Raw genomic sequence first — 57,671 nt, 5'->3', positions numbered from 1 at the left:
TGGGCCGTCCCCGCCATCGCGCTCCGCGACCTCGGGGCGGAGCGCCGCCGCGCCCTCGGCGGCGAGCGCGGAAGAGGACGCAGCGAGCGCGGCGAGCGCCGCGCCGAGCAGCGCGGCCGCCCGGGAGCGGCGCGCGCGGGGCCGCGGTACAGCAGAGAACACAGGACAGGCGAGCGTTCGCCTTTGCATTGCGCGCGAGCATAGTCGCTCCGCACGTCGCGGGTCGAGCGTCGCTTTCGAGGGACCGAGTCGATGGCACCCCGCGGTCATCCGGGGTGTGCGCGGCAGGCGGCGTCCGCGGTAAGGCGAGCGCGCAGGGGAGGATCGCATCGGCCCCGTGCTCCCACTTGATTCGCCCTCTCCTCGCGCGGCTCCTATCCGGGAGCAGAGGATTGCAATACGCTCCCTGGCGGATGGCGAGAGGGCGCGCGCCGCGCGCGCTGCACGGCGGCGCGCGATCCCGCCCTCGGACCCTGCTCGCGCTCGCTGACGAGGCATCATGGCTGAACCACGAAGTCTCCGCTGGCCCATCGGCCTGCTCTTCCTCGCCTCCTGCTCAGGGCAGTTCGGCGATCTGCCCGGGAACGACGAGGACGGCGAGGCGACGGCCCCGCTGTGCACCGCGATCGAGCCTGGTGAGTCCCCGCTCCGCCGGATGACACGCGTGGAGTACGACAACACGATCTCGGATCTCCTCGGCGACGACAGCCGCCCTGCGAGGGGCTTCGTGCCTGAAGAGGAGTCGCTCGGCTTCAACAACCAGGCGGCGGCGCTCGTGGTGAGCCCGCTGCTCGCCGAGCAGTACATGGCCGCGGCCGAGGGCATCGCGGCGCGCGCGGCGGGCAAGCTGCTCGGCGAGGCGCCCGCGTGCCGAGAGGCCGCGGGCGGCGACGCGTGCCGCGGCGAGGTCGCGGCGCTCGTCGCGTCGTTCGGCAAGCGGGCGTTCCGCCGGCCCCTCGCCGAGGACGAGATCGCCGACTTCGTGGCGCTCTTCCGGCGCGGGATCGCCCTCGGAGACACGCCCGACGACGCGTCGACCGGCCTCGCGCTCCTCCTCCAGGCGATGCTCCAGTCGCCGCACTTCCTCTACCGCGTCGAGCTCGGCATGCCGGATCCGGTGGAGGGCGACGTCGCGCCGCTCACGTCCTACGAGGTCGCCTCGCGGCTCTCGTACCTGCTCTGGGGCACGATGCCCGACGAGGCGCTCTTCGCGGCCGCCGAGCAGGGGGCGCTCGGCACCGCGGCGGAGATCGAGGCGCAGGCGCGGCGCATGCTGGAGGACCCGCGGGCGCGCGAGGCCGTGAAGGGCTTCCACCGCCAGTGGCTCGGGCTCGCGAAGATCGACGAGATCGCCGCGGGCGGAAAGGACCCGGAGCTCTACCCCGAGTACCGCGACGAGCTCCTGCCGCTCTTCCAGGCCGAGACCGAGGCGTTCCTGGACCACGCGATCTTCGAGCAGGACGCGAGCGTGAGCGCGCTGTTCACGGCGCCTTACTCGATGATGAACCGGGAGCTCGCCGAGTTTTACGGCGTCGAGGGCGGCCCGAAGGGCGACGCGTTCGAGCGGGTCGAGCTCGATCCGTCGCAGCGCGCCGGCTTCGTGACGCAGGCCGGGCTGCTCTCGCTGTACGCGAAGCCGAACCGGTCGTCGCCGGTCCACCGCGGCCGGTTCGTGCGCCAGAGCCTGCTCTGCCAGATCCCGCCGCCGCCGCCGGACGTGGTCCCGGAGCCGCCCATGGTCGACCCGACGAAGACGACCCGCGAGCAGTTCTCCCAGCACGTGTCGGATCCGGGGTGCAGGAGCTGCCACACGCTGCTCGACCCGATCGGGTTCGGCTTCGAGCACTACGACGCGCTCGGCCGCTGGCGCGACGCCGAGAACGGCATCCCCGTCGACGCGAGCGGCGAGCTCACGCAGACCGACATCGACGGCCCGTTCGACGGGGCGGTCGAGCTCGCGCACCGGCTCGCGCAGAGCGAGCAGGTGCGCGCGTGCGTGGTGAAGCAGTGGTTCCGCTTCGGCTACGGCCGCGCCGAGCAGAGCGAGGACAGCTGCAGCCTCGCGCAGGCGACGCAGGCGTTCGAGGCGTCCGGGTACAACATCCGGGCGCTGCTCGTGGCGCTCACCCAGACCGACGCGTTCCGCTACCGGCGCTTGATCAACGCAGGAGGCAACGCAGGAGGCAACGCAGGAGGCAACGCAGGAGGCAACGCAGGAGGCACCCCAGCAGGCGCCGCAGAAGGAGAGCCGTGATGAAGCCGTTCCAACTCAGCCGCCGCGCCGCGCTCCGGGGCCTCGGCGGCGCGGCGCTCGCGCTGCCGTTCCTCGAGGTGATGGGCTGCTCGAAGCGGCTCGCCCCGGCGTCGGAGCAGACCGGGCGGGCCGCGCTCGGGGCCGAGTTCCCGAAGCGCTTCGTCGTCATCTACACGCCGAACGGCACCGTTCCGCCGGACTTCTGGCCGTCGTCGACGCAGCTCCAGAACGGCGAGGAGCTGTCGCCCATCCTGGCGCCGCTCAAGGACCACAACGAGGATCTGCTGGTCCTCGGCAACGTGAGCGCGCTGTCGGCGCTGGTGGGGCCGGGCGACGCGCACCAGAAGGGCACGGGGCAGTGCCTGACCGCGCGCGCGATGCAGGAGGGCGACTTCCCCGGCGACGCCGGGCTGTCGTGCGGCTGGGCCGACGGGATCTCGGTCGACCAGGAGATCGCGAACCACATCGGCACGAGGACCAAGTTCCTGTCGCTGGAGCTCGGCGTGCTCGTCTACGGGGCGGCCGTGGGCGCGCGCATCGCCTACCGCGGCCCCGCGCAGCCGCTGCCGCCGGAGAACAGCCCCTATACCGCGTTCGACCGTCTCTTCTCCGACCTGTCCATCACGCCCGAGGCGGCGACGACGAAGAGCGAGCAGCGCAGGGCGGTGCTCGACAAGGTGGCCGCCGACTACAAGCGGCTGCAGCGGCGCCTCGGCGCCGCGGATCAGGAGAAGCTCGCGGGGCACCTCGCGTCGGTGGAGGACATCGCGTCGCGCCTCGACCGCGGCGTGGCGCCGACCTCCGCGGCGTGCGCGGCGCCGGTGCTGACGCCGGACATCGACCCGGACAAGGTCGCCAGCATGCCCGAGCTCACGAGGCTCCAGCTGGATCTCATGGCCATGGCCCTCGCCTGCGATCTGACGCGGGTCGCGAGCCTCCAGTTCACGAACTCCGCGACGACCAAGGTGCTGAGCTTCCTCGGCCCCGACATCACCGAGGGCCACCACCCGATGGCGCACAACGGCTACGCCGACCCGGCAAACCGCCAGCGCCTCATGAAGATCAGCCGCTTCTACGCCGAGCAGGTCGCTTACCTGATCGCGAAGCTGAAGAGCATGCCGGAAGGAAACGGCTCGGTCTTCGACAACACGGTGATCTTCTGGACGAACGAGCACGCCGACGGCAATCACCTGCGCCAGAACATCCCTTATGTGCTCGCCGGAAACGCGGGTGGCCATTTCAAGACGGGCCGCTTCGTCTCGCAGACGAAGCAGGTCGGGCACAATAACCTGCTCGTCTCGCTGCTCCAGGCGATGGGCGTCGACACGGAGTCGTTCGGCGACCCGAAGTATTGCACCGGGCCCCTGACGGGGCTGACCAGCTGAGGAGCAGAGTTTGATGCCCCGCCGGAGCGCCTGACCGCCGGATCGAGACATACCGCGGGCGTGCCCGCCTCGCATCGGGACCGCGCGCGCGTCGCGCCGACATCCGAGTTGTGACCGGTACACCCCTCGTGCGACGCTCGAGAGCGCCATGGCCAAGGTCACCGCGCTTCACATGGACACGATCACGGAGAAGTCGGGTCACCAGATGACCGGCATGGCCGTCAGCGTGTGCCTGACGCCCGCGGCGCCGAGCCCGCTGCCGATCCCGTACCCGACGATGGGCACCGTGGCCGAGGGGATCATCGATCCGTGCATGCGGACCAAGATCGAAGGGGCGAAGATCCTCACGGTCGGCGGCTGCATGAAGGCCTGTCACGGCAACGAGCCAGGCACGCTCAGAGAGGTCGTCAGCCTCAACACGGGGGGACCGTGCTTTCCCTGGCTGGGCGCGCCCAACGTCCTCATCGAGCTCGGCATGGCCGGCATCACGGGCAGCATGGGCCAGATGAACAAGAGCATCACCGTCGGCGCCGGGGCGAGCGCGAGCAACGCCGGGGGCGGCGGCGGGGGCGGCGGCGGGGGCGGCGGCAGCGCCGGCGGTCCGGGCGGCAGCGGGCCGCAGGGCGGGAGCAACGCCGGCGGCGGCGGCGGCGGGGGCAGCGGCCAGGGCGCGGGCCCACCGAGCCCACCCGCGCCGCCGTCGGCGGACGGCCAGGCGGCCGCGGGGCACCCGGTCGACGTCGTGACGGGGGCCATGTACACGAACCCGGTCGCGGACATAGAGCTGCCAGGGCCCCTGGTCGTGACCCTGGAGCGAAGCTACTCGACCGCGGCAGTGCAGCACCGCTGCGGGATGGGGTGGGGGTGGTCGCACGATCTCGCCTGGAGCGCCCGGCGCCGCGGCGATGAGCTCGAGCTGACCTCGCCGGGCGGTCGCACCCAGGTGCTCTCCTGGCCCGCGCAGGATCAAGTCCTGCTCCTGCCGTTCGGGGTCCGCGTCGCCCCCCTCGGAGAGGATCTCCTCGTGGAGGAGGACGACGGGCTCGTGCGGGTGCTGCGCCGCACCGCCCCGGAGGAGCGCTTCGCGCTCGTCGAGGTCCGCGACGCGTTCGGCAACAAGGCCACCATGGAATGGCGAGGCGGCGAGCTCACGGGCATCGTCGATGCCGTCGGTCGGCGCGCCCGGCTCGAGCGCCAGGGACTCTTCGCCTGGTGGGAGGTGACCGCGACTGACGAGCAGGGCACCCCGCACACCCGCCGCGCCGTGACCTACGAGCTCGACGGCGCGGGCGATCTCGTGCGGGTCATCGACGGGGGCGGCGCCGAGATCCGGTACGAATACGACGAGGAACACTACCTGATCCGGGAGATCTTGCCCGACGGGCTCGCCTTCCACTTCAGGTACGAGGCGATCGACGGCGTCAAACGATGCGTCGAGACGTGGGGCGAGATCGCCGGCCGCGACGTGCTCGCGGAGCTCGGCGCGCCCCGCCCCCCGGGCGCCCGGGGCATCCACCACGCCCGGCTGTCGTACGACCCCGCCCGGGGCAGGACCGTGGTCATCGACGGCGAGGGCGCGACCCACACGTACACGGGCAACGCGCTCGGCCTCGTGACCTCCTATGTCGATCCGCGCGGCCACGCGCGCACTTACACGTACGACACGGTCGGCAGACTGCTCTCGATGCGTGACGGCGGCGGGCGGACCACGCGGTGGTCGTACAACGCCGCGGGGCACCTCGCGAGCGTCACCGAGCCCGACGGCGCGACCTGGCGAGACGCGGTCGACGAGGAGGCGCAGGCCATCGTCCGCACGCGGCCCGACGGGAAGAAGACCCGCACCACGTACCGGAAGGGCATCCCGACCGGGAGCGTCGACTGGCGCGGTCGCGAGCACGCCCTCGAGTGGGACGCGCACGGCCTCGTGCGGGCGTCCACCGGGCCGGACGGCGCCGAGCTCACGTACGACTACGACGCGCACGGCAACCCGCTGCGGGTCGAGACGCCGGCCGGCGACGTCTACGAGTACGTCTTCGATCTGTTCGGGTGCCCCGTCGAGGCGCGCACCCCGAAGGGCGGAGTCTATCGATTCGCGTACGACTCGCGCTTCGCGCTGGTGCGCCTGGAGGAGCCGAACGGCAACGTCCTGGAGCTGGAGATCGATGCCAGCCGCCGCGTCACCGCGCGCTCCGACGCGAGCGGGATCACCAGGTACCGCTATGTCGCCGGCGCGCTCGTGGAGGTGGTGCGCCCGGACGGCAGGCGATTCCGGCTCGGCTACGATGCTCTGCTTCGACTCCGCTGGATCGAGAACGCCGCGGGCGAGCGCCATGCGCGCGAGTACGACGGCAGCGGCAACCTCTCCCGCGAGACCTCGTTCGGCGGCGTCACCACGACCTACGAGTACGACGGCTCGAACCACCTCGCCCGGACGACCCATGCCGACGATGCGTGGGTGCGCTACGAGCGCGACGGGGCCGGGCGCATCACGCGGCTCGAGACCTCGGGCGGGCTCGTGGAAGAGCTCCAGTACGACGCGCTCGGCCACCTCACGCGCGCGCGGAACGCGGAGGTGATGATCACGTTCGAGCGCGACGAGGACGGCCGGGCCGTCCGGGAGGTCCAGGAGGCAGCCGGGTTCGCGTTCGCCGTCTCCCGCCGCTTCGACGACGCGGGCCGCGTGCTGGACCGTCGTTATGCGACGGGGTGGTCCGTCGAGGTGCGCCGGCGCGAGGAAGACGGCGCGCCGGCGTCGCTCGAGGTCGCCGCCACCGAGGCGGACGGGCTCGCCTTCACGCGGGACGCGCGCGGCGAGTCGCGCCGAAGGCGGCTCGACGGGACGCGCGCGCTCGTCTGGTCGCGCGACGTCCAGGGCCTGCCGGAGAGCGTCGCCATCCTCGATGAGCGGGGAGAGCCGGTCCGGGCGCGCGCGTGGACGTGGAGCCGGGTGGGCCCGGTCGCGGCGATCACGGACAGCGAGCGCGGCGCGCGCCAGTACGACCTCGACGTCGAGGGCAGGCCGCTTCGCCTCCAGGGCCTCGGCGCCGACGAGCAGTTCACGTACGCGCCCCAGGGGACGCCGATCCCGTCGCGCGGCCCCGCGTGGTCGATCGGCGGGGACGGCCGCCCCCTGCGCGCGGGCGGCGCCGAGATCCAGTGGGACGCCCGCGGCCGCCTCGCGGCCCGCGTCGGCCAGGGGCCGCTGCAGACCTGGCGCTACACGTACGACGAGCGCGACCGCCTCGTCGCAGCGGTCCGCGGCGATGGCCTCGCCGTCCGTTACCTGTACGATCCTCTCGGCCGCTGCGTCGCGCAGGCGCACGGCAACGGCGAGAGCACCTGGTTCGGCTGGGACGGCGAGAGCCTCGTCGAGGAGCGCCCGACGACGGGGCCGTCGATCCAGCGCGTCTTCGACGACGACGGCTTCACGCCGCTCCTCGAGGCGCGCGACGGCAAGGACTGGCGGATGGTCGTGACCGACGCGGCCTCCACGCCCTGGCTCTACCTGCACCGCGACGGGCGCGCGTCGGAGATCGATCTCGGCGCCTTCGGCCGCGTCGCGCGCGCGACGGGCGACCCGGGCGCGCTCCGCTTCGCCGGGCAGCGCGCCGACGCGGTGACCGGTCTGCACTACAACCGCCACCGCTTTTACGACCCGGCGACGCACGTCTTCCTGACCCCCGACCCGATCGGCCTGCTGGGGTCGCTGCAGGAGATCGGGTTCGTTCCGAACGTCACGATCTTCATCGATCCTTCCGGGCTCACGACGATCGTCGTGGGCGCGCCGGGCGACGCGACCATCCAGCAGCATGTCGCCCTTCTTCAGACACAGCACCCGGGCGCGCGCGTGCTTCGATACGATCAGCTCACACCGGGCAGCCTGGCGCGAGAGGATCACGTCATTGTATCGACCCATGGCGCGCCCAACACAGTGGAATGGGGCAATGGGTATATCGACGGCCAACAGCTCGGAAAGCGGCTCACGGCGGCCGGCTTCCGCGGCCAGAAGCGAGGGCGAAAGCGGCGCGTCGAGCTGTCCGCGTGCAACAGCACGACCCCCGCGGCCGGCAACGGGCCGAGCGTGGCCCAGGCCGTCGCGAACGAGACCCGGGCGATCGCGAGCGGCGCGCGCTCGGCCAACCCGGCCGCGACCTATGCCGGCACCACGTCCGTGGGGCCAGGCGGCCACCAGTGGGGCCCCGGCATGATGGCGCCGAACTGGACGGGCGGAACGACGCCGTACGTGCATCAAGGCACCTGGGTCGAGACGCGCCCCGGCCAGCAAGGGGGGCGCGGCCGGCGCCGCCGCTGATCAGCCCGGAGCGAGGAGCGAGGCGAGCTCGTGCGTTTCATCAATCCCTATCCTTACGGTCACCCGCCCCGGAACGAGGACCTCCAGCGCGCGCTCGCGGCGGCGTCCCGGGGCCAGGTGGTCGACGGAGACGATCGCGTCCTCGCCGAGCTCGACCGGGCGGCGCTCGATGCCCTCGGACCGGCGCTCGAGATCTGCGAGGACAAGCCTTGCTTCGACGAGCGCTGCCGCGCGCCGCACGGGCTGCCCCAACTCGGGATCGTGCTCGCGGCGGAGGGCGGGCCGGTGGGCCGGGTGGACCTCTACCCGGAGAACCGTTCGATCTACTGGCGGGGCCTCGACTGGAAGCAGTGGCGCGGCTGGGCCGAGCTGAGCGTTCCGCGCGCGCTGCTCGAGCAGCTCGCCGCGCACGGCGTGCCGGGGCCGCTCGAGGACGTGACGCGCTGGAGCAGCGAGGAGGGCGAGCGCGCGCGGCGCGAATGGCGCAAGGCGATCCCGCCGAACCTCAAGGGCCCCTGGTGCGCCTCGGCCGATCGCCTCCTCGACCCCTGGCACATCCTGGAGGCGGCAGCGTGGATCGAGCAGGCCGGCGCGAACATGCGCAAGGCCCGAGGGCTCCTGGAATGGTACGGCGCGGGGTCGGGGCCGTTCGCGCGCCGGCCCGATCACGAGCTCCTCCCGCGGCTCCTGCTCGGCCGCTTCCTCGGCGAGGATCTCCAGCGCGCGCTCCAGTCCCAGCCGAACGACCAGGTGCTCGCGGGCGCCGGGCGCCATCTCCTGGACGCCGGGCCGCTCTCCCCGGGCGCCCGCGCGCAGCTCGATCCGCTCGATGCGAGGCTCCGCGAGGCGATCATCGACGCGGTGCGCCGGCTCGCGTCCGGCGCGGACGCGGATCTGCTCCACGAGCGGCTCTTCCCGGCGCCCTTCGTTCCGCCGGAGCACACCGCGCTGGTCGGCGCCTCGAGCACGCTGCACCTGCGCCGCCCGGTGGCCGCCGGCGACGCGGTTGTCGCGGTGGATTTCCAGGACATCGTGCGCCTCGAAGGCGGCGCGCGCACCGTCCTCGGCAAGCTCCTTGGCGACGCGGTCCTTGCGGTCCGGGGCAGCCGGTTGCTCGTGGGCAAGGGCGGCGGCGTGCAGGAGCTCGACGCGCGGGGGAACGTCGTGGCCGTGCACCCCGCCGCGACCCCCGAGCAGGCGGCCGCGGCGCGCGCGATCACCGCGGCCTGGTCCGCGCCGGCCGCGGCGCCGGCCCTGGGCGAGCCGCTCGGCCCCACGCCCGAGGAGCGCGAGACGTTCGAGGCGCTCGCGCACCTCGGGCTCGGCGCGCCGCCCTCGGCGCGCGCCGTGGGGCGCGATCACCTCGAGGCGGGCGGGCGCGCGATCGTGCGCCGCGGCGAGGCGGGCGCGCCGCCCCGGCGGATCCCGCTGCCCGGGCGCGCCGTGCGGCACGCCTCCTCGGCGTCACACCTCGCGCTCGCGCTCGACGCCGGCGACGCCTGCCGGATCGCGTGGGTGGACGAGGGGAGCGACGCGCTGCACCTGTCGCCGCCGCTCCGGATCGCTCCGCGCGCGCTCCGCTTCCTGCTCGCCACGGGCGACGCCGCGCTGCTCGGCGTCGACCTGGACGCCGGCGAGGTTGTGCTGCGCGTCGGCATCGAGCGCGCCGGCGGCCAGCAACCCGCGCGCCCCTGATCGCTTACCTACCGCGATTCGCCCTTCGGCTGACGAGGAGCTAGGCCCACGGGAGTGCGCTCTCATACGCTGCGCTCCCATCCGCCATGATCCGTCCTCGCCCCGGCCTGCATCTCCCGCTCGCTGCCTTCGCGCTCTTCGCCTCGCTCCAGCCGCTCGCCGGGTGCGCAGCGCCCGAAGCACCGCCGGACGAGGTGCTGCGCCGCGCCTTTCCCGACCAGGTCGCGGCCGTCCTGAGCGTGGGTCCGGGGTTCCTCCGGAGCGGCGGCGGGATCGAGCGCGCCGCGGCCGCGCGCCACGGCGGCGTCGCGGTGAGCCTGCCCGCTGAAGGGAGCGAGGCGATCGTCTTCGAGCTCGCGGGGGGCGCGACGCTCCGGGTCCGCGAGGTGGGGGCCGGAGGCGAGGCGATGCTCGCGGAGCGCGCGGTGGTCTACCGGCGCGCGGGCGGGTCGTCGTTCTGGACGGCGACGCCGGACGGGGTCGAGGAGTGGCTGCTGCTCGACGCGGAGGCGGTGCGGCGCGACGCGCCCGTGGCCGCGTGGGAGGTCGAGGGCGGCGCGCTGGCGGCGCGGGACGGGGCGATCGAGATCGCCGACGCGGCGGGGGCGGTGCGGCTCCGCGTGACGGCGCCGGCGGCGTACGCGGCCGGCGGGCGCGAGGTCGACGCGCGGCTGGCGGCGCGCGGGGGGCGGATCGAGCTGTTCGTCGACGCGGAGGGCGAGCAGGTGCTCGTCGACCCGGAGTGGGTGCCCGCGGGGAGCATGGGGTTCGGCCGCCGCCGTCACGCGATGGCGGAGCTCGGGACCCGCCTGCTCGTGGCGGGTGGGCTCAACCAGGAGTCCGCCAAGCTCCGGACGGTGGAGATCTACGATCCGACCGACGGTACGTGGTCGCCCCCCGCGGAGCCGGGCAACGAGATGAGGACGCCGCGCGCCGACCACGCGATCGCCGCGCTCCACGACGGGCGCCTCCTCGCCGTGGGCGGGGACGTCGGTCCCATGGGCTCCACGTACGAGCTGTACGATCCGGAAGACAACACGTGGGGGCCGGAATCCCCGCCCGCCATGGGCGTGGTCGCGCCGCTCTACCATCAAACGGTGACCGTGCTCCCGGCAGAGCACGCGATCACCGCCGGAGATGTCCTGATCGTCGGGGGCACGTCCGATCTGAACAGCTACACACCGCAGCCCTATGTCTTCCGCTTCTTCGAGAGCACCGATACGATGACGAGGGATCCTGACCGCGAGATCGCCCGCACCATGCACGCGGCCACGCGGCTCGCGATGGGCGAGATCCTGGTCACCGGCGGCTACGACGGCAAGGCGTCCGGGCTCCGGAGCACCGAGCTGTACGATCCGGCGACCAACACCTGGGCACCGGGGCCGATGATGCGCAGCGAGCGCTACCAGCACACGGCGACGCTGCTCCAGGACGGGGACGTCCTCGTGGTCGGGCATTCCTCCGGGGCAGAGATCTACACGCCGGGAGCGCCGGGCCCGGGGGCCTTCAGCGAGGCCGGGAGCTTCGAGAACTCCAATCGATACCGGCACTCGGCGACGCGGCTCCCGAACGGCTGCGTGCTCGTCGCAGGCGGGCAGTGGGCGGGGATCACCTTCGCCGACACGTGGCTCTACGACCCGGTCACGAAGGGATGGACCGGCGCGCGGCCGCTCATCGCGGCTCGCTCGTTCCACACGGCGACGCTCCTCGATGACGGCTCGGTCCTGATCACGGGCGGGGAATACCGGGATGTTGCCGAGATACGCAGGGCACACGCGACGTCCGAGCGGTACGTCCTCGGCCAGGCCGGCGAGACGTGCGGGGCCGGCTGCGAGTGCCAGACCGGGTCCTGCGTGGACGGTGTCTGCTGCGACACGGCGTGCGAGGGCGCCTGCGACGCCTGCGCCGAGGCGGCCGGCGCGAGCGCCGACGGCACGTGCTCGGCCGTGACGGGTCGCGCCTGCGACGACGGCAACGACTGCACGAGCGATGACACCTGCGACGCGGGCACCTGCGCGGGCGAGGCCGACGACGCCGCGACCTGCGACGACCGGAACCCGTGCACGCGCGACGCCTGCAGCGGGGGCGAGTGCGTCGGCACGCCCGACGACACCGCGGCCTGCGAGGGCCAGGGTATCTGCACCATCAGCGCCTGCCGGGGAGGAGCCTGCGTCGTCGAGGCGATCACCTGCGAGGCCACGGACGAGTGCCACACCGACGGCGCCTGCGACGAGGCGACCGGCGCGTGCGTGCCCCGGAAGAAGGTCGATGGGGCGCCGTGCGAGGGGGATGGCATGTGCCTCGGTGGGCGCTGCGACCACGTCGCCGCTCCAGCGACATCATCGTCGTCGCAGGGCGGCGAGCGGGGCGATGGGGGCGCGGGCGGCGGGGTCTCGCCCCCCCAGGAGGAGGGCGGCCCGAGCTGCGCCTGCAGGGTCGCCGGCCCGGCTGCGCCAGGCGGGGGCGCGGCCGCTCTGCTGCTCACGGCGGCGGCGGCGGCTTCGCGCGCCGTCCGACGGCGTCGTCGGCCTTGCCCGGCGCTGGCCGCGCCTCAGCGCTGGTAAGATGCCTCGAGGGCTGCAGAACAGGTCGACGACCCGGTTCTGGACGCCCCCTGGCCTGTCCGGCAGGTGAGCGACCCCTGGAAAGAACCCGATCGGCCTGCACGAGCACCACGTCGCCCCGTTCCGGGAAGCCCTGGGGCATGCCCGGACAGGACGCCGGCCCGCCGGGGAACCCTCCCGGCATGCCGGACAGGGCGCCGACCCGCCGGGGAACCCTCCCGGCATGCCGGACAGGGCGCCGACCCGCCGGGGAACCCTCCCGGCATGCCGGACAGGACGCCGGCCCGCCGGGGAACCCTCCCGGCATGCCGGGGGCGCGGCCGCTCCGCCGATCACGGCGGCGGCGGCTTCGCGCGCCTCATGACGGCGCCGTCGGCCCTGCCCGACGGGGGCTCGTTGCCCTCGTTGACCCAGTAGATCGCGCCGGCGAAGGCCGCGATCGCCGCCGGCTTGCGCTGCCCCTCGGCGAGCGTGAGCACCGCTTCGGCGCCGCAGCCGACGCCGGGCGCAGCGCCGCGGGGCAGGCCCTTCACGGTGCCGTCGCCGCGGTTGGTCCAGTAGACGAAATGCTCGTCGAGCGCGATGCCGTACGGGCCGCCGCACCCCTCGACGAGCACCTCGCGCCTCCCGCCGTCCACCGCCCCCCGCACAACCTCCCCGCTGAAGTTGTTGACCCAGAACACCTCCGCCGGGTCGCTCGGGTCGAGCGCGATGCCGTACGGCGTACTCTCCCGATCGCCCACGCTCACCGGACGGGCGAGGCCGTCGTTCGAGCACCAGACCGCGCCCGTGTCGGCGACGCCCTGGTCGGTCCAGCAAACGACGCTGTCCGCCGCCGCGATGCGGTAAGGAAAGCCGGCGTCGACGACCGGCTCCGTCATCTGCCCGCTGAGCGCCGCCTGGCCCACGCCGCCGGACACCTCGTTCCTGGGGAGCAGCGTGAAGAACAGGTGCTCACCGTCGGTCGCGAGCCCCTCCAGGATGCCCGCCGTTCCCGGACTCCGCTCGTCCAGCACGACGGCGGCGTCGCCGACGCCGGCGCTCCACCGCATCAGCGCGCTGTCGGCCGCGCCGACCCCGCGGTTCGTCCAGAAGACCTGGCCGGTCGCGCGGTCGAGCGCGATCTGGCGCGGCGCAGCCTGCCCCGAGGCAAGCGTCTCCGGCGCGCCGCCCGCGAGCGCGACCCGCTTCACGGCGCCGTCGCCCTGGAAATCGTCCGGACCGCTCAGGGCGCCCTGCTCGGTCCAGAACACGGCGTCGTCGCTCACCGCGAGCGACCCCGGGCTGCGCTGCCGCGCCGCCAGGACGACCGGCTGCTCCTCGTCGCCGGCGCAGAACGGATCGCCGATTTGCTTGAGCGGGCACGCCGCGGTGACCGGAGACGCGACAACGAGGGGCGCGGGCGAGCCCGGCGAGCAGAGCGCCGCCGGGAGCGCGATGCGCCCCTCGGGCGTGCGGCGAGCGCCGGCATCGCTCTCCGCGTCGAGCGGCACGAAGCACCCGGAGCCGACGCAGACGCCGTCTCCCTCGGTGACAATCGCGACGTTGACGTCGCCATCCGCCGCGATCGTACACCCCGCCAGGTCGACGTCGGCCAGAGCCGCGTCGCCGAAGCAGCGCGCCACGTCGAAGCAGGCCCGGCGCAGGACGTCCTCCTCCACGTAATCGGGCAGGAGCTCCGAGCGCACGAGGCGATCTCGGCACCGCCCGGCAAAGCACGTTTCGTCCCCCGGACACACGCCCTTTGTGTCGTCGGCCTCGTCCATGCTGCACAGGAAATGGAGCGGCGCCCAGAGCGTCGCCACGCGATCCTCGGGGACGGTCGTGATCACCGCGTGCTCCACGCGGACCTGACCGCGCAGGATCGCCCGCACGCGGAGGCTGATCTCCCGGCCGGGATCCTCGGAGACCGTCAGCCCCTGTGTCGCGGGCAGACTGACGCCCTCCGGGCCGAGCAGGAAGCGCTGGTTGGGGATGACGAGGTTGCCGCCGGAGAGGACCTGTAGCTCGACGTGATCGAGGTCCTTGGGAACGGCCATGTCGGTCTGGATGGCGACGATGAGCTCCCCCGTGACGGGCGCCGAGCACGCCGCCTGGGCCACCGCGAGCGCCGCCGTGGCCGCCGTGGACCAGCAGGGCGCCCTCACCACCGGCCTCCGAACCCGGTAGGACGCGTGGGGCCGAGGGTGCCCTCGATCGGCGGGGCCGGCGAGGGCTGGAGCAGGAGGACGCCGACGACGACGCCCGCCGCGACGACGAGGGCGCCGCCCGTGAGCCACACCCACGTCCGCGGACCACTCGCGACCGGCGTCAGGCCGACGCTGAGCCGGCTCAGCTCGTCGTCCTGGATCACGAGCTCCGACTCATACGGCATCATCCCCGGCGCCGTGACCCGCAGCGCATGGCGGCCGCTCGGCACGGCGCCGTCCCACCGCCCCTGCCCCAGGAGCGCGCCGTCGAGCGCGATGCGGGCGCCCGGCGGCGCGCTCACGGAGAGCTTGCCTGCGTGGACCCGCGGCTCCAGCTGGATCTGCACGACCACCTCGGCGCCGGGCGCCACGCGCTCCACCCGGACATGCGCCTTGAAGCCCGGCTTGTCGACCCGGATGCGCCGCGCTCCGGAGTCGACGATCACCTTGCCCGAGAGCGGCGTCTTCCCGGCCGGCGCGTCGTCGATCGTCACCTCCGCGCCCGCCTCGCTCACCGCGATGTCCAGGTGCCCGACAAGGGATCTGGCGCCCCGCTCGAGGGCGTCGATCGTCGCCCAGTCCTGCGGGGTCAGGGCGCCGCGGTCCTCCCGCCTCAGCCGCTCGACGAGCGTGAGCACGTGGCTGTACCGGTGCATCCTGTTCTTGCAGACAGCCATGTTCCAGAGGAGGCGCACGTCCTTCGAGAGCGCGTAGGCGTGCTCGAACTTTGTGAACGCGTTGGCGAAGTCGCCATTGCCAAAGAGGCTCTTCCCCAGCTCGTAATCGGCCCTGGCCGCGCCGGTCAGCACCTCGGCGAGCGGCGCCGCGGCGGGCGCAGCAGGGGGCGCGGCCGGCGCGGCCTGCTGCGCTGCGGCTCCGCGGGCCGTGGTCAGCGTCAGGAGGACGATCGCGGCCGCGGGCCGCATCGCCGGCATGCGTAAGCGCATCGATACCTCGTCTGGAGAGGGTGCCGCCGGTCGAAGACCGGTCATGCCTATCTCATTTGAGAGGGATCGCGAAGGGGTTCGTGGGCTCGACGGGCGCCGGCGTTCTCGGCGGCGCGGCCGGCGGCGGCGAGCTCGGCACCGCCGCCGGCCGCCGGCGCGGCGGCGCCTTCGCGGGGCGCTCCTCCGCATCGACCGGAGCGGCCGACGCCTGCGGCGGCGCGGCCGGCGGCGGCGCGGCCGGCGCCGGCTCGCGCGCCGTCGCCGGCGGCTCCGACGCGATGAGCGGGCCCGCCAGGTCGCCGGCCGCGCCTGGCTGCGCGCGCTGCGGCGCCCCGTCGTCCTGCGCGATCGCCGCGCTCGACAGCGGCGCCTCGCCCACCGGCGCTCCGCGGCGCAGCGCGACCGCGGCCGCCAGCGCGAGCGAGGCCATCGCGGCCGCTCCGAGCGCCACCATCAAGGTCCTGCGCCGCGCTGGCCTCGCGAAGGTCCGCGCGAGCCCCCGCGTCGTGGGCAGCAAGGTCTCCATCGGCCCCGGCTCGGCGCTCGACAGGGTGTCCGGCTCGGGGCCCGCCGCGGGCGCGCTGGGCCGAGGCGTCGGCGGCGCGCCGAGGATCCGCGCAGCGCACTCCGCGCGCTCCCTGGCGCCCGCGGGCGCGAAGGGAGCGAGCGCGTGCGCCAGGTCGGCCACGGTGGGCCACCGCTGCGCGGGATCCTTCTGGAGGCAGCGGAGGATCGCGGCCTCGAGCGCCGGGGGGATGTCGCTCCGGAGCTCGCTGGGCCGGACCGGGTCGGCGCTCGCGACCTGCAGGACGAGCTCGGCGAGCGCCGGGGCCTCGAACGGCGGCCGCCCCGTGAGCAGCCGGTAAAGGATCGCGCCGAGCGCCCAGATGTCGGAGCGGGCGTCGACCGAGCGCGACGAGCGCATCTGCTCGGGCGACATGTAGATGGGCGAGCCGAGCATCTCCCGCGTCTGCGTCAGCGACGCGCCGCCGCTCTCGCTGCCGCCCGGCAGCTCCTTCGAGATCCCGAAGTCGAGCACCTTGATGAGCCTCGCCCCGCCGGGCGTCGTCGTGAGGAAGAGGTTCGCCGGCTTGAGATCGCGGTGCACGATGCCCGCGTTGTGCGCCTCGGCCATCGCCACGCAGACCTGCAGGACGTAGTCGGCCGCGTCCTGGGTGCTGAGCGGCCCGCGGTCGCGGAGCACCTCGGAGAGATCTTCGCCCTCCAGATACTCCATCACGATGTACGGGACCCCCGAGTCGAGCTCGCCGACGTCGAGCACCCGCACGACGTGCTCGCCCTTGAGGCGAACCACCGCGCGCGCCTCGCGGAGAAACCGCTGCGCGAGCGCCGGGCTCCCGTCCTCGTCGCTCAGGAGGAGCTTGATCGCGACCCGCTGCGGCAAGAACAGGTGGCTCGCCGCGACCACCATCCCCATGCCGCCGCGGCCCAGGACGCGATCGACCCGGTACTTGCCGGCGATCACCTCTCCTTCGACGACGGGTGCGTTCATGCGAGCTCCGCGCAGCGCGCTCTGGCACGGGGGCAGCCGCCACCCGAATCTGCTGTGGTCGATGGTAGCACACGCGCTCGTGGCGCAGCGACCTGTGTCCACGAGCCTCGGCGGAGCGCGATACGATGCCACGATGACGCTCTCACCTCGACACATCGCCAGGGCGGTGGGCTCGCTCGTTCTGCTCGTTCACACCGCGTGCGGCGCCGCCGTGATCATGGACGGCGGCGGGGGCGGCGCTGACGGCTCTGGCGGCGCTGACGGCCCGGGCTCGACGACCACCTCCTCCGCCGCCCCTTCGCCGACGACCGCGCCTCCGCCGACGACCTCCGGCAGTTCCGCGCCGCAGGTGAGCGCGGTCGTCTATGGCGACGCGACCGTGACCTTCCGCATCGCCAGCCTGCCCCTGTCCTGCCGCGATCCCGAAGCGCGCCCCACGTTCTCGCCCTGCAGCGACTGGTGGGCTCTGGAGCTCAGCATGCCCGCGTCGATGCTCGCCGTCGGCGAGGTGGATACGGCGAGCGACGATTTCAGGATCTTCGAGACGTCATCCAACGCGGATTGCGGCGGCTCCGGGGCCGTCGCCGGGGGCGCCGGCGCGGGCTTCGGCAGGCTCACCATCACGGCGATCGAGCCGACGTCGGTCGCCTTCGAGCTCTCCGACGTGGGCCCCCTGTTTGCCGGCCAGGGCGCGAACGGCCGCCACGTCGCGGCCCGCTGCGCCTCGCGCTAGCGCGCTGGACGCGGGGTCGCCGGAGGACCTCGGTCACACTTCCAGATCCATCCGCGACCTGACACGTCGACGGGTCCACTCGACGTTGACGAAGCGGCGCCCACCCGTCCCCGGGCGCGTGGACTTCGTCCGTCCGGAGCCCCGGGAGAAAGCCCATGTCCATTCGCACCTGGTTTCGCACGGCCCGCGTCCGCCACGGACTCGCCGCCAGCGCCGTCGTCCTCGCCGCCGGTAGCCTCGTCCTCGCCCGATCCGCCGCCTCTGACCAGGGCCCCTCGAGCGCGTTCACCGCGGTCGCCTCGAGCGGATCGAACAGCACCTCCTTCTCGGGGCCCGGCGCTCACGGCACCTTCGCCCTCAGCCACACCAAGGTGCTCAGCGGCGGCGAACAGCGCGTGTTCGCCGAGCTGATCGTCGAGGCCGACCCCGTCGAGCAGGCCAGGGAGCGCGCGCCGCTCTCGATCGTGATCGTCCTCGACACCTCGGGATCCATGGCCGGCGAGAAGCTCGATCAGGCCAAGCGCTCGGCCGTGCGGCTCCTCCGCGACCTGCGCGACGACGACGAGATCGCCTTCGTCCGCTACTCGAGCGACAGCGAGCTCCTCCAGCCGCTCGCCCGCGCCGGCCGCGTCCGGGCCGACCTGATCGCCCGGGTCCTGGAGCTCGAGTCGAGCGGCGGAACCCACATCGCGCCCGCGCTCGCCCAGGGCGTGCTCGCCCTCGCCGACGCCGGCAAGGGCCGCGTGCGCCGCGTGATCCTGGCGAGCGATGGCCTCGACGGCACGCGAGCCCAGAGCGAGCAGGTCGCCCGGGACAGCGCCGGGCGCGGGATCACCATCTCGTCTATGGGGATCGGCCTCGATTTCGACGAGGCGTACATGGGCGCGGTCGCCCAGGCGGGCCGCGGCAACTTCGCCTTCGTCAAGGACGCCTCGGCGCTCGCCACCTTCCTCCAGCGCGAGCTCAAGGAGACGGCCGCCACGACGATCGAGAGCGCGTCGGCCCGCGTGAAGCTCCCGGCCGGCGTCCGCCTCGTCCGCGCCTCCGGCGCCGACACGAGGCCCCTCGCCTCCGGCGCCGAGGTCGAGCTCGCGCTCGGCTCGCTCTTCTCCGGCGACGAGCGCCGCGTGATCCTCGAGCTCGCGGCCTCGCTCGACAGCGACGTGACCCGGGCCGTGGAGGGGCAGGTGAGCTGGAGCCGGGTCGGCGGCGACGGCGTACAGGCCCGGATCGCCGGGCTCCCGCTGACCGGCTCGACCTCCGCCGAGGCCGTCGAGGCGGGCAAGGACCTCGCGGTCCTCGCCGACGCCATGAGCGTCGTCGCCTCGCGCCGTCAGCTCGAGGCCGCCGACGCCTACCAGCAGGGCGACGTCGGGCGGGCCCAGCGCCTCATCGATGAGAGCATGAACGAGCTCAGCGCGGCCGTCGCCACCGCGCCGCACGCGGCGGCGGCCCCGCTCCGGAAGCAGCTGATGGAGTACAAGGCAACGCAGAAGGAGTTCCTCTCCGCCCTGCCCGCGAGCACCGCCGGGAAGGCGGCGGCCAAGCGCGCGGTCGAGAAGGACATCTCCAACCTGTCGAGGCGCTGACGATGCTCCGCAAGGTCGCCTTCGTCGCCGCCGCTGCGCTCTCGCTCGGGCTCGCGTCGCTCGCGCTCCGGCTCGGCCCGGTCCCGGGCTCGCTGCTGCTCGTGGCCGCCGCCGTCCTCCTCGCCGTCGCGGCGAGCGGGGCGTTCGCCTCGCTCGCGGTCGCCGGGGGCGCGCTCGGCGCGCTGGCGTTCGGCGTCCTCGGCGCGGCGTCCCCGGCGGCGGCCGGCGCCGCGCTCGCCGGCCTGTGCTTCGCGGAGCGCTCGGTCCGGGTGCGGGGCAGGAGCGCTCGCCTGCTGCACATCGGGACGGCGCTCGCCGGCGGCGCCCTGGCCGGCTCGCTCACCGCCGCCTTCGGCGCGGGGTCGCTCGCGCTCCGCGGGGTCGCGCTCGTGGTGTCCGCGGTGCTCGTCGCGCTCCCCTTCCTCATCGACGCCGACGACCCCGTGGCCCACGCCCTCGACGGCGCCGCCGGCGAGATCACGGGCCCCGCGCGCGCGTCGCTCCGCGAGGGCGCGGAGCTCCGCCGGACGGTCGCGGGCGAGGAGCTGCTCGATGGCAGGGCGGCGCGCCAGGCCCGGGCGACCTGGGCGTCGCTGCTGCGCCTCGCCGAGGCGCGGGCGAGGCTCGAGCGCACGCTCGCGGTGGGCCGCGCCGCGCGGGAGCGGAAGGCGAGCCAGGGGGAGCCTCCGCCGGCCGGCGAGGGGGCCGCGGGGGCGCCGGCCGAGGCGGTGATCGGCAAGGTGGACGCGCGGATCGCCGATCACGTCGCCGCGCTGACGCGGGCCTACACGGCGGTGAGCGCCGCGCAGGCGGCGGAGGCGAGCCTGGACGACGCGGCGCTCGTCGGGGTGGAGGCGATGGGCGAATCGCTCGAGCAGGTGAGCAAGACGATGGTCGAGGAGGTCTGATGGTCTCGTGTCGCTACGGCCGACAAACCGCGCAGCCTTCCGCGCTCGCGCATCCCGCTTCGCCCTGTCGCACGAACTCGCAAACGCCAGGGTCGCACGTGGTCAGATCATGCCAGCGGCCGTCCTCGCAGCGCATGGAACCGCTGAAGGTATTGCACGCGGTTGCGCCTTCCACCGCGCACGGCGTCTCCGGACGGGCCAGGTGGTCCACGGTGGCCTGGGTCACGACGCGCATCGCGAACTCCGCCGTGCTGGGCAGCGTCGCGGCGCCGACCGCGCCGAGCTGCAGTTTGCAGGTTCCGGTCTGGAGAATCTTGACCGGGATCTGGTGGTCGACGCTCGCGTCCCAGGCGAGCTCTCCCTCTGGGCCCGTACAGATGGAAGGCGTGGCCGTCACCGCGTGCACCGGCAACGACTCACAGGGCACCCCCTCCTTCAAGGCCGTGGCGGTGGGCAGGCGCACCGTCCAGCCAGGGCCCACCGTGCTCGGCCAGATGCGCTGCGTGAACGCGTGCACCGCGGTGACATCGCTCGCGCCGTAGCTCTGAATGCGGCCGCGAAAGCCGGGGAGCACGCCAGACACGAGCTCGACCGCGCCCCCCTCGAGCGGCGCCGTCCACGAGCAATTCAGACGCGAGCCCGAGGCGCCCACCGAACACGTCACGCCATCGCCCTGCACCAGGCCCGGCAACAGACCATCCAGCGGCTTGCCCCCGCCTTGCGGCACCGCATCGAACCTCAGCGTCTTGCCCGGCGACACCCGCAGCGGCGCCTGCGCTTCCGCGCAGCTCGATCGCACCTCGATCGCATCCACCTCGACCACCTCCACCTTCATCTCCGTCTCGCGCTCCGCATCGCTGAAGCGGGCCTTCACGCGCACGTTCGCGGTGCCCGCCGCCAACCCCTGCACCACCAGGTGCGCCGTATCCCAATACAGGCCCTCCGGCGCTTCTCCTTCCTCTGCAAAGCGCAACACCGACGGTTCATCGATCGCCAGCTCCAGCACCTCCTCTACCGACTCCGTGCTGCAGAAATTCACCTTCCCCCCGCCGATACAACCATCCACGAGCCACAGATTCGCGAAGCTCTGCTCCGCCAGCGCGTTCTGCGGCCCTTGCAACCGCGCGTCCTCGTCGGACGTCGCGCAGCCCGTCAAGGCAGCCGCTCCGAGCGCGGCCCCCAGCACCGAGGCACTCCATTGCAACCGCGGACCCATCGTGTCACCAGCCGATCTATCATTCATCGCGTTCATCAAAACCATGGTTCAGCAAAGCCCGCGCCAGGCGCGGCGCTCGCCGCTCAGCCAGCTCTGGGGGCAGAGTGTGAACGTTGCGTCACGTGAAGGGCGCTGTGCGCGTCAGGCTCGGGGCAGACGCGCGTTCCGCGCTGACAGCTTGCCGTGCCATACTGGCCGGCCATGCACATCATGAGCCTCGTCGCGCTGGGCGCGCTGATCGCCGGGCTGGCCCTCGGCGTCGTCGTCACCCGCGGCCTGCACGCCAATCCACGGAAGCGGTTCTGGAACGCCCCGCTGGGCCCCACCCGCTACCGGCGCGCCAACTTCCCGCTGGGAGGCACCCTCGCCGGCCTGGTCGCCCTCGCCCTCTGGGCCTCGGGTCACCCCGACGGCGCGCTGATCGCCGCGGGCGCAGGCATGGGCATGGCCGCCGGCGCCATCGGCGTGGGCCTCGCCGACCCGCTTCGCTGAATCAGGGCTACGCCAAGCGGGCAAACGCAGCGAGGAATTCCTGTCCACCTAGCCGTGGAGAGCCGCCTGCTCGCCGCGCAGGAAGGTTAGCGCCGCCCGGGCGAACGGCTCCTTCCACTCGCCGAAGACGGGCGCGTGTCCGCTGTTCGGCACGAGCCACAGACAGGAGCGCGGGATGGCGCGGTACATTTCCAGGGCAATCTCAGCCGGATAGAGGGGATCGCGGTCCCCGCTCACGATCATCGTCCGCGCGGTGATGGTCGACAGGTAGGGGCGCGTGAAGTTCATGTCGTCGTGGCTGTCGGCGAAGCGCCGCGGCTGGCGCCACAGCGCCCGGATCTGCGCGTCGCCGAGCTTGTGGCGGCCCCTCATCTCCTCCCATTCCGCCTCGGATCGGCCCTCGTCGGAGACTTGCCGCATGATCGCCCTGGCCTGCTCGGGGAAATACGGAGTCGCCGACACGAGGACCATCGACTCGACGCGCTCCGGCTGCTGCGTGGCCAGGTGCAGGAGGCACTTGGCGCCGAAGCTCAGGCCGATGGCCCGGAACGCCTTCACCCCCAGGTGGTCGAGGAGGGCGAAGACGTCGAGGGCGCACTGGCGAATGGTCAGGGAGCCGGACGGGTTGGTCGACCGGCCGTGCCCGCGCAGATCGGGGACGATGACCCGGTGATCGCGCCCCAGCTCCGCGAGATCGAGCGCGTGAGCCCAGTCGGCGCCCACCCCGGTGAAGCCGTGAAGCAGCACGAGCGGCGGCCCCTCGCCGCGAAGCTCGTAGTACATGTCGATGCCGTTGACGGACGCGGTCCGCCCGAGGTCCTGCGCTGTTTCCATTCGCTCCTCCGATCGCTCGGCCGCGGCCAATCCGCAGCCGGATGCACACGAGCGATAGGCGAAGCGCTTCACTCTTGATAGCTGTGCCCTTCCCGCATAGAATGCGACTCGCCTGATGAGGGGACGGCCAGCTGGCGTGCCCGACTGAGCAGGTGTTCAGGAACTGCGGTCCAGGCAGCTTTCGGCCGGAACGAAGCGCGCGAGGCGCGCTCGTCAGCTGCCGAGGAAGTGGCGCAGGAAATCGTCGGTCTCGCGGAGAATGCGCGGAATCGACGCCACGAGCTCGTGGCCGTCGTCCACCTCGATGAGCCGGACATGCCGCTTCCCTGCCGCGAAGGTCCGCGAGAGCTCGATGTCCACCACCTCGTCGTTCCGGCCGTGGACGATCAGCGTCGGTATCCGCACGTCGGGCCAGCCGCCCGAGCGGTCATCCACCTCGGCCGCGTCGAGGGCAAAGCCGAAGTCCACCCGGGCTCGCCGCTTCTCGGCGTAATCGTCGACCTCGAGCCAGCCCCGCTCCTTCCACGCCTGAAAGGCCTCCTCGCCGAGCCGCTGCCGCCATCGCTCCATGATCCGGAACGCCGGCGCGAGCAGCACAAGCGCGCACACCCGCGCGTCCTGCTCGGCGACGCGGCACGCGGTGAGGCCCCCGAGGCTCGAGCCCATCACCACGGCCCGGTCGCGCTCTCCGCCGAGCGCCCGCTTCACGGCGTCGATCATCGCGCCGAGGCGCAGGCGCTCGAACGACGGGACCCGCAGGTCGAGCCGCTCGACGGCGACCCCGCGCCGCTCGTAGTGCGCGGCGATCTGGACGCCCTTGGTCGAGCCCGGGCCCGAGGCGAAGCCGTGCAGGTAGAGCCAGCGCGGGCCGGCGGCGGAGGGCGGTGTCGTGGTCATCGAGGTGCGGGAGAGCCTAGGACGGGCGCGCGCCGAGCGGCAAGCCGCGCTGCCGCTCTGGCGCTCGCCCCGCCGCGCGGACGGGCGCGTCAGGGTCGCGGCAGGTCGCGTGCGCGCCTTCCGCTCCGGCAGGTCGATGCGGTATGACACGCCGGAGAGACGCCATGATCCGCCCCGCCACCGCCGCCGATATCCCCACCATCGCCCGCCTCATCCGGATGCTCGCCGAGTACGAGCGGCTCGCGCACGAGGTCGTCTTCGACGAAAAAGAGCTCGAAGCGCACCTCTTCGGCCCGAGGCCCGCCGCGGAGGTCGTCCTGGCCGAGGCGGAGGGGGTCGCGGTCGGATTCGCCCTCTTCTTCCAGAGCTTCTCCACCTTCGTCGGCAAGCCGGGGCTCTACCTCGAAGACCTCTTCGTGCTCCCCGAGCACCGCGGAGCAGGCCACGGCAAGGCCCTCCTCGTGCACCTGGCGAGGCTCGCGGTGGAGCGCGGCTGCGGGCGGTTCGAGTGGTCCGTGCTCGACTGGAACGAGCCCGCCATCGGCTTCTACCGCAAGCTCGGCGCCAAACCCATGGACGACTGGACCGTCTACCGCCTCACCGGCGAGGCGCTCGCCCGGCTCGCCCAGGGATGAAGAGCTCGCCCTCCCGCCCGGCTCCGCGGGTGAGCGCCGCTCGCCCGGGGTGCTGCTCGTGGAGACGCAGCGGAGCAACACAGGCTGCTGCCAAGGCAGCAGCGGCCGCGGGTCCTCGCATGGATCGCGGCCTGAACGCGCTCGCGCGAGCTCCACGCGCCTCGTGGCGCGGGCGTTGCTGGAGCGGCGCGTGCTGATGTCGGTGGCGCGGCTCCCGGGCTCGGTCGCGACATGCGCTGTTGCTCATCGAGCGTGAGCGTGAGTCCACACTGCCCATCGAGGGTCGCCGGCGGCGTCGAATGTCTTCAAACCACATGACCGGGCTCGGCGTGCTGCGCCACCGGAGCTTCGCGCTCTACCTCGCGGCGAGGCTGCTCTCCGCGGTCGCCGTGCAGATGCAGAGCGTCGCGATCGGCTGGCAGGTCTACGCGCTGACCGGCGACGTCTTCGATCTCGGCCTCATCGGCCTCGCCCAGTTCGCGCCGTTCTTCGCCCTGATCCTCCCCTCCGGGCAGGCGGCGGACCGGTTCGACCGGCGCCGCATCATCACGGTCGGCCTCGGCGCGGAGCTGCTCTGCTCGCTGCTGCTGCTCGCGTTCACCGTGTCGGGCCTGAAGGCGGTGTGGCCCGTGTTCGCGGTGCTCGTGCTGTTCGGCAGCGCGCGCGCCTTCATGATGCCGGCCCAGCAGGCGATCCTGATGAACCTGGTGCCGGCCGAGAGCTTCAGCAAGGCGGTCGCGCTCAGCTCGTCGAGCTTCCACGTCGCGGTCATCCTCGGGCCGACGCTGGGCGGGCTCCTCTACCTCGCCGGGTCGACGATCGTGTACGCGATCGTCGCGGCGCTGCTCCTCGCCTCCCTCGTGCTCATGGGCCTCGTGCGCGCGACCCAGCAGGCCAGGCGGTCCGAGCCGGCGTCGCTCAGCGCGGTGCTGGAGGGGCTGCGCTTCGTCTGGTCGAGGCCGGTGGTGCTCGGCGCGATATCGCTCGATCTGTTCGCCGTGCTGTTCGGCGGCGCGGTCGCGCTCCTGCCAGCGTACGCGCGCGACGTGCTCCAGGCCGGCCCGACCGGCCTCGGCATGCTCCGCACGGCGCCGGCCGTGGGCGCCGCGCTCACCGCGGGCGTCCTCGCCTTCCGGCCGATCACGCGGCAGGTCGGCCGCTGGATGTTCGGCGGCGTCGTTGTGTTCGGGCTCGCCACGATCGGCCTCGGGCAGACGCGGAGCCTCACCGTCGCGCTCATCGCCCTGTTCCTCGTCGGCGCAGGCGACATGGTGAGCGTCTATATCCGCCACATCCTCGTGCAGTTCGAGACGCCGGACGCGATCCGCGGGCGGGTGAGCGCGGTCAACGCGGTGTTCATCGGCGCCTCCAACGAGCTCGGAGAGTTCGAGTCCGGCCTCACCGCCGGCTGGCTCGGCCTGCTCCCCGCCATCCTCCTCGGCGGCAGCGCCACCCTCGTTGTCGCGGCGCTGTGGGCCCTCGGCTTCCCCGTGCTGAGCCGCATGGACCGCTTCCCGCACGCGAGGCGAGATCACGAGGAGAGCCCCGCCAGGGCCGAGACGCCGGTGGCCACCGCCGCGACGTGAGGGGCCGCCCCGCGGCGCGCCGTCGCGGGCGGCGCCGAAGACGGGCGCTACTCGGCGCGGAGCGCCTCGATCGGATCGAGCCGCGCGGCGCGCCAGGCCGGGTAGAAGCCGAACACCACGCCGATCGTGGCCGAGAGGCCGAGGCCGAGGACGATCGACCAGACCTCCACATGGAAGGCCCAGCGGCCGACCAGCTGCGCGAGCAGCGCGCCGGCGAGCCACGACAGCGCCACGCCCGAGAGCACCCCGAGCACGCCCCCGAGCAGCGAGACGGCCGCCGCCTCGCACAGGAACTGCAGCAGGATCGCGCGGGGCGAGGCGCCGACCGCGCGGCGGACGCCGATCTCCCGCGTCCGCTCGGTCACCGTCACGAGCATGATGTTCATGATGTTGATGCCCCCGACCACCAGGGCGACGACACCGGTGCTGAGCAGCAGCATCTTGATGATGTCGAGGACGAGCAGCTCCTGAGCGTGGCTGTCCTTGTCCTCGATCTTGAAGTTCTTGACCCCGTGATGGCGGCGCAGGAGCGTCGCGTCGATGACGCCGCGGAGCGCGGCGAGCGGCAGCTGGACGGCCGCGAGCGGCTCTTGCCGCACATAGATGCGATCGGTGTGGTGCGCCGGCGAGTACAGCGCGTCGAAGGTCGTCTCCGGGACGAGGACCTTGCGGTTCCAGATGTTCGTGTCGTCCGTCGAGCCGAGGATCGGCCGGTCCTTGAGCACGCCGACGACCGTCCACAGGTGCCCGTCGGCCGCCATGTGGAGCGGCTCCGCCTGCGCCGCCCGCGCGGGAGGGCCCCCGAACAGCTCGGCCCAGACCTCGTGGCCGACGACGCACACGCGCCGCCGCGCCGCGAGATCCGCCTCGACGAGGAACCGGCCCGCCGCGAGCTCGAGGTCGTAGAGCGCGGGCGCCGCCGGCGCCGCGCTGACGAGGGTGATGCGCTTCTTCTTGGGACCGACGCGGGCCTCGGTCGCGAGCACCGACTCGCTCAGGGCAGAGGCGCCGCCGAGGGCGCGCGACGCGGCGAGCGCGCGGGCGTCGTCCCGCGAGAGATCGCGCCGGGTGCGCCGCCGATCCTTGACGCTCACCTCGGCGGGGTGGACCTGGATGAGGTCGGCCTCCACGGCCTGCTGGCTCGCCCGGAGGAGCGCCTCCTCGCCGCCCGCGAGGAGCGAGGCGAGCAGCACGATCGAGCCGGTGCCGATGATGATGCCGAGCAGCGTGAGCGCGGCGCGGGTGCGGTCGGCCACGACGGCGCGCGTCGAGTGGAGGAGGTCGCCGAGCCTCATCGCCGCATCGCCGCCACCGGGTCGAGCCGGCCCGCGCGCCGCGCCGGCAGCCACCCGAAGACCACGCCCACGCCGGAGGAGACGAGCAGCGCCGCGATCACCGCCGACGTCGAGACCGCGCCGACCCAGCCCGGCGTGAAGCGGCGGATGACCGACGAGGCGAGCTCGGCCGCGATCGCGCCGCCGGCGACCCCGAGCAGGCCGCCGCAGCCGGAGAGCAGCGCCGCCTCGCACAGGAACTGCGCGCTGATGTCGCGCGGCGCCGCCCCGAGCGCCTTGCGGATGCCGATCTCGCGGACGCGCTCGGAGACGCTGACGAGCATCATGTTCATCACGCCCACGCCGCCGATGAGCAGTGCGACGCCCGCGATGAGGCCGACGATCGCCTTCATCGTGGCGAACATCGCCTCGAATTTCTCCATGATGGTGCTGAAATCGAGGAGGGTGAAGTCGTCGACGCCGTGGTGGCGCTCGACGAGGAGCGCGTTGACGATGCGCTTCACCGGGTCGTTGTTGCGGACGTCATCGGTCTTGATGACGAGGAGCGCCGAGGTGCTCACGTCCTTCTCGACGTCCGCCGCGGTGTCGATCGGCGCGACGAGCAGGTCGTCCCAGCTGAAGCCGAAGCCGACGCCCACCCGCTCGCTCGCGGCCAGCACGCCGATGATGCGGCAGCGCAGGGACCCGACCGTGACCCACCGGCCGATCGGGTCGCCCCGCCAGAGCCGCGCGGCGAGCTTCGAGCCGGCGACGCAGACCCGGGCGCGGCGGCGGTCCTCCTCGTCGGAGAACGCGCGGCCGCGGGCGACCGGCATCCGGAAGGCGTCGAGGAAGCCGCTGTCGGCCGCGACGAGATCGGTGCGGTCCTCGATGCCCTCGTCGGAGGTGACGTCGCGCGAGCCGAGCGTGGCGTACATGGCGTGCTCGGCGACGTGGGGGACGCCGCGCGCGAGCCGGTCGCGGTCCTTGCGGGTGAAGCCGGTGACGTACATCGTCTTCTTCCGCTCGGCGCGCACCGGGTCCTTCGGGGCGACGAGGAGGAGGCGCGCACCGCCGAGCTGCTCGATGCCGCGGCTCAGCGTGAGCAGGCCGCCCTCGGCGAGCGAGGTCATGAGGACGATGGCGAAGGCGCCGAGGGTGATGCTGAGGACGGTGAGGAACGACCGCAGCTTGTGCGCCGAGAGCGCCTTGGCGGCGATCGCGAGGTAGACGGCCCACCTCACATCCTTGTCTCGTTCTCGGCCGCCGAGGGCGGGTTGATGAGCACGCGAGCCCCCTCCGGGACGCCGTTCACGATCTCGACCTCGCGGTCGTTGCGCGCGCCGAGCGCGACCTCGACCTGCTCGGTGGTCTGCTCGCCGTCGGGCCCGTCGACCACGCGCGTCACGAGCGGCTTGCCGCCCTCGTCGGAGACGGCCTCGATGGGCAGGGAGACCACGCCCGGCCTGCTGTCGAGCCGGATGCGCACGTCGGCGGTCATGCCGGGCTTGATGAGGCCGTCGACGTGGGAGAGCTCGGCCTCGACAGGGAAGACGTCGACCTCGCGCCCCTCGAGCTTCACCGAGGCGGGCGCGATCTTTGTGACCTTGGCCGCGTACGTCTTGCCGGGCAGGGCGTCGAGCGTCAGGGTCGCGGGCTGGCCGAGCGCGACCTTGGCCACGTCGATCTGGTTGAGGTCCACCTTGACCACGAGCGTCGAGAGGTCGGCCACGGTGAGCAGCGCCTTGCCGTCGAAGGTCGACTCCACCCCCGGCGTGACGACCTCGCCGGGCTCGATGTTGCGCTGGATGACCGTGCCGTCGAGGGGCGAGTAGATCTTCGTGTACCGGAGCCGGTCCTTCGCGGCGCTCAGCGCGACCTCGGCGAGCCGGATGGCGATGGTCTTCTCGGCGAGCTCGTGCTTGGCCAGGTCGAGCTCCTCCGAGGCGATGACGCTGCCCTCGACGCCGGCGGTCCGCCGCGCGACGACGCGCTTCGCGAAGGCCGCGGCGGCCCGGGCCTGGGCGAGCTCGGCCTCGGCGCGGGCGACCTCGCGCTCGTTGTCGGTCGGGTCGAGCACGAGCAGGAGCTGGTCCTTGGCGACCCGGGCGCCCTCGTCGGCGAGCACCTCGGCGACCTGGCCGGCGACCTTGGATTTGACCTCGACCTTCTCGCGGGCCTCGATGCGCCCTGTCTCGAGGATCTCGACGGCGAGGTCGCCGCGCCTGGCGGTCACGACGAGCGCGGGGTCGATGGGCGGGGGGCCGCCGCGGGTCATCGCGACGACGGCGGCGCCGGTCCCGGCGAGCGCCAGGGCGCCGGCGAGCCACGGCCAGATGCGTCGCCGCCGCCGGGCGCTCACGAGGCGCCTCCAGGAGGCGGCGACGACGGTCCAGGAGGCGGCGACGACGGTCCAGGGACCGACGAGCCGGGTCCAGGAGGCGGCGCCAGGACGTCCACGCGCCGGCCGCGCGGGCCGGTGTCCTCGACGATGGCGCCGTCCCGGAAGGTGACGACGCGGGTGGCGTAGTCGGCGATCGAGGGGTCGTGGGTGACGACGATGACCGTCATGCCCTGCGCGTGCAGGGCGCAGAAGAGCTCCATGACCTGCCGGCTCGTGGCGGAGTCGAGCGCGCCCGTCGGCTCGTCCGCGAGGAGCAGCGGCGGCTCGTTGACGATGGCGCGGGCGATGGCGACGCGCTGCTGCTGGCCGCCGGACAGCTGGTTCGGCAGGTGGTGCGCCCGATCCTCGAGCGCGACGCGCGCGAGGGCGCGCTCGGCCCGCGCCCGGCGCTCGACCGGGCGGACGCCGGCGTAGACCATGGGCAGCTCGACGTTCGCGAGGGCGCTGTCGCGCGGCAGGAGGTTGAACGACTGGAAGACGAACCCGATCTTGCGGTTGCGGAGCCGCGCGAGCTCGACCTCGTCGAGCTCCTCGACGGGCTCGTCGTCGAGGCGGTACCGGCCGGCGGTGGGGCGGTCGAGCGTGCCGATGACGTTCAGGGTCGTCGATTTGCCCGACCCCGAGGCGCCCATGATGGCGACCATCTCGCCCCGGGAGAGCTCCAGGGAGACGCCGCGGAGCGCCTGCACCTCCACCTCGCCCATCCAGTAGGTCTTGGTGATGGCGTCGAGCTTCACGAGTGGAGACATGGAGGTTCTCGGCGGCGGTCGGCGCGACGTCCTCGGCCGCGGCGCGCCCGATCTCTGGGTTCGCCCTGCGTTCGCCCGACGCGGGCCCGAGGTCCCAGGGCGCGCCGCGCTTGTTGCTCCCATCATCGTGCCGTGAAGGCCAGTCGGCGCGGTGAGGCGTAGGCGAAGAGCGGCAGCGAAGCAACCGGAGCGCACGGACGCAGCGGGGGAGCGACGTGGCCGGAAGACCGGCAGATCGCGGCGTTACAGCCCCGACGTCTCGACCAGCGCCAGCACGACGGCCCCGACGCCGTACGAGATGTCGTCGCGGAGCTCGACCTCCGCGTAGTCGTCGAGCCTGCCGACCGTCGTGGGACCGGAGATGCCGGTGACGACCGGGCGCCCTGACGCGTCCTCCTCGATGCGCGAGCGCACGCCCGCCATGGCGCTGTCGATCGCGGGGCGCACCGCGGCGTCGAGGAAGCCGTGGCGGAGGCCGCGGGCGAGCCCGACGGCGAAGAGGGCCGTCGCGCTCGTCTCCAGGTAGATCTCGCCGGGGCGGTTCAGGATCGTCCACCACAGGCCGGTCCCCGGGTCCTGCGCGGCGAGGACCGCCGCGACCTGCCGATCGAGCGACGCGGCCACGGCCTCGTCGCGCTCGCCGCGCGCCGCGCGCACGCGGAGGTACTCGTAGCCGGCCGCCGTGACCCAGGCGTTGCCGCGCGCCCAGTACACGTCCGGGTCCTGCGGCGTCGCCCAGTTGTACGCGTGCCTGAAGAGCCCCGGCCCGTCCTGGAGGAGCGATGCGAAGATATGGAATTGATTCGAGAATTCGTCTAGCGCCCGCGCGTCGCCGGCGCGGATGAGCACGTTGCCGAACATGAACAGCGAGTCGACCCAGAGCGTGGGCTCGAACAGCGGCGACACGCCGAGGTGGCTGATGCCGCCCTGCTCCGTCCGGCGCGCTTCCTCGTAGAGGTAGCGGAGCACGTCGGTGACGATCGTCTCGTAGGGCGCAGCGCACGACTCCGCGTGGAGCGCGAGCGCGGCGGCGGCCGGTGGGCAGCGGTCGCTTGTCGTGATCTCGTAGCCGTACTCGATGTGCCGGTCGATGTAGCGCCGGTAGTAGTCCCGGTACGGCGCGTGCTGAGTGACACGGTAGAGCTCGACGAGCGAGAGCATGACCGTGCCCTCGCCCCAGTCCCACAGGAGCGACTCCGCCGGATGCTCGGCGATCCAGCGGTCGGCGACCGCGCGCGCCAGCGCGATGCTCTCGGAGCCGGGGGCGCGCTCGCGCGCGAACGCGTCCTCTGCCGACGGCGAGGTCGGCGTGCACGCCTCTCCGGGGCCGCCCGGATCGCTCGAGCAGCCGGCCGCCGCGGCGGCGCTCGCGGCGGCGGCGACGAGCAGCGCGCGGAGGCGCGGCGGCCTGCGGGACATGCGCGACAGGGCGGCCATCGGCGCCTCACTCCTCCACGGCGACGCCCGTGGCGTCGGGCGCGGTCACACGAGGGGCTCCGTCGAGGAGCACCCGCGTGCCCCGGGCCATCAGCGCGAACGGCCGCTCGCCCTCGAGCCGCAGCACCACGAGCTCCGCGTCGGTCTCGAGGACCTGCCCGCCGGGGAGCGTGAGCTCCTCCGAGGCACCCGCGCCCCGGAGGATCGCGACGTCGGTCCCGCCGTCGCTCTCGATCTGCCAGGCGACGATGCCGGGCCTCAGCTCGATCGGCGCCGCCCGGAGGGGCGCGTCGGGGCCGCTGTCCGCGCCGACCTTGTAGGGCAGGAGCACCGCCAGGAACCCCGGCGCCTCGGCCTCGACCGTGGCGTCGATGACGGCGTGGTCGGCGGCCTTGCGGTCCTTCTCGAACTCGTGGACGTGGGGCACGGTGAGCGGCGTGTACGGCGGCTCCACGACGGCCAGCCCCGGCGCGGTCGACTGCACGCGCACCTCGACGCCCGCCCGCGCCCGCTCCCAGCGCGCGCCGTCGGGGAGGAGCTCGAAGCTGCCCCCGGAGGTGAGCCCCGCGTAGCCGTGCAGCCGCCACGCGTGCGCGCGCGCCGCCGGGCGCGACGTCGCCAGGCGGTCGCCCACCACGAAGTAGCGGCCGTCGATGAAGGCCACGGAGCGCTCTACGTGCGTGTCCTGGTAGTCCTGGTGCGCCTCCGCGTACTCGACGGCGGCGCCGTCGTGGGTGTTCCGGATCCAGGCGTCCGCGTCGCCGAAGTTGTTGAAGACCCCCTTGTCGGGCGCGGATCGGCCGTCGATGAGGATGACGTTGTGCGACGGCGACTGGCTGGTCTTCGCGTTGTCGAGCGAATCGGGCTTGTAGTAGCCGGGGTCGATCAACAGGTACTCTCCGTAGGCGGCGAGCGAGAAGGACGTGCCGTCCACGTGGTCGTGGAGCGCCTTGCGCGCCGAGCCGTGCTCGGCGAGGAGCAGGAGCCAGCGCGCCTCCTCGCCCCAGTCCGAGCGGAACACCGCATTGCCCGCGTCGGGCATGAAGCGCGTCAGGAAGGGCGGCTCCTCGGCGGCCGCCGCGTCGTCGATGTAGACAAGGTGATGGGCGATGAGGTCGCTGCCAAACTCCATGTCCTGGGGGCTGTCGCGGTTCTGTTCCCAGTCCCAGCGATACGCCCCGCTGCCTCCGAAGGAGGTGAGCAGCGGGCTCCCGTTGAACGGGGTGAAGACGCCGTCGTCGGCCGGGGGGCGGCTGCCCCAGGGCAGGCGCAGCGAGAGCGACCAGTCGACGGACTTCGTGAAGAGCCCGCCGCGCAGCGGGAGCTCGAGCGTGGCCTGCTCGCCGTCGACGCAGCCGTGTCCGGCCCACGGGTCCTCGTCGGAGCGGGTGCGGCAGTCGCGCGCAAAGGCCACGGGCGCCTCGAGCGCGTTGTCGAGGGCGATGAAGAACGCCGCGGTGGGTCCCCAGGCGAAGCTGGCGTAGTACGGGCCTTCGGAGGCGCCGCCGTCGGGCTGCACGTACTGGCCGTCCGGGCCCCAGAGGTAGGCGAGCTCCGAGATCGACCAGTTCCACCAGGCCGCGGCCGACGGGTGCCCGGGGAACGCGAGCGCCACATAGCCGATCGCGTCGGCGGTCCGGATCGGGTGGTTGTTCTGCGCGGGGAGCAGCAGGAGATTCCGATAGAAATCGTGCTCGACGTACTTGGCGAAGAGCTGGCCGGTGATCTCGGTGATCTTGCGCTCCGCCTCGGCGGACTCTCCGTCTGGGAGCCACGGCGTGGCGCTCAGGAGGTCCCACGCGTTCGTGTACCCCATCAGGGTCTTCGCCATCCGGATGTTGATATCAAGGACCGAGTTCGTGTCCCAATCGGGCTCGAGCCGGCGCAGGAAATCGCGCGCCTTTGCGGCCGCCGCCTGGTCCTCGAAGGCCCAGGCGAGGAGGGCGTTCGCCTGCGCCGTCGAGGCGTTGTCGCCGTTCGTCCTGTAGTCCCAGGAGGCCGGATCCGGGTCCTCCGCGTACGGGCGCTCGGCGCGGCGCTTCAGGGTGGCGAGGATCGAGGCGTAGGGCTCGCGATCGACGCGCGAGCGCAGCAGGTCGCGGTGCTCGGGCCGCGCGAGCAGCCGCGGGTGGACGCCGGTGTCCCGCTGCTGGCCCGGCCCGGGGACGTCGGCGCCGCACGCGGCGGCCGCGAGCGCGAGCGTGGCGAGGGCCGCGCGCGCCGCGTGCGCACGACAGAGGGTTCGGATCGAGAGAGACACGCCGTGGGACCGTGATTGCATAGAAAGGATCGGGCGAGGGCTGGACAGGAAAGCGCTCGTGCGCGAGCTAGAGCAGCGTATCAGCTCGCGCCGGCCTGGATCGGCTCGATATCTCGCGGGCGTGGGGGTGATCACCACATCCCCCGTCATGACGGAATCGGATGTCATCCGATCAGCCTCCGTTGCCATCTGGGCAGACGCGATCCTCACCGGATGACCTCGAGGCGCGCGTCGAGCGGGCTGAGCAGAGCCTGTTGCGGCGCGCCGGCGCGGGCTGCGTCGAGCACGCCCGCAGGCTCCTGGGCGCGAGGGGCGCGACGCGCTCAGGTGGCGCAATCCTGCGCGAGCGTCCGCCTGCTGTGGCAGGACGCAACGCGTGGAGCGGAGCGACCGCGCCGGCAGCGAGGAGTCCTCGCCATCGCGGGCTCTCCGCTGGGCGGCCTCCCGCTTGCATTGCCCCGGCCGCGCTGGGAAAATCGAGGAGGTTTGGAATGGCGAACGAGCAGAAGCAGGGAATGGGCGCGCAGGGACAGCAGGGCTCCGGGCAGCAGGAAGGCCGCAGCGAGAGCAGCGTTGTCCCTGACAAGGACTACAACCTGGTCAGCGTGCTCTACCATGCTCTCCAGGGCGCGGAGACCTATTCACAGTACGTTCAGGACGCGCAGAGGCAGGGTGATCAGGAGCTCGCCTCGTTCTTCAGCGAGGTGCGGCAAGAGCACCTGCGGCTCGCGGAGCGCGCGAAGCAGCTCCTCGGGCAGCGGCTGAGCGGCGGCGCGCGCGCGGGCCAGGGAGGAGCGCGCGGCAGCGCCTGACGCGATCCGCGGGTCGAATCGACAAGGCGCCAAGAACGCCAGGGGAGCACGGTCTTCCTCTGGTGGGCTTGGCGTCTTGCTTTGTGTCCAAAGCGTGAGGAGGAGCCCTGAGAGCTCGTGATCGCAGCGCGACGCGGGCGGGGCTCGGGCGTGGGGGGGGGGGCGGACGCCACGCGGGACAGCCTTCATGATATGCGCCTTCGTCATGCCCCTCCCCAAGCACCCCCGCGCCGTCATCACCGGCGCCGCCTCGGGCCTCGGCCGCGCGCTGGCCATCGAGCTCGCGGGCCGTCAGGCGAAGCTGCTCCTCGCCGACCTCAACGAGGAAGGCTCCCGGGAGACGGCGCGCCTCGTCGCCGGGGCCGGCGGCGAGGCGCACGCGGTGCGCTGCGATGTGAGCCGGAGCGAGGACGTCGCGGCGCTCGTGGGCGAGGCCGATCGCGCGCTCGGCGGCGTCGATCTCGTCGTGAACAACGCGGGCGTCTGCGCCGGCGGGCAGGTCGGCGAGATCCCGCTCGCGGACTGGGCGTGGGTGATGGGCGTCAACCTCTGGGGCGTCATCCACGGCTGCCACGCGTTCGCGCCGCGCTTCAAGGAGCAGCGGAGCGGACACTTCCTGAACGTCGCGTCCGCCGCCGGCTTCATCTCCGTGCCGGGCATCGCTCCCTACTGCGTGACAAAGGCCGGCGTCGTCGCCCTGTCGGAGACGCTGAGGCTCGAGCTCGCCCCTCACGGCGTCGGGGTCACCGTCCTGTGCCCGACCTTCTTCAGGACGCAGATCGCCTCGAGCGGGCGCGGCCTCGACGGGCCCATGAAGGCGGCCGCCGAGAAGCTCATGGGGCGCGAGGGGCTCCAGGCCGACTACGTGGCGCGGCGCGCGGTCGAAGCGGTCGACGCCGGCCGCCTCTACGCCGTGCCTCACCGCGATGGCCGCTGGGTCTGGCGGCTGAAGCGCGCCATCCCCGAGCTGCTCCAGGACGTGGTGATGCGCCACGTGATGCGCGGGGCGCGCTGATCGAGTCGAGCGCGCCGCGCCGTTCGGACGTCCGGCGCCGGGAGGACGAGGGCGCCTCCGAGGTGGGCAGAGGCGGCGCGATTGCGCGCAAGTAAGCCAGTTCGTTCGAAAATGCGCCGCTTGAAAGGCGCTGCGGGCGGCGCGACGGTGAGGCAGGATGAGGGCCGACCGATGCAGCCCAAAGGAAAGGAGTAGGTCGTGTCGGTGGCCGACAAGCTGGTGGAGCACGGGCGGCGCGAAGGGCTGCAGGAGGGACGGCGCGAAGGGCTGCAAGCGGGGCGGCGCGAAGGGCTGCAAGCGGGGCGGCGCGAAGGGCTGCAGCACACACTGCTCAAGCTGCTCGGCGCGCGGTTCGGCGCGCTGCCGGAGGACATTGTCGCGCGCGTGAACAGCGCCGACATCCCGCAGCTGGATCGGTGGTTCGACCGCGTGCTGACCGCGACGACCCTGGCAGACGCGCTGGGCGATCGCTGAGCCATGGCGAAGTCCGCGCCGGCCGCCGGGGCCGGGCGGGCCAGCGCCCCCGAACGACGGCCGTTCTGCCTGGAACGCCGGGTACACCCCGGGACCGCCCAGCTTGTGGCGCCGCCAGCTGACCCGTTGTAAACGCGGGGCGTGACCCAGGTGCGCTCGATCTTCGCCCCAGGACTCTTCGGAAACCAGGTAGCGATCGTCACCGGTGGGGGCAGCGGGATCGGCCTCGCATGCGCGCGCGAGCTCGCTCACCTCGGCGCGAAGGTCGCGATCTGCGGCCGCAAGCCCGACAAGCTCGAGGCAGCGGCGAAGACGCTCGAAGGCGACGGCGTCCCCGGCGACGGCGTGCTCGCCGCGCCGTGCGATATCCGCGAGCCGGAGCAGATCGCCGCCTTCGTCGGCCAGGTCCTGGAGCGCTTCGGCCGCATCGACGTCCTCGTGAACAACGCCGGAGGCCAGTTCCCGAGCCCGGCCATCGACATGACCCCGAAGGGCTGGGAGGCGGTCGTCCGCAACAACCTGAACGGCACCTTCTTCATGACCCGCGAGGTCGCCCGGCGGGCGATGATCCCGGCCCAGCGCGGCCGCGTCGTGAACGTCACCGCGTCGGTGAGCCGCGGCTTCCCGGGCATGGCCCACACCGGCGCCGCGCGCGCCGGCGTCGAGAACCTGACGCGCTCGCTCGCCGTCGAGTGGGCGGCGCTCGGCATCCGCGTCAACGCCGTCGCCCCCGGCAGCAACATCCGGTCGAGCGGCACGTCGCAGTACGGCGACGAGCTCCTCGATCTCGCGCGGCGCGCCACCCCGCTCAAGCGCCTCGCCGCCCCGGAGGAGGTCTCGCGGCTCATCGTCTTCCTCGCGAGCGACCAGAACGACTTCATCACCGGCGCGGTCTACGGCATCGACGGCGGCCAGCCGCTCTGGGGCGACATCTGGTCCATCCCCGAGCCGGAGGGCGCGCCGGGCGCTCCGCCGGACGGCAAGGGCTGAAGGGGCGCGGCGTGACCTACCCGCCCCCGTACGCCACCGGCGAGCAGGCCGCGCCGGAGCCCACCTCCGGCGCGCTCGCCGACGCGATGGCGCCGCCGTTCGGGCCGCCGCCGTCGTCCGCGCCGCCGTCGTCCGCGCAGCCGCCGTCCGCGCAGCCGCCGGCCGAGCCGACCACCTTCCTCGGGCGGGTCGCCCGGCGCGTGCGCGACTACTTCCTCGCGCTCGACCCGACCTTCCTGTCCGCGGTCGCGCCGCTCGCGGTGATCGCCGTCATCCTCTTCACGCGCGCTCCGTCGACGAACTACATCTTCGACGAGCAGGAGGCGCTCCTCGCCAACCCGTACGTGAACGCGAAGGGCGGGCTCCGCTTCATCGACGCGATCCACCGCGATTTCTGGGGGCTGCCGCCCGACCGGAGCGTCGGCTCCTACCGCCCGCTGCCGAACCTCCTCTGGCGCACCGTCTGGGCCGTCACGAAGCAGCCGTTCTTCCATCACTTCTACAACGTCCTCTTCCACGCAGCGAACGGCGCGCTGCTCACGTGCGTCACGTTCTGGCTCACGCGCAAGCGCGGGCTCGCCTACCTCGCCGGGCTCATCTTCGTGGGCTGCGCGGTGCTCACCGAGGCGGTCAGCGGCATCGTGGGCATCGCCGACGTGCTCGGGGGCATGGGCGCGATCGCCGCCCTCGCCGCCCTGACGCTGCCCGCGTGGGCGATGCCGTTCGGCGTGTTCGCGGCGGTGCTCCTCGGCCTCTTCTCCAAGGAGAGCGCGCTCGTCTGCGTGCCGCTGATCCCGTTCGCCGCGCTGATCGCGGCGCCCCTCACGCACCCCACGCGGCCGGCGCGGCTCGTCCGGTCGCTGCTCGCGCTGCTCGCCGCGGGCGCGGCGTTCGTGCTGTACGTCGAGCTCCGGCGGCGCTGGTTCCCGTCGCCCCTGCCGGCCGAGCTCACGACGCCGCTCGCGGAAGGCACGCCGCTCGTGAAGCGCGCGCTGCACGACCTGCTCGTCTGGTTCCACCAGGCGCCCCTGCCGCGCGATCCGCTCAACAACCCGCTCAGCACCGCGGACACCCCGCACCGGATCGCCGGCGCCCTGCGCGTCTACTGGCGCGGCCTCACCCAGCTCGTGTTCCCGTGGACGCTCAGCGGCGACTACTCGTACCCGCAGGAGCCGACGCCCGACCGGCTTGTCTTCTTCGGCAGCGTCGCCGGCGCCGCGATGATGGTGCTGCCCCCGCTCGGCTCGCTCGCGCTCTGGATCGCGTCCCTCCGCCGCGAGCACCTCGAGCGGCGCGAGCGGCGCTCGGTGCGCGCCGCCTTCCTCGTCGACGGCGGCCAGGCGACGTCGCGGCGGTGGTCGCTGCTCCTCGCCGGGGCGCTGCTCGCGGCCGGGGCGGCGGCGCTCGCCGCGTACGACTGGCAGGTGCTCCGCCCGGCGGGGCGCGTCCCGCTGCTCCGGGCGCTGCCGCTCGTGCTCTGGCCGCTGCCGTTCCTGCCCGCGCTGCTCCTCGGGCTCGGGCTGCTCGTCGAGGGCGCGCGCCCCCTGCCCTGCCCCGCGACGGCGGACCGGAGCGTCTGGGTGCCGCTGCGCCGCGGCTACGCGGGGCTGTGCCTCGTGGCGATCGGGCTGACCTGGATCGTGGTCAGCTACTTCCCGCACTCGAACATCCCGGTCGTCCTGCCGACGGTGCGCGCGGAGCGCTTCTGGTACTTCCCGGCCATCGGCTCGTCGCTGGTCCTCGCCGTCGCGTTCTCGTGGCTCCACGAGGCTTTCGCGGGCTCGACGCTCGCGCCGCGCGCGCGCTGGTCGTGGCGGGCGTGGGTGACGCCGACGCTGTTCGTGCTCTTCTTCGGCTTCCAGTGCGCGCAGGCCTACCGGCACGCGATGGACTACCGCAACGACCTCGACTTCTGGGCGGCGACGAAGGAGGCCGTCCCGAACAGCGCCAAGGCGCACCTCAACTACTCGGTCATGAAGGGCGCCCGCAGCGACCTCCCGGCCCGGCTCGCCGAGAGCAAGATCGCGGTGGAGCTCGCCCCGAGCTGGCCGATGGCCCACGTGTACACGGGCGACACGCTCTGCCGCATGCACCGCCCCGACGAGGCCTTCCCGCACTACCGGCGCGGCATGGAGCTCGGCCCGAACGAGCTGAGCCTGATCGCGCTCGCGCTGCAGTGCCTGCACGACGAGCAGCGGCTCACGGCGTACGAGGCGGAGCTCCGGCAGCTCGCCGAGGAGCACCCGGGGACGTGGCTCGCGTACCTCGCGATCGACACGCTCGACAACGGCGCGAAGCACGGCGGCGTCGACCCGAAGTACCGGCCGCGCGGCTACAACGAGGGGCCGAAGGAGTGACCGAGGCCTGGCACGTGTACATCCTGCGCTGCGGCGACGGGTCGCTCTACACGGGCATCGCCCGCGACGTGGAGGCGCGCTTCGCGCAGCACGCGGCGGGGCGCGGGGCGCGGTACACGCGCGGCCGGGGGCCGCTCGCGGTGGTCCACGTGGAGACGGCGGCCGGCAAGGGCGAGGCGCTGCGGCGGGAGGCGGCGATCCGGCGGATGGGGCGCGCGGGGAAGGAGGCGCTCGCGGCGGGCCGCGGCCGATGACGTAGGCGTCGTTCTCTCGCTCCGCGCATCTTCGTGGCCGAACCGCGTCGAAGCGCTGTTCCTCCGGGCCGAGGTATCATCGTGAATGAGGAGATACGGTGAGAAAGTCGACCTCGAGCGCGAAGACCGAGAGCCTCCAGCAGAGCGAGCTCTCCGGCGGTGACCTGGACGCCGACGCCTATCTCCTGGTGATCGACGGATCCTCGTCGCGGCGGTGCCCGCTGCCGAGGGAGGGGGTGCTGTTCGTCGGGCGCTCCTCCGACGCGGCGATCTGCGTCACCGCCGCGGCGGCGTCCCGGCGGCACGCGAAGTTCCTCGTCGTCGGCGGCGAGGTGCAGGTCATCGACCTGAAGAGCCACAATGGAACGCTCGTCAACGGCGAGCGGCTGGAGGGCTCGCGCCTCCTCTCGTCCGGCGACGTCGTCACGATCGGCGACGCCGTGCTGATCCTCCGGCGCGAGCCCCGGGCGCCGGACCGCGCCCTCGTCGATGCGGGCCACTGGCGCCGGCGCCTCGAGGAAGAGATCGAGCGCGCGGGTGATTACGGCAGGCCGCTCGCGGTGGCCGTCGTGTCGACCGGCGGCGTCCGGGACAAGGCGGTCGCGGGGGCCGCGGCCGCGGCGGCGCTGCGGCTCATCGACGTCCTCGCCTGGGACGGCGGCGCGCAGCTCGTCGTCCTGATGCCTGAGCTCGGGGCCGAGGCGGCGCGCGCGGCGATGCTCGAGCTGCTGGAGGCGCTCGCGCCGCTCGGGTCGGGGATCCGGGGCGGGGTCGCTGCGTACCCGGCGGACGGCGGCGATGCCGAGACGCTCGTCTCCGGCGCCGCCGCCGCGGCCTCGATCGCGGGGTCGGGGACGGTGGCCGTCGCCGCGGACACCGCCGTCCGGCACCGCGTCGGCGAGCGCGAGGTCGTGCTCGCCGACCCGGCGATGATCCGCGTGTTCGAGCTCGTCCGCCGGCTCGCCGCGAGCGAGCTCTCGGTGCTCGTCCTGGGCGAGACCGGGACCGGCAAGGAGAACGCCGCGGCGGCGCTGCACCACTGGTCGGCGCGGGCGAGCAAGCCGCTGATCACCCTCAACTGTGCGGCCCTCCCGGAGACGCTCGTCGAGAGCGAGCTGTTCGGGTACGAGCGGGGCGCGTTCTCGGACGCGCGGGCGCCGAAGCCGGGCCTGCTCGAGCGCGCGCACGGCGGCACGGTGTTCCTCGACGAGATCGGCGAGCTGCCGCTCGGCGCGCAGGCCAAGCTGCTGCGCGCGCTCGAGGCGAAGCGGATCACGCGCCTCGGCGACGTGCGCGAGCGCGAGGTCGACTTCCGCATCGTGGCGGCGACGAACCGCGACCTCGAGGCCGAGGGCCGCGCGGGCCGCTTCCGGGAGGACCTGCTCTTCCGGCTGAGCACGGCGGTGGTCGAGCTGCCGCCGCTCCGGCACCGGCCGCGCGAGGTGCCGATCCTGGCGCGCCTCTTCCTGGCCGAGGCGCGCGCCCGGGGCGGCAAGGCGCCGGTCGAGCTCTCGGAGGCCGCGCAGTCGACCCTCGCCGCTTATGCGTTCCCTGGCAACGTGCGCGAGCTGAAGAATGCGATGGAGTTCGCGGCGGCGACGGCGGAGAGCGAGGTCGTCGAGCTGTGGAATCTGCCGGACCGCATCGTGGGGCGAGGGGCGGCGGCGCCGGCCGGTGGGGGCGCGGCGGCGGGCGGGGGCGCGGCGGCCGGTGGGGGCACGCCCTCCTCGCCGCCGGGGGCGCCGCCGCGATTCCGGCCGATCGCCGAGGAGCTGAAGGAGCTGGAGCGCCGGCGGATGCAGGAGGCGCTCGAGGCGACGGGCGGGGTGCAGACGCGCGCGGCGGAGCTCATCGGGATGCCGACGCGCACGTTCGTGTTCAAGCTGAAGCAGTACGGCATCGCGGTGCGGCCGGCGAAGCGTCCGTCCTGAGAGCGCCGGTTACCCAGCGCGCCTCGCCGGCATCTGGTCCGCTCATCGCGCGATCGGCCTGCCGGACAGGGCCTCTTCCTCTTCCAGAGAGCCGGCGACGACCTCGTGGGCGCCGATGTCGTGGGCGCTCTCCTGAGGGCGTGGGGTGCCGAAGAAGTCCTCCTGGACGTCGGCGAGGAGAGTCCCCTGGTTCCTGACGGGTGAGCCGCCCAGCAGCCGGAAGTCGTCGGGATCGATGCCGTTCTCGTTGACGAGCAGCGGATCTCCGACCACGTCGCTCGCGCTCTGCCCAGAGCCTCCCGGCGAGGAGCTTCCGTTGCCGCCGAACCAGTTGTTGCTGGCGAAGTCGATCCTGACGGTGTGACTGAACCTCGTCAGCGGCCTGTCGCTGCTCAGCTGGTAGAAGATGTTGTTGACGACCTGGGCTCGCCCGCCCGCGGTGGAGGGCGCGGGGCCCCGGATGCCGAACAGCTCCGCGTCTCCGGAGCCAACCACCGTGTTGTTCTCGATCCTTGTTCCACCCATATCGCTCGGCCCCGTGCCGCCCCACGCGCTCAGCTGGAGGACTGTGCGGCGGGGGATGGATGAGGGGCCGGGACCGACGACGATGTTGTTCCGGACGCGGTTGTTGTCCAGCAGGACGTCGTCCGGGTCCTCGTTCGCGAGCGCGATCCCCACCGCCGCGGCAGGGATCCGCAGGTCCCCGGGCCACGAGCAGGTCGTGTCGCCGGCGGGTCGATCGGGGCAGCTCACGCCGTCCGGGCAGTAGGGCCGGTGGAACGCCGGCTTGCTCAGCGAGTAGATGAAGTTGCGCTCGATCGTCGAGTCGGCGAGGTTGTTCAGGTAGAGATCGACGCTGTAGTTGTCGTGGAGCACGTTGTCGGCGACGTGGTGGTTCGTCCCATAGGCGCCGATCCCCTCCCCGAAGTTCTCGTAGACGGTGTTGCCCACGACCACGTCGTCGCCCCGCGTCAGGTTCACCGCCGACGGCCACCCGCCCTGGTGACAGAACAGGCGCTTGTCTGCGTTGATCTTCACGTTGTCGTAGACGACGTTGTTCTCGAACCGCATATGGGTCGACTCGTGCCCGGGATAGACGGCGCCCTTGAACGAGCCGTGGATCGTGTTCCCTGCGATGCGGATATGCCGGCCGCTGCTCGACCCGTCCCACTTCCAGAGGCTGATCGCGACGCCTTTTGCGTCGCGCATCTCGAACCCGAGGATGTCGTAGTACGCTCCTCGGATCTGCAGGATGTTCTCGTTGCTGCCTCCTCCCAGGCTGCCGTCGAGCACGACCGATTCGCCGGGATAGGGCTGGAAGACGATGTGCTCTTCCTCGGTGCCGAGGTGGTCGAGCTTCACCGGGCTCGTGCTGTCCGTATAATAGGTGCCGCCGCGGACATAGACCGTGTCGCCGGCCTGCGCCATCTGCCCCGCTTTCACGAGCGTCTTGAAGGGCCTGGCCAGCGTGCCCGGGTTCGTGTCGAGCCCGGTGGTCGCGACATGGTAGATGTCCCTGGTGAGCGCCTTGACCTGCGCGGCGGTCAGCGCGACATCGTAGAGGCGCACCTCGTCGATCGTCCCCGCGTACGCGTTCCAGGAGGGGTGATTGCCGATGACGATGGGCCGCGTGGAGTCCTGCAGCGCGCGGGGCTCTGCCGAGACGGCGGTCGACGCGACGAGGGCGCCGTTCACGTAGAGCGAGACGCGCGTCCCGTCGTAGACCCCCGCGACGTGCGACCAGACGCCCGGGCTCGCCGGGGCGGCGACGGTGACCGTGGTCCCCCAGCCATTGCCGGGGAGAGCGATGCTGAACCCGAACTGACCGTCCTGCAGGAACAGCGCGTACGAATCCATCGAATACCACTTGTTGACGATGGTCCGGAGGCCCGAGGTGCTCGACGGTTGCACCCACGCCGCGGCGGTCATCTGCGTCGTGAAGTGGAAGGCGGGGCGGTCCGGGATCTCGATGCGATCGTCGGCGCCGTCGAAGGCGGCGGCCCGATCGACGCGGCCTGCGCCGCACCCCGCCCCGTTGTGCCTCACGCCGTGGGCGCCGTTGCCCGAATCGTCGATCACGGTCGTGCTCGAGCAATCCTCATCCAGGTGCCACAGCGCGACCGGCGACGGCGGAGAGGCCATGAGACGCGCCGATTCAGCGGCGACCGGCTCGTCCTGGAGCGGCTCGGCCGTGTCCGCGCAGCCCACCGCGAACGTCGCCGCGAGGGCCACCGTGGCCCGGCGCAGGCGCGATCGCCCCGTCCGCTGTGCGGGGGCCGAGAGGACGCCCGCGGCGTCCGGCTGGGCCGCGCGCGGCGCGTCCCCGAGATTCCTTGTCATCGAAGAGCCACGTTGAAGTTGCATTGCGCTGTCTCGCTGTGAATTGTTGAGCTGCAGGCCGCATCCCTCTCCGGCAGCATGGCAACTCGCGGGCCAGGTCGCAGCGTCGAGGCAGCGCGGGGGCGCGGCGCCGGTCAAGCAATCGTTGCTCGCCACGCCGCAGAAGGGACGCAAGCATTGCTCCACCTCGGCAATCCTTGCTCGGCGCCAGCGCCCTCCGCCCGTTGTTCGGCGTGCGACATGGCGCAAGACTGGCCTCACGACGTCTCTCCCGCCGGGTGAGCAAGAATTGCCGAGCGACGGTTGCTGGGCTCCAGGCGGCGCGATGGCCGACTCGAGCCTGCCGGCGTTCCGGCAGCGCCCCACGCTGGACGGGACCGCCGTCGGACCGGCCTCGAGACACGGGGGCCTCGGCCTGGCGGACGCCGCCGCCTCGAGCGTGGGCGCCAGCTGGCGCTCCTGGCGCTGCACAGCACGGCCAGCGGTGCGCGGCTCACCTATCCGAGCTGGCACAGTCGATGCTCTGACGCTCCAGGCGGACCGAGGGAACGGCGCTTCATCACCGAAGCCCGACGCACCTCAGGGACATGCGACAGGAGATTCATGGTCATGAAAAGTATTGTGGGGCGTCGCTTCTCGCTGCTTGTGGTCGGAGCCAGCCTCGTCGCCACGGGGTGCGTGGTAGAGGCCGACATGGAGGCGGGCGACAGCTCGAACGACGTGGATGGCGCGGCGGCCGAGAGGATCGGCGACGCGGACGAGGCGCTCGAGATCATGGATGGAGCCGGCTCCGCGGGAGAAGCCGGCGTGGCGGATACCGGCAGCGGCTCGGCGTTCTCGCTGGTGAGCATGATGCACGGCCGCTGCCTCGATGCGCCGCACGCCGTGGACGGGACCCACGTGTTCATGTGGGACTGCGTGCCAGGGAACGCCAACCAGCGCTGGAGCTACAACGCCACGACCGGCGAGCTGAGAGTCCACAAAGACATGTGCCTCAACGCCCTGGGGACAAGTCGACTGAGCCCGATCGCGGTGAAAGATTGCCGCAGTGGAGGCAACCTGAGGTGGGATATCGTCCTCCCGGGCCGGGTCATGCTGCGTGGGATCACGGACGAGTATGGCCGCTCGATGTGCATCGACATCGGCTATCAGAACCGTGACCTCGGAGCGCCGCTGCTGCTCCAGTACTGTCACCGCGGGGAGAACCAGGAGTGGCGCCGCAGCGACTCGGGGATCGGCGGGGCCACCTTCAACCTCGAGAGCCAGATCGGCCGCTGCGCCGACGCCCCGGGCGCAGGCTGGGCTCCGGTGCTCCAAGCCTGGGACTGCTCGGGGACCAACGACAACCAGCGCTTCACCCGCACCGTGGACAGCGAGCTACGCGTTCACGGCAAGTGCCTCGACGGCCAGACCCTCCAGAGCGGCGACGCGTTGATCTACGACGAGTGCGACGGCGGCAGCAACCAGAAGTGGAACCGCGACCTCCTGGGGCGGCTCGTCTCGATCGGCAACCCGGCGATGTGCGCGGACGTCTGGGGAGCCAGCTCGTACAACGGTGCGCCGATAAAGCTCTTCCCCTGCCACGCCGAGGCCAACCAGAGGTGGTACTACACCAGTATCGCCAATCCGTGAGACCGTCTGGGCGTCAGGGAAGGCTCGTCGAGCCGGCCTTCACCACGCTCCTTGCACCCCGACCCGCGCCGGCGAGACATCGATTCCCCAGCGGATGGCGCCCGTCGTTGCTGGCCTGTCCTTCCCCGGAGGTGCGGTGACGAGCAGCACCACGCCGCCCGCCGCCAGCAGGCTGCCGACCACGAGCGTTGCGGTCGCCCCGTTCCCGAACCCCCTCGCCTGAGCGCGCAGCTCGAGCCCGGTCTCGTCGCACGTGTTCAGCGCGTCGCAATGACCGTCCTGGTTGCTCGCGTTCTTCTTTCCGACGGCGAGCGCCACGAGCACCCCGGTCGCCCCGAGCCCCGCGGCCCCGGCGACGGTCGCGGCGATGCCTACAGGTCGCTGCCAGGGGCGCGCCGCCGGCGCGGGCGCAGGTGCCGGCGCCGGCGCCGGCGGGGGCGGGGGCACGGAGGCGGACATCACGGGCGCAGGCGTGGGCGGCGGAGCTGCTTCCTCCTCCTCCTCGAGCGTCTCGAGCATGGGCACCTCCACGCGCGCGTGTGCGCCATCCTCGCCGATCGCGACCTTGCTCGACCAGGGGCGATACCCGGGCGCCTTGGCCTCGATCACGTGCTCGCCCTTGTCGACCGCCAGCGCCGTCCCCCAGACGGCGGCGCCCAGCGCGAGGCCGTCGCTCGCAATCGAGATCCCTGACAGGCCACGAACGGCGTCCGGCAGCTCCACCGTCAAGGTCGCGAGCTTCGGCTTCAAGGCCGCCGCCTTCCTGCCCGCCGCGGCGGCGCGCTGGGTCTGACCGGCGCGGCTCGCCAGCGCGTTCACGAGCCCGTACTGCGCCCACGCGCTCGCGAGCCGGCCCTGGGCCTCGTAGCACCTCGCCAGCGTCTCCTTCGCCCCGAGCGCCTCGGGGAGCATCTGCGTCGTCTGCTCGAGCTTGGGGCAGGCGCTCGCGTACTGTTTCCTGTCCATCTCCTCGACGGCCTGCTCGAAGAGGGATTGGGCCGCCGCCATGGCCTTTGAATCGGCTGCCTGCGCACGCGCAGCTGCGGGGACGAGCAGCAGCGTCAAGGCGAGCGTGCAGGGGCGTAACGGGAGACCTGGCATGGCGCCAGGTTACCAGAGGGTGGGACGCTGGGTCGTCGGGCCCGGCGCCCACGGCCGCGCGGGCGGCGGGCTCGGAGCGGCGGGGGCAGCTGGCGCGGGGGGCGTGCTCGAAGGAGCGGGGCCTTGCTGCGATGCCTCGCCCGCGACGATCGCCGCCGTGCTGCTCGGAGGCGGCGCAGGCGCCGCGGCTCCGGCAGGCGCCGCAGCTTCGACAGGCGCCGCGACAACCGGCGCCGCCGACGCAGGCGCCGCAGCAGTCCCGGAGGAGCGACCGAGGACGAACCATGCCCCGCCGCCCAGGATGGCGAGCCCCACCGCTGCGCCGACGGCCATGCCCGCCGTCTTCCGGCGCGGGGCCGGCGCGCCGCCGGTCGCTCTCCGCGCGCTGAGCTCGTGGAGCTCCGGCGCGGGCTCTCTGGCGGTCTTGCTCGGATCGACGGTCGTACTCGCCCCCTCCGGCGTGGCCGCGAGGGGCGCGGCAGGCGCCTCCACCGGGAGGGTCGATATCAGCGAAGGACCCAGGGGCGCTGCAGACGTCTGCGCCAGCGCCGGCGAAGGCACGCTCGACGGCCGCAGGTCCGGCGTCGAGGCCACGCTCGACCGCACAGGATGTGCGATCGTCGCGCCGTCAAACGCCGCCAGGGCGGCCGGAGCCAGGGCCTCGCGCAGCGCCGCCGCGAGCTCGCCGATGCTCTGGAATCGCTCCTCGGGCCGCTTGCGCATACAGCGCAGGATCACCGCCTCGACGGCCCGCGGCAGGTCCGGCCGCAGCTCGGACGGCAGCGCCGGCTCCGCCTGCACCACCAGCGCGACCAGCATGAGAACGGTCTCGGCGTCGAACGGCCTTCGGCCCGTCACGAGCTCATACAGCACAGCCCCCATCGCCCAGATGTCGGCCCGCGCATCGACCGACTTCGAGCATGCGACCTGCTCGGGCGCCATGTACATCGGTGACCCCAGCATGGCGCCCGTGGTGGTCAGTTCCACCTCGTCGGTGCCTGTTTGCTTGGAGACGCCGAAGTCGAGGACCTTGACGCTCGGGCTGCCGTTCGGGCGGCGGATCAGGAAGAGATTGGCCGGCTTGAGGTCGCGATGCACGATCCCGGTCGCGTGCGCCTCGGCGATCCCATCGCAGGCTTGCAGGACGAACAGCACGGCGTCGTCGACCGGCAGCGGGCCCTGTTTGCGGACGAGGTCCCGCAGGTCGCTGCCCTGGAGGTACTCCAGGACCATGTACGGCGCGCCCGCCTCCGTGCGGCCGACGTCGTGGACCCGGGCCACGTGGTCGCTCCGGAGACGAGCCGCGGCGCGCGCCTCGCGCACGAAACGCTCGAACAGCTCCGGCTGCTCGGGCGTGGAAGGCAGGAGGAACTTGATGGCGAACAGCTCGCCGAGCTGGAGGTGGCGGGCCGCGACGACGAGGCCCATGCCGCCTTTTCCGAGCACGCGCTCGACCCTGTACTTGCCGAGGAGGACGTCACCGGTCTTGACGAGAGTGTCCATCGAGCAGGCGCGGGTCGGGGAGGGCAAACGCGAGACCCAGAAGAGAGTCCCTGCCAGGGGACAGCATCCTCGCCCTGACAGCAAGGGGCCAGGTTGACAAAAGAGCCAGGGTCAGGCAAGGCGGCCCCTGGCGTTCCATCTGGTCGCCCGTCCGAGGACCCGCGTCCGGCGGATGGGCCGGCGCGGGCCGAGTCACGGGGCAGGTTCAAGGCCCATCGTCAGCAACACAACGAACGCGACCCTTGTCGATCTCCTCCTTCTTGATGACGTCGTGACCGACCTTGAAACCCACTCCCCACGCCTGCTCCTCATGGTCCAACGCGTAGGGGTAGTCGGTGGACGACCAGTACCAATCGGGGCACGGTTCTAGAGCGGGGCACGGTTCTGGCTCGGGGAACGACTCTGGATCGAGTGCTAGATCGAGTCTGGCATGGTCCACGATCGTTCGCAGCTCTTGAACCGTCGGGAGCCGCCATGTGAGCCCGGCGAGCCCGAATTCGTTGCAGTAATCCGTCGCCTCCTTTCGGAAGCGGCTTATGCCGTCCACGTTACGCTGCCACGTCAGGCCCGTTTGTTTGTCTGTCACGGTCTTCTCCTCCCCGTCGAGCTGGTTCACGCAGCGCTCTCCGCTCGTGGGCTTTCCCCCTCGAACGCAACGGACGAGCTTCTCTCCTCTCGCCATGCACTCCACGCTGGCACCGTCGAGAACGTGGACGCACCACGCTCTCGTTGGCAGTTCTGGATGCTCTGGATCCGAGGATTTTGCGATGGGCAACGACCAGAGGTAATCCTCATCGACATTGACCGTCCCTGGGAATTTTGCATCCGGGATGGCGGGACGAACGGTGGCGTAATCCACGATCGAGACCAGCTCGATGCGTGACGGCATCCGCCAATCATCATGTCCTTCCAGAACGAGACGCTCGCATTCATTTTTCGCGCCCTCCCAGGTGAAATCCCCCGGTTTCCCGGTTTTCGGATCCGGTACCACGCCGCGCTGCCACTGAAGCTCCGTCACCGAATCGAACACCGTATCCGACGCCGTCGTCGGATCGAACACCGTGCCCATCGGCCGGTCCTTGTACCGACCGGGGAGGAGGAGGTCTCCGGGACTCCAGTGCGCCCAGGTGGCGTCACCGCAGACCTGTGCGCCTCCGGCCCCTGCTGTTCCCGCCTCGTAACCGCCGCCCGTACCGCCCGTACCGCCCGTACCGCCCATGCCGCCCGACGAGCTTGCCGCACTCGTGGATCCCCCTCCGCCCATGCCGCCCGACGAGCTTGCCGCACTCGTGGATCCCCCTCCGCCCATGCCGCCCGACGAGCTTGCCGCACTCGTGGCCCCCCCTCCGCCCATGCCGCCCGACGAGCTTGCCGCACTCGTGGCCCCCCCTCCGCCCGTCGCTCCGACCTCTCGAGGCACGCCCGGATCGATGTCGAGCATCCCATTGCACCCGAGGCACATGCCCATCAAGAAGACCGCTCCACCCATACTGATGGATATATTGATTGCTTTCCCCGTATCCGCACGAGCGGGGTTTCTCTCTGAGACCATTCCCATGTCCCTCTGAGCACGCTCTGACGACCTGACGGCGCCAGCGCAGTCCGTTTCATCCTACCAGCGAACCAGGACCTGTGCATGGGCGCTCAGGCGCGCCGCCAGAGACCACCACGGGCGCGAGGCGATCCGCCGAGATCGCTCCGCTGGAGCGCTCCTCCGGTCCCCCCTGTACTTGCTGTCGGTCGCGGCGATCCTCGGAGCCGTCCACGCGCTCGGCCGCCGAGCCCAGCCGCGCTATTCCATTCCCGCCCAGCTCCGCGATCGGGTACCCCCTCCTCCCATGCTGGCTGCCCGTGGGCCTCGCGCCATGGATGTCGTGGTGATCGGCGCGGGCCCGAACGGGCTCGCTGCTGCCGTCGCGCTGGCCGGCGCAGGCCTCTCGGTGCGCGTCATCGAGGCGCGCGACACCCTCGGCGGCGGCGCGCGCACGGCCGAGCTCACCGGCCCCGGCTTCCGCCACGACGTCTGCTCCGCCATCCACGCCACCGCGCTCATCTCGCCGTTCCTCCGGACGCTGCCGCTCGCGGAGCACGGCGTCGCCTGGATCCACCCCGAGGCGGCGCTCGCCCACCCGCTGCCCGACGGCAGGACCGCCCTGCTCTACCCCGATCTCGGCCGCATGGCGGAGACGCTGGGCGAGGAGGACGCGGCCTCCTGGCGCGACCTGTTCGCGCCGCTCCTCGCGCACGACGGCGCGCTGTTCACCGAGCTGCTCGGCCCGCTGCGCCTCCCGCCGCGCCACCCGCTCCTGCTCGCGCGGTTCGGCCTCTCCGGCATCCGCTCGGCGCAGGGGCTCGCGCGCGACACCTTCCGCGGCGACGCCGCGCGCGGGCTCTTCGGCGGCTGCGCGGCGCACGCGTTCCTGCCGCTCGAGACGCTGTTCTCGGCGTCCTTCGGCCTCGTGCTCGCGCTCGCGGCGCACGCGGCGGGCTGGCCGATCGTGCGCACCGGCTCGCAGGCGCTCATGGACGCGCTCGCGGCCATCCTGCGCGCGCGCGGCGGCGAGATCGAGACCGGCCGCGCGGTCTCGTCGCTCGACGAGCTCCCCGAGGCGCGCGCCTACCTCTTCGACACGACGCCGGCGGCCATGGCGCGCATCGCGGGCGACAGGCTCCCGCCGGGCTTCCGGCGCCGCCTCGAGCGCTTCCGCCACGGCCCCGGCGCGTTCAAGGTCGACTACGCCCTCGACGGCCCCATCCCGTGGAAGGCGCCCGCGGCCGCGCGCGCGGCGACGGTGCACGTGGGCGGCACGCTCGACGAGGTGGCGGCCTCCGAGCGGGCGCTCGCCGGCGACGCGCCCGCGGAGCGCCCCTTCTGCCTCGTGGCGCAGCAGAGCCTGTTCGACGACACGCGCGCCCCCGCCGGCAAGCACACCGCCTGGGTCTACTGCCACGTGCCGCCCGGCTGCACCGTCGACATGACGGCGCGCATCGAGGCCCAGATGGAGCGCTTCGCCCCCGGCTTCCGCGATCTCGTGCGCGCGCGCGCCGTCCACACCCCCGCCGCCTTTCAGCGGTACAACGAGAACTACGTCGGCGGCGACATCGCCGGCGGCGCCAACGACTGGATCCAGATCTTCGCGCGCCCCGTCGCGAGCCTCAACCCCTACGCGACGCCCAACCCCGCGATCTATCTCTGCTCCAGCTCGACGCCGCCCGGCGGCGGCGTCCATGGCATGTGCGGCTACCACGCCGCCGCGGCCGCCCTCCGGCGCGTGTTCCAGCGGCCGGCGCCTGCCCTCGCCGCGCCGGCGCCCCGCGCCCAGCTGCCGCCGCACGGCGGCTGAGGCCTCCGCCGGTCCTATCGAGCGTGCCCTCGTGGCGCGGTCACGACCACGACACCTCGAACTCGCACGCCCTGGCGCCGCGGAAGCGGCAACGGGTATGCAGACAGCGGCCCTCCCGGGCGCCCACGTGGGACATGATTCGCTCCTGCCATACCGGGATGCCCACCGCGCAGGTGACCGGCCCGGGGCCGCGGTCCGGGAGCCGCGAGGCGGTGAGGCGGACCGTGAAGCGCTTCTCGGCGACCTCGTTCGCCTCCATCGTGCCCTCGTCGAAGTAGCGCTCCCACAGCGAGGCGGACCGGCGCAGCACGGTGGCAGGGGACGCGGCCTTGAGCAGCACCGTGAAGAACCGGCTCAGATCCTCCGCGGCGATGGCGCTGGCCACGGGCCGGAAGCACTGCGGGTGGCCGTCTCCGAACAGCACCACATAGCGATCGACGAGGCGGTTCCACAGGCTCACCGGGTACCAGCCGTGCGGCAGGACGATGCCGCCGACCTGCGCGGCGTCCTGCGGGCCGAGGCCCTCCAGCCACCGCGCCACGCCGTCGGCGCCGTGCTGCGCGGCCACGAAGTTCTTGAACCCCCCCAGCGCGTTGCCCTTGACGTTGCTCATCGAGATCACTCCATCGGGCGGCCGTCGCCAGGCCCGTCGGGTTGCCGGGCGGGGAGGATCCTGGCGAGGGTCCCGCGCAGATGCAATCGCGCCGGCCCGATGCTGCGCAGGATCGGCGGGCGTGGTCGCGAGCGCGCTTCCCGCCGGCGCGCGCTGTACTACAATCGCCGGCGTGAAACCGTGCCCCTTCTGCGCGGAGCAGATCCAGGACGCCGCGATCAAGTGCCGCTTCTGCGGCAGCATGCTCGATGAGGGGGCGCCCGCGGCCGCCGCGGCCCTGGCCGCGCCGCTCGCCCTCGCTCCCGGCGCGCTCGCCCCCGCTCCCGGCGCGCTCGCCGCCTCGCCGGGCGGGGCGCGTGTCCTCTTCGAGGGGACGCCGAGCTGGAAGGCGTGGTTCTGGTCCTACGTGGCGGCGAGCGTGCTCTCGCTCGTGCTGGTGGGCCTCGTGTGGCTCGGCATCCTGCACTGGAAGCGCAGGAGCCTCCGCTACAAGATCACCGACCGCACGATCGACTACGAGGCCGGCCTGCTCACGCGGCGGGTCGAGACCCTCCAGCTCTGGCGCGTGCACGACATCGACCTTCGTCAGACGTTCATGGAGCGACTGCTCGACATCGCCGAGATCCGCGTGTTCACGCGGGACGCGAGCGACCCCGAGCTCGTGATCCGGGGCCTGCCGGCGTCGCGCGAGCTGTTCGAGGCGCTCAAGAACGCGGCGGAGCTGGCGCGCCAGCAGCGGGTGCTCGGGGTCGTGCAGTGAACGCGGCCACGCGCGCCTGCTCCCGGACCGTGGCGCAGCGGCGGATCGGAGAATTCAACGCAAAGGCGCAAAGGCGCAAAGACGCAAGAAGGCAAGAGCATCCATTCTCGGTCAATTCTCTCTGTCTTTTTGCGCCTTTGCGCCTTTGCGCCTTTGCGTTGAAATCCGAAACTTTGAGGCCTGAGCGGAGCCCGACCATGTCCCCGAGGCGATCCCCCTTCGATGATCTTCCGGATGTGCGCGACGGCCTGACGCGCGCCGAGCGCATCATCCTCTGGAAGCTCTCCGAGCTCGAGCGGGAGTTCGGCGGCCGCAACGTACCCACGGCCACGCTCTACGGGCGCGTCGTCGAGCACATCGACCTCTCGGTCCCCGAGTTCCAGCGCCTCATGCAGCGCCTCGTCGGCGTGCGCTGACGGCGCCCCGGCGCGGCTCGCTCCGGCGCGGCGCCCCTCGTCAAGCGGCGCGCTGCTCGAGGGCGGCCCGCAGCGCGGAGACCGAGGCGCTGCGCAGGTACACGACCGGAGCGCCGTCCGCCGCGAGGCCCTGCATCTGATCGCGCAGCGCGTGCGAGACCATCGTCACCATGATCACGACGAGCGCGATCCTCCCCACGCCGCGGCGCGCGCCCGGCGGCACGCGGTTCTCGTAATGGCGCAGCGACAAGCCGTGCTTCTCGACCACATCGCGGTAGCGGCTGGACATGCCGCCGCTGCCCCCGATGACAAGCACCGTCTGCTCCTCGCGCTTCCTGTCGACCGCCTGGGAACGCCGCTCCGCCTTCATGCGATCCCCCCGAGCAAGGCGTAAGCCACGCTCCTCGACAGGCTATTTCCGCGCAAATCTCGCGATCCTGGTCTATTCCCCGGCAAAATGTCGTCGAGATGCGGAGGCCTCTGTCATCGTGACATGGCAAGCGCGAGGGCCCGGCGCTGCCCGGCAATCGCCGCGAGCGCCCGGGAATATTCCCCCTCGCTGCAGCCCCCCACCGGCGCGGCTCAGCCCGGGCGGGGCCACGGAACACAGCGCGGTAACGCGATCGCCGCCGGAAGCAGGGCAGCGCCCCGCGGAAGCAGGACAGCGCCGCGAAGTCGACCCCCGGCGCGGAGGGCAAACCCACGTGCACCGAGGGAGACCGACATGCCGTCCCCGCAGCCCGCCGCCGAGGGGGTGCGCGCGGGTGGTGGTCGGGCTCGACGAGAAAGGCGGGAATGCAGGAAGAAAAAATCAATAACTTTCGACAGTTACCACCATCCTACGAGCTCGCGTCGCGCCGGCGCGACGGCGACCCGCCGGCGACCTGGAGCTGTGGTAGGGAGCAGCGTTCCCCCTGCCCTGCCCTGCCGTGCCATGATGTCTCTCTCCTCGCCGCCCAGCGCCCCGCCTCCGCCGGGCACCGTCGAGCGCTGGGCCTGGGATTACGTCCTCTCGACCGACCTGGCGCACAAGCTCGAGCCGCCGCCCGTGCCGTCGGTCTGGGAGCCCGCCCCCGCGCCCCTGCGCCGCCTCGCGCGGCCGGGCCGGCCCGCCGAGCTGCGCATCTCCGAGCGCGCGTTGAAGAGCCCGGGGCCCGAGGCGCTGCGCAACCCGGCGCGCCGCGCGCAGCTCTTCCACGCGTTCCTCCATCACGAGCTCCAGGCCGCGGAGCTCATGGCCTGGGCGCTGCTCGCCTTCCCGGAGACGCCGCGCGCGTTCCGCGGCGGCCTCGTCCGGATCGCCCTCGACGAAGCGCGCCACATGCGGCTCTACGCCGCCTACCTCGCCGCGATCGGCCATCGCTTCGGCGATTTCCCGGTGCGTGACTGGTTCTGGTCGCGGGTGCCCGCCGCCGCGTCGCCCGCGCAGTTCGTGGCGGTGATGGGGATGGGCCTCGAGGGGGGCAACCTCGACCACACAGCGCGCTTCGCCGAGCGCTTCCGCGCCATCGGCGACGCCGAGGGCGCCGCGCTCACCGAGCGGGTCCGCGCCGAGGAGATCCCGCACGTGCGCTTCGGGGTCCGCTGGTTCCGCCGCTTCACGCAGGCGCCGGGCGACGCCTCGCCGCAGGCGCAGGGCAGCGCCTCGCCGCAGGCGCAGGGCGACTTCGAGACGTGGGTCCGCCACATCCCGCCGCCCCTCTCGCCGCTGCTCATGCGCGGCGATCCGATGAACCGCCGCGACCGCAGCCGCTCCGGCCTCTCCGAGCCGTTCCTCGACGCGCTGGCCTCATGGACCGAGCGAGCGCCTGGGTCCTGAACTTCGACGCCGACGAGGAGCTGGCCCGCCCCGCTGGGTACACCCCTCGCGCCGCGGTCGCCGGCCGGGCCCCGGAGCTCGCCGGCCGGATCGCGGCCCTGCTGCGCCCCGGCGACGTCGTGCTCAGCCCCGACCTCCCCTCGCCGCTCGTGCCGCCGGCGCCGCCCGGCGCCGCGCTGGTCGGGCGCGCGTGGTGCCCCACGCCCCGCGCCCGGCGCCTCCTCGCCCGCGCCGGCGTCCCCCCCGTGGAGGCGCCGCCGCTCGACGTGCTGCGACGCGTCAACCACCGGCAGTTCTGCGCGGACCTCGGCCAGACGCTGCCCGGGGCGCGCCATGTTGTCACCCTGGCCGAGCTCGAGGCGGCGATCGCCGGGCCCACGCCGACCGGTCACTGGCTGCTCAAGCGCCCGTTCGGCTTCGCCGGGCGCGGCCGGCGCCGGGTCGCCCGCGGCGCCCTGCCGCCCGACGCGCGGCCGTGGGCCGTCGCGTCGCTCGACCCCGCCTCCCCGGACAGCGGCCTGCAGGTCGAGCCCTGGGTCGAGCGCCGCGGCGACTTCTCGCTGCACGGGCATGTCGCGCGCGGCGGCGCGGTGAGCCTCGGCGCCCCCTGCGTCCAGCGCTGTGACGCGAGCGGGGCCTACCTCGGCGCCGCGCTCGCCGGCGAGGGCGACCTCGACGACGGCGAGCGCCGGCGGCTCGTCGAGGCCGCGCTCGAGACGGGAGCGGCGCTCGCCGGCGCGGGCTATTTCGGGCCCTTCGGGATCGACGCCTTCCGCTGGGAGGACGAGCGCGGGAGCCTGCGCTGGAACCCCCGGTGCGAGATCAACGCGCGGTACACGATGGCGTGGGCGATCGGCATGGGCAGCGCGCGGCCCGACCTCGAGTGACAAGGGCCTGTGGGCGGCGGCCGCCAGGTCGGATCGTCCTCCGTCCCCCTCGGGTCGGGTCAACCTGGGTCGTGTCGGGTCAACCTGGTTGGGTCGGGTCAACCTGGTTGGGTCGGGTCCTTGCGCCCGCGGATCGCCTTGCCGAGCCAGGAGCGCAGCCAGCGATGGCCTGGATCGTCGTGCACGCGCTCGTGCCAGACAGCCGAAGATCGGTCCAGGCCGAGCTCGACGGGGGGCCGGACCGCGCGCAGGCCGAAGGGCATCGAAAATGCCGCGACCGTCGCTGGACACGTCACCACGAGGTCCGAGGCCGCGATCAGGAAAGGCACCGTCACGAAGTGCTGGACCTGCGCGACGATCCGCCGGCGCCGCCCCTGGGCCTCCAGCGCGCGATCGACAAGGCTGCCCGGCATGCCGTGTGGAGCGATCAGCACGTGCCCGAGCTCCAGATAGCGCCCCAGGGTCAGCCGCTGTGACGCGGCGGGATGGTCCCTGCGCATCAACGTCACGAATCGCTCCTCCGGCAAGCGCAGCTGTCGTGACGACGGGGGCACGAGGAACCCCGGGACGAACGCCAGATCCGCTGTTCCCCGCTCGAGCCGCCTCACGAAGTCCGCGTCGGCGCGGTCGACCTGCACCGTGACGTACGGCGCCTCGCGCGCCAGCACGGGCAAGAGCCGCGGCAGCGCGACCGCCTCCAGCAGGTCGTTGCCGAGCAGCACGAAGCGGCGCTCGGACGTCGCAGGGTCGAACGGCGCGCCGGCCTGGACCGCGGCTCGCAAGCCCGCGAGCGCCTGAGCCAGCGGATCGGCGAGCGCCTCGGCGCGCGGCGTGAGGGCGAGCAGCGGCCGCCCCGGAGCGAGCAGCGCATCGCCGAAGAACTCGCGCAGCCGTCCGAGCCGCTGGCTCACAGCCGACTGCGTGACGCCGAGCCGCTTCGCCGCGCGCGTCACGTGCCGCTCGCGCAGCAGCACGTCGAGCGCGAGCAGGAGGTTCAGGTCGTCGGGGAGAGCATCGTGCATTAGATACGCTAATACATGATATTAGCTCAATCACCTGTACTAATCGATCGATCCGCCTCACTCTCTGCGCATGGCCGTCGCTCACGGCGCCCGGTCAGACGCCCTCTGGAGGATGGAGCGCATCATGGAGAGGAAGCTCAAGGTCTCGCGGCGGCGCCTGCTGGAAGGCGTCGCGACGCTCGCCGTGGCCGCGGGAGCGGGCTGGTACGCGGCCGGCCGGGGTGTGTTCGACGATCGGACGGGCGAGCCGTTCGCGCCCTGGACCGCGTTCCGCGGACAGCGCGGCGGGGAGCTCGCCGAGCTCGTGCGCGCGGCGGTGCTCGCCGCGAGCCCGCACAACACGCAACCCTGGCTGTTCGAGCTCCACCCGGATCGCATCGACGTGTTCTCGGACAGGTCTCGATCGCTCGGCACCATGGATCCGTTCCTGCGCGAGATGCACCTCGGGCTCGGTTGCGCGATAGAGAACCTGTCGCTCGCGGCAGGCTCGATGGGCTGGGCGCCCCGCGTGGAGCTCGAAGCGGGTCA

At 72.8% G+C, this 57,671-nt stretch carries 45 protein-coding genes (2 of these 45 running past the window's edge); 25 read left to right on the top strand and 20 right to left on the bottom strand.

Annotated elements, in window-relative coordinates; all coding sequences use genetic code 11:
* Positions 1 to 189 carry the 5' portion of a hypothetical protein gene (locus WME75_RS06100; protein ID WP_437487163.1) on the bottom strand. Its footprint begins 723 nt before the window's first position, so 189 of the gene's 912 nt are visible here — the first part of the coding sequence; its start codon is at positions 187 to 189; its stop codon lies off the left edge, out of view.
* Positions 190 to 499: 310 nt separating this feature from the next.
* Here WME75_RS06100 and WME75_RS06095 point away from each other — a divergent pair, with 310 nt between their 5' ends.
* From WME75_RS06095 to WME75_RS06075, 5 genes are all read left to right on the top strand, one after another.
* Positions 500 to 2,254 carry a DUF1592 domain-containing protein gene (locus WME75_RS06095; RefSeq protein WP_437487162.1) on the top strand — a complete coding sequence of 585 codons (1,755 nt, stop codon included), beginning with the start codon at positions 500 to 502 and terminating at the stop codon, positions 2,252 to 2,254.
* Positions 2,254 to 3,639, top strand: coding sequence for a DUF1552 domain-containing protein (locus tag WME75_RS06090; protein WP_437487161.1), 1,386 nt, complete (start codon positions 2,254 to 2,256; stop codon positions 3,637 to 3,639). Before WME75_RS06095 ends, WME75_RS06090 begins: the two co-directional genes overlap by 1 nt.
* Positions 3,640 to 3,787: 148 nt before the next feature.
* Entirely contained in the window at positions 3,788 to 7,951 is a 4,164-nt protein-coding gene (locus tag WME75_RS06085) for a PAAR-like domain-containing protein (RefSeq protein ID WP_437487160.1), read from the top strand.
* 30 nt (positions 7,952 to 7,981) lie between these two features.
* A complete protein-coding gene (locus WME75_RS06080) occupies positions 7,982 to 9,646 on the top strand; it encodes a hypothetical protein (RefSeq protein WP_437487159.1) in 1,665 nt (554 codons plus the stop codon).
* Between the two features lie 86 nt (positions 9,647 to 9,732).
* Positions 9,733 to 12,210, top strand: coding sequence for a Kelch repeat-containing protein (locus WME75_RS06075; RefSeq protein WP_437487158.1), 2,478 nt, complete (start codon positions 9,733 to 9,735; stop codon positions 12,208 to 12,210).
* Between the two features lie 332 nt (positions 12,211 to 12,542).
* Here WME75_RS06075 and WME75_RS06070 read toward each other — a convergent pair whose 3' ends face one another.
* The 3 genes from WME75_RS06070 to WME75_RS06060 are packed head-to-tail and all read right to left on the bottom strand — an operon-like array spanning position 12,543 to position 16,859.
* A complete protein-coding gene (locus WME75_RS06070; protein ID WP_437487157.1) occupies positions 12,543 to 14,357 on the bottom strand; it encodes a hypothetical protein in 1,815 nt (604 codons plus the stop codon).
* Positions 14,354 to 15,346, bottom strand: a complete 993-nt coding sequence (locus WME75_RS06065; RefSeq protein ID WP_437487156.1) for a PEGA domain-containing protein — start codon at positions 15,344 to 15,346, stop codon at positions 14,354 to 14,356. Before WME75_RS06065 ends, WME75_RS06070 begins: the two co-directional genes overlap by 4 nt.
* 52 nt (positions 15,347 to 15,398) lie before the next feature.
* Positions 15,399 to 16,859, bottom strand: coding sequence for a serine/threonine-protein kinase (locus WME75_RS06060; protein ID WP_437487155.1), 1,461 nt, complete (start codon positions 16,857 to 16,859; stop codon positions 15,399 to 15,401).
* Positions 16,860 to 16,992: 133 nt separating this feature from the next.
* On the opposite strand from WME75_RS06060, the gene WME75_RS06055 reads away from it, so the two are divergent.
* The 3 genes from WME75_RS06055 to WME75_RS06045 all read left to right on the top strand — a co-directional run bounded on the left by WME75_RS06055 (position 16,993) and on the right by WME75_RS06045 (position 20,089).
* Entirely contained in the window at positions 16,993 to 17,592 is a 600-nt protein-coding gene (locus tag WME75_RS06055; protein WP_437487154.1) for a hypothetical protein, read from the top strand.
* A 155-nt stretch (positions 17,593 to 17,747) separates the two neighbouring features.
* The gene (locus WME75_RS06050) at positions 17,748 to 19,181 is read left to right on the top strand and encodes a vWA domain-containing protein (protein ID WP_437487153.1); all 1,434 of its coding nucleotides are present in this window, start codon (positions 17,748 to 17,750) and stop codon (positions 19,179 to 19,181) included.
* Between the two features lie 2 nt (positions 19,182 to 19,183).
* Positions 19,184 to 20,089, top strand: coding sequence for a hypothetical protein (locus WME75_RS06045; RefSeq protein ID WP_437487152.1), 906 nt, complete (start codon positions 19,184 to 19,186; stop codon positions 20,087 to 20,089).
* A gap of 13 nt (positions 20,090 to 20,102) precedes the next feature.
* Here the strand turns inward: WME75_RS06045 and WME75_RS06040 are convergent, their stop codons facing one another.
* A complete protein-coding gene (locus tag WME75_RS06040) occupies positions 20,103 to 21,341 on the bottom strand; it encodes a hypothetical protein (protein WP_437487151.1) in 1,239 nt (412 codons plus the stop codon).
* A gap of 165 nt (positions 21,342 to 21,506) precedes the next feature.
* Here WME75_RS06040 and WME75_RS06035 point away from each other — a divergent pair, with 165 nt between their 5' ends.
* On the top strand, positions 21,507 to 21,797 hold the full coding sequence (locus WME75_RS06035) for a hypothetical protein (RefSeq protein ID WP_437487150.1): 291 nt from the start codon (positions 21,507 to 21,509) through the stop codon (positions 21,795 to 21,797).
* Positions 21,798 to 21,845: 48 nt separating this feature from the next.
* On the opposite strand, the gene WME75_RS06030 is transcribed toward WME75_RS06035, so the two are convergent.
* Together WME75_RS06030 and WME75_RS06025 are read right to left on the bottom strand one after the other, a co-directional pair.
* Positions 21,846 to 22,631: an alpha/beta fold hydrolase gene (locus WME75_RS06030; protein ID WP_437487149.1), complete on the bottom strand. Its 786-nt coding sequence runs from the start codon at positions 22,629 to 22,631 to the stop codon at positions 21,846 to 21,848.
* 213 nt (positions 22,632 to 22,844) lie between these two features.
* A complete protein-coding gene (locus WME75_RS06025) occupies positions 22,845 to 23,528 on the bottom strand; it encodes a YqiA/YcfP family alpha/beta fold hydrolase (protein ID WP_437487148.1) in 684 nt (227 codons plus the stop codon).
* 164 nt (positions 23,529 to 23,692) lie between these two features.
* Between WME75_RS06025 and WME75_RS06020 the strand changes: the two genes are divergently transcribed.
* Together WME75_RS06020 and WME75_RS06015 are read left to right on the top strand one after the other, a co-directional pair.
* A complete protein-coding gene (locus WME75_RS06020; RefSeq protein ID WP_437487147.1) occupies positions 23,693 to 24,163 on the top strand; it encodes an N-acetyltransferase family protein in 471 nt (156 codons plus the stop codon).
* A 299-nt stretch (positions 24,164 to 24,462) separates the two neighbouring features.
* Entirely contained in the window at positions 24,463 to 25,749 is a 1,287-nt protein-coding gene (locus WME75_RS06015) for an MFS transporter (protein WP_437487146.1), read from the top strand.
* Positions 25,750 to 25,796: 47 nt separating this feature from the next.
* On the opposite strand, the gene WME75_RS06010 is transcribed toward WME75_RS06015, so the two are convergent.
* The 6 genes from WME75_RS06010 to WME75_RS05985 all read right to left on the bottom strand — a co-directional run bounded on the left by WME75_RS06010 (position 25,797) and on the right by WME75_RS05985 (position 33,873).
* The gene (locus WME75_RS06010; protein WP_437487145.1) at positions 25,797 to 27,044 is read right to left on the bottom strand and encodes an ABC transporter permease; all 1,248 of its coding nucleotides are present in this window, start codon (positions 27,042 to 27,044) and stop codon (positions 25,797 to 25,799) included.
* Positions 27,041 to 28,267: an ABC transporter permease gene (locus WME75_RS06005; RefSeq protein WP_437487144.1), complete on the bottom strand. Its 1,227-nt coding sequence runs from the start codon at positions 28,265 to 28,267 to the stop codon at positions 27,041 to 27,043. Before WME75_RS06005 ends, WME75_RS06010 begins: the two co-directional genes overlap by 4 nt.
* Positions 28,264 to 29,385 carry an efflux RND transporter periplasmic adaptor subunit gene (locus tag WME75_RS06000; RefSeq protein WP_437487143.1) on the bottom strand — a complete coding sequence of 374 codons (1,122 nt, stop codon included), beginning with the start codon at positions 29,383 to 29,385 and terminating at the stop codon, positions 28,264 to 28,266. The genes WME75_RS06005 and WME75_RS06000 overlap by 4 nt, the downstream gene beginning before the upstream one ends.
* Positions 29,382 to 30,176 (bottom strand): ABC transporter ATP-binding protein, encoded by a 795-nt coding sequence (locus WME75_RS05995; RefSeq protein WP_437487142.1) that lies wholly within the window; start codon positions 30,174 to 30,176, stop codon positions 29,382 to 29,384. Before WME75_RS05995 ends, WME75_RS06000 begins: the two co-directional genes overlap by 4 nt.
* A gap of 243 nt (positions 30,177 to 30,419) precedes the next feature.
* Positions 30,420 to 31,613 carry a glycoside hydrolase family 88 protein gene (locus tag WME75_RS05990; protein WP_437487141.1) on the bottom strand — a complete coding sequence of 398 codons (1,194 nt, stop codon included), beginning with the start codon at positions 31,611 to 31,613 and terminating at the stop codon, positions 30,420 to 30,422.
* A gap of 7 nt (positions 31,614 to 31,620) precedes the next feature.
* Positions 31,621 to 33,873, bottom strand: coding sequence for a heparinase II/III domain-containing protein (locus tag WME75_RS05985; protein WP_437487140.1), 2,253 nt, complete (start codon positions 33,871 to 33,873; stop codon positions 31,621 to 31,623).
* Between the two features lie 491 nt (positions 33,874 to 34,364).
* On the opposite strand from WME75_RS05985, the gene WME75_RS05980 reads away from it, so the two are divergent.
* The 7 genes from WME75_RS05980 to WME75_RS05950 all read left to right on the top strand — a co-directional run bounded on the left by WME75_RS05980 (position 34,365) and on the right by WME75_RS05950 (position 41,706).
* Positions 34,365 to 34,685, top strand: coding sequence for a hypothetical protein (locus tag WME75_RS05980; protein WP_437487139.1), 321 nt, complete (start codon positions 34,365 to 34,367; stop codon positions 34,683 to 34,685).
* Positions 34,686 to 34,890: 205 nt separating this feature from the next.
* Positions 34,891 to 35,700: an SDR family NAD(P)-dependent oxidoreductase gene (locus WME75_RS05975; protein WP_437487138.1), complete on the top strand. Its 810-nt coding sequence runs from the start codon at positions 34,891 to 34,893 to the stop codon at positions 35,698 to 35,700.
* Positions 35,701 to 35,898: 198 nt separating this feature from the next.
* Positions 35,899 to 36,174 carry a DUF4351 domain-containing protein gene (locus tag WME75_RS05970; RefSeq protein WP_437487137.1) on the top strand — a complete coding sequence of 92 codons (276 nt, stop codon included), beginning with the start codon at positions 35,899 to 35,901 and terminating at the stop codon, positions 36,172 to 36,174.
* 141 nt (positions 36,175 to 36,315) lie between these two features.
* Positions 36,316 to 37,164 carry an SDR family oxidoreductase gene (locus tag WME75_RS05965; RefSeq protein WP_437487136.1) on the top strand — a complete coding sequence of 283 codons (849 nt, stop codon included), beginning with the start codon at positions 36,316 to 36,318 and terminating at the stop codon, positions 37,162 to 37,164.
* Positions 37,165 to 37,175: 11 nt separating this feature from the next.
* Entirely contained in the window at positions 37,176 to 39,521 is a 2,346-nt protein-coding gene (locus WME75_RS05960) for a tetratricopeptide repeat protein (protein WP_437487135.1), read from the top strand.
* The gene (locus WME75_RS05955; protein WP_437487134.1) at positions 39,518 to 39,775 is read left to right on the top strand and encodes a GIY-YIG nuclease family protein; all 258 of its coding nucleotides are present in this window, start codon (positions 39,518 to 39,520) and stop codon (positions 39,773 to 39,775) included. The genes WME75_RS05960 and WME75_RS05955 overlap by 4 nt, the downstream gene beginning before the upstream one ends.
* A gap of 98 nt (positions 39,776 to 39,873) precedes the next feature.
* Positions 39,874 to 41,706 (top strand): sigma 54-interacting transcriptional regulator, encoded by a 1,833-nt coding sequence (locus WME75_RS05950; RefSeq protein ID WP_437487133.1) that lies wholly within the window; start codon positions 39,874 to 39,876, stop codon positions 41,704 to 41,706.
* 42 nt (positions 41,707 to 41,748) lie between these two features.
* Here WME75_RS05950 and WME75_RS05945 read toward each other — a convergent pair whose 3' ends face one another.
* The gene (locus WME75_RS05945; RefSeq protein WP_437487132.1) at positions 41,749 to 44,046 is read right to left on the bottom strand and encodes a LamG-like jellyroll fold domain-containing protein; all 2,298 of its coding nucleotides are present in this window, start codon (positions 44,044 to 44,046) and stop codon (positions 41,749 to 41,751) included.
* A 609-nt stretch (positions 44,047 to 44,655) separates the two neighbouring features.
* Between WME75_RS05945 and WME75_RS05940 the strand changes: the two genes are divergently transcribed.
* Positions 44,656 to 45,678, top strand: coding sequence for a ricin-type beta-trefoil lectin domain protein (locus WME75_RS05940; RefSeq protein ID WP_437487131.1), 1,023 nt, complete (start codon positions 44,656 to 44,658; stop codon positions 45,676 to 45,678).
* A gap of 39 nt (positions 45,679 to 45,717) precedes the next feature.
* Here the strand turns inward: WME75_RS05940 and WME75_RS05935 are convergent, their stop codons facing one another.
* The 3 genes from WME75_RS05935 to WME75_RS05925 all read right to left on the bottom strand — a co-directional run bounded on the left by WME75_RS05935 (position 45,718) and on the right by WME75_RS05925 (position 49,351).
* A complete protein-coding gene (locus WME75_RS05935) occupies positions 45,718 to 46,686 on the bottom strand; it encodes a hypothetical protein (RefSeq protein ID WP_437487130.1) in 969 nt (322 codons plus the stop codon).
* A gap of 102 nt (positions 46,687 to 46,788) precedes the next feature.
* Positions 46,789 to 48,282 (bottom strand): serine/threonine-protein kinase, encoded by a 1,494-nt coding sequence (locus tag WME75_RS05930; protein ID WP_437487129.1) that lies wholly within the window; start codon positions 48,280 to 48,282, stop codon positions 46,789 to 46,791.
* A gap of 205 nt (positions 48,283 to 48,487) precedes the next feature.
* Positions 48,488 to 49,351, bottom strand: coding sequence for a DUF1566 domain-containing protein (locus tag WME75_RS05925; protein ID WP_437487128.1), 864 nt, complete (start codon positions 49,349 to 49,351; stop codon positions 48,488 to 48,490).
* Between the two features lie 769 nt (positions 49,352 to 50,120).
* Here WME75_RS05925 and WME75_RS05920 point away from each other — a divergent pair.
* Positions 50,121 to 51,626, top strand: coding sequence for a phytoene desaturase family protein (locus tag WME75_RS05920; RefSeq protein WP_437487127.1), 1,506 nt, complete (start codon positions 50,121 to 50,123; stop codon positions 51,624 to 51,626).
* 40 nt (positions 51,627 to 51,666) lie between these two features.
* On the opposite strand, the gene WME75_RS05915 is transcribed toward WME75_RS05920, so the two are convergent.
* Positions 51,667 to 52,239 carry a hypothetical protein gene (locus tag WME75_RS05915; RefSeq protein WP_437487126.1) on the bottom strand — a complete coding sequence of 191 codons (573 nt, stop codon included), beginning with the start codon at positions 52,237 to 52,239 and terminating at the stop codon, positions 51,667 to 51,669.
* 172 nt (positions 52,240 to 52,411) lie between these two features.
* On the opposite strand from WME75_RS05915, the gene WME75_RS05910 reads away from it, so the two are divergent.
* Positions 52,412 to 52,999, top strand: a complete 588-nt coding sequence (locus WME75_RS05910; RefSeq protein WP_437487125.1) for a PH domain-containing protein — start codon at positions 52,412 to 52,414, stop codon at positions 52,997 to 52,999.
* Between the two features lie 197 nt (positions 53,000 to 53,196).
* Entirely contained in the window at positions 53,197 to 53,415 is a 219-nt protein-coding gene (locus WME75_RS05905; protein WP_437318540.1) for a hypothetical protein, read from the top strand.
* Between the two features lie 40 nt (positions 53,416 to 53,455).
* On the opposite strand, the gene WME75_RS05900 is transcribed toward WME75_RS05905, so the two are convergent.
* Positions 53,456 to 53,785, bottom strand: coding sequence for a DUF2325 domain-containing protein (locus WME75_RS05900; protein ID WP_437487124.1), 330 nt, complete (start codon positions 53,783 to 53,785; stop codon positions 53,456 to 53,458).
* A gap of 564 nt (positions 53,786 to 54,349) precedes the next feature.
* Here WME75_RS05900 and WME75_RS05895 point away from each other — a divergent pair.
* Positions 54,350 to 55,234, top strand: coding sequence for a ferritin-like domain-containing protein (locus tag WME75_RS05895; RefSeq protein ID WP_437487123.1), 885 nt, complete (start codon positions 54,350 to 54,352; stop codon positions 55,232 to 55,234).
* Positions 55,207 to 56,121 (top strand): hypothetical protein, encoded by a 915-nt coding sequence (locus WME75_RS05890; RefSeq protein ID WP_437487122.1) that lies wholly within the window; start codon positions 55,207 to 55,209, stop codon positions 56,119 to 56,121. The genes WME75_RS05895 and WME75_RS05890 overlap by 28 nt, the downstream gene beginning before the upstream one ends.
* Positions 56,122 to 56,219: 98 nt before the next feature.
* Here WME75_RS05890 and WME75_RS05885 read toward each other — a convergent pair whose 3' ends face one another.
* Positions 56,220 to 57,143, bottom strand: coding sequence for a LysR family transcriptional regulator (locus WME75_RS05885; RefSeq protein WP_437487121.1), 924 nt, complete (start codon positions 57,141 to 57,143; stop codon positions 56,220 to 56,222).
* 124 nt (positions 57,144 to 57,267) lie between these two features.
* Between WME75_RS05885 and WME75_RS05880 the strand changes: the two genes are divergently transcribed.
* Positions 57,268 to 57,671, top strand: the start of a protein-coding gene (locus WME75_RS05880) for an Acg family FMN-binding oxidoreductase (RefSeq protein ID WP_437487120.1). Its footprint extends 817 nt past the window's final position; only the first 404 of its 1,221 coding nucleotides appear in the window; the start codon lies at positions 57,268 to 57,270; its stop codon lies beyond the right edge, outside the window.

The sequence above is a fragment of the Sorangium sp. So ce1014 genome (genome assembly GCF_051521505.1).
Lineage (GTDB): Bacteria > Myxococcota_A > Polyangia > Polyangiales > Polyangiaceae > Sorangium.
Note: the sequence above shows the minus strand (reverse complement) of the source record. Positions and strands in the feature narration are given on the sequence as shown.

Coding starts and splice junctions, on each gene's coding strand:
- WME75_RS06095 (WP_437487162.1), top strand. CDS start 500: ATGGCTGAACCACGAAGTCTCCGCTGGCCCATCGGCCTGCTCTTCCTC.
- WME75_RS06090 (WP_437487161.1), top strand. CDS start 2,254: ATGAAGCCGTTCCAACTCAGCCGCCGCGCCGCGCTCCGGGGCCTCGGC.
- WME75_RS06085 (WP_437487160.1), top strand. CDS start 3,788: ATGGCCAAGGTCACCGCGCTTCACATGGACACGATCACGGAGAAGTCG.
- WME75_RS06075 (WP_437487158.1), top strand. CDS start 9,733: ATGATCCGTCCTCGCCCCGGCCTGCATCTCCCGCTCGCTGCCTTCGCG.
- WME75_RS06065 (WP_437487156.1), bottom strand. CDS start 15,346: ATGCGCTTACGCATGCCGGCGATGCGGCCCGCGGCCGCGATCGTCCTC.
- WME75_RS06060 (WP_437487155.1), bottom strand. CDS start 16,859: ATGAACGCACCCGTCGTCGAAGGAGAGGTGATCGCCGGCAAGTACCGG.
- WME75_RS06055 (WP_437487154.1), top strand. CDS start 16,993: ATGACGCTCTCACCTCGACACATCGCCAGGGCGGTGGGCTCGCTCGTT.
- WME75_RS06050 (WP_437487153.1), top strand. CDS start 17,748: ATGTCCATTCGCACCTGGTTTCGCACGGCCCGCGTCCGCCACGGACTC.
- WME75_RS06045 (WP_437487152.1), top strand. CDS start 19,184: ATGCTCCGCAAGGTCGCCTTCGTCGCCGCCGCTGCGCTCTCGCTCGGG.
- WME75_RS06040 (WP_437487151.1), bottom strand. CDS start 21,341: ATGAACGCGATGAATGATAGATCGGCTGGTGACACGATGGGTCCGCGG.
- WME75_RS06035 (WP_437487150.1), top strand. CDS start 21,507: ATGCACATCATGAGCCTCGTCGCGCTGGGCGCGCTGATCGCCGGGCTG.
- WME75_RS06030 (WP_437487149.1), bottom strand. CDS start 22,631: ATGGAAACAGCGCAGGACCTCGGGCGGACCGCGTCCGTCAACGGCATC.
- WME75_RS06025 (WP_437487148.1), bottom strand. CDS start 23,528: ATGACCACGACACCGCCCTCCGCCGCCGGCCCGCGCTGGCTCTACCTG.
- WME75_RS06020 (WP_437487147.1), top strand. CDS start 23,693: ATGATCCGCCCCGCCACCGCCGCCGATATCCCCACCATCGCCCGCCTC.
- WME75_RS06015 (WP_437487146.1), top strand. CDS start 24,463: ATGTCTTCAAACCACATGACCGGGCTCGGCGTGCTGCGCCACCGGAGC.
- WME75_RS06010 (WP_437487145.1), bottom strand. CDS start 27,044: ATGAGGCTCGGCGACCTCCTCCACTCGACGCGCGCCGTCGTGGCCGAC.
- WME75_RS05995 (WP_437487142.1), bottom strand. CDS start 30,176: ATGTCTCCACTCGTGAAGCTCGACGCCATCACCAAGACCTACTGGATG.
- WME75_RS05990 (WP_437487141.1), bottom strand. CDS start 31,613: ATGGCCGCCCTGTCGCGCATGTCCCGCAGGCCGCCGCGCCTCCGCGCG.
- WME75_RS05980 (WP_437487139.1), top strand. CDS start 34,365: ATGGCGAACGAGCAGAAGCAGGGAATGGGCGCGCAGGGACAGCAGGGC.
- WME75_RS05975 (WP_437487138.1), top strand. CDS start 34,891: ATGCCCCTCCCCAAGCACCCCCGCGCCGTCATCACCGGCGCCGCCTCG.
- WME75_RS05945 (WP_437487132.1), bottom strand. CDS start 44,046: ATGACAAGGAATCTCGGGGACGCGCCGCGCGCGGCCCAGCCGGACGCC.
- WME75_RS05940 (WP_437487131.1), top strand. CDS start 44,656: ATGAAAAGTATTGTGGGGCGTCGCTTCTCGCTGCTTGTGGTCGGAGCC.
- WME75_RS05935 (WP_437487130.1), bottom strand. CDS start 46,686: ATGGCGGCGGCCCAATCCCTCTTCGAGCAGGCCGTCGAGGAGATGGAC.
- WME75_RS05930 (WP_437487129.1), bottom strand. CDS start 48,282: ATGGACACTCTCGTCAAGACCGGTGACGTCCTCCTCGGCAAGTACAGG.
- WME75_RS05925 (WP_437487128.1), bottom strand. CDS start 49,351: ATGGGCACGGTGTTCGATCCGACGACGGCGTCGGATACGGTGTTCGAT.
- WME75_RS05920 (WP_437487127.1), top strand. CDS start 50,121: ATGCTGGCTGCCCGTGGGCCTCGCGCCATGGATGTCGTGGTGATCGGC.
- WME75_RS05915 (WP_437487126.1), bottom strand. CDS start 52,239: ATGAGCAACGTCAAGGGCAACGCGCTGGGGGGGTTCAAGAACTTCGTG.
- WME75_RS05905 (WP_437318540.1), top strand. CDS start 53,197: ATGTCCCCGAGGCGATCCCCCTTCGATGATCTTCCGGATGTGCGCGAC.
- WME75_RS05900 (WP_437487124.1), bottom strand. CDS start 53,785: ATGAAGGCGGAGCGGCGTTCCCAGGCGGTCGACAGGAAGCGCGAGGAG.
- WME75_RS05895 (WP_437487123.1), top strand. CDS start 54,350: ATGATGTCTCTCTCCTCGCCGCCCAGCGCCCCGCCTCCGCCGGGCACC.
- WME75_RS05890 (WP_437487122.1), top strand. CDS start 55,207: ATGGACCGAGCGAGCGCCTGGGTCCTGAACTTCGACGCCGACGAGGAG.
- WME75_RS05885 (WP_437487121.1), bottom strand. CDS start 57,143: ATGCACGATGCTCTCCCCGACGACCTGAACCTCCTGCTCGCGCTCGAC.